The organism is Paractinoplanes abujensis (assembly GCF_014204895.1).
Classification (GTDB): Bacteria; Actinomycetota; Actinomycetes; order Mycobacteriales; family Micromonosporaceae; genus Actinoplanes; species Actinoplanes abujensis.
The window spans coordinates 1,551,880-1,607,715 of record NZ_JACHMF010000001.1 but is presented as its reverse complement, the minus strand read 5'-3'; the positions used below and the strand labels follow the sequence as shown (position 1 = coordinate 1,607,715).

Sequence of the window (55,836 nt, the reverse complement as noted above, 5' to 3'; positions counted from 1 at the left end):
GGGTGACGAAGGCTCGGGTCCGGGCGCGGTAGGCCCGTACGCGCTGGTCTTCCGCCTCGTCGTGCGTGGGGGCGGCGAAGACGTTGACGCCGGCGATGACGTACGGCGTCTCGAGTTGGGCCGACGGGCGGAACGTCTCGCGGTAGACCGTCACTGCCTGGTGCAGCGCGTCGGGGGCGAAGTGGGACGCGAACGCGTAGGGCAGGCCGAGCTGGGCGGCCAGCTGGGCGCCGAACAGGGAGGAGCCGAGGATGTAGAGGGGCACCGGGCCGTCAGGCGTGGGCACGGCCTGGACGCCGGGGACGCGGGTGTGGCCGGTCAGGTAGCCGTTGAGTTCGAGCACGTCCTGCGGGAACGCTTCGGCTGAGCTGTTGTCGCGGCGCAGGGCCAGCATCGTGTTCTGGTCGCTGCCGGGGGCGCGGCCCAGGCCCAGGTCGATGCGGCCGGGGTAGAGCGTGGCCAGGGTGCCGAACTGTTCGGCGATCACCAGCGGCGAATGGTTGGGCAGCATGATGCCGCCCGCGCCGAGGCGGATGGTCGTGGTGTGTGCGGCCACGTAGCCGATGACGACGCTGGTCGCGGACGAGGCGATGGTCGGCATGTTGTGGTGCTCGGCGTACCAGACCCGCTCGTAGCCGCTGCTCTCGGCGGCCCGGGCCAGCGCGACGCTGCCCTCGAGACTTTCCCGGGCGGTCTGCCCCTTGCTGATGGGGGCCAGGTCGAGAATCGAGAACGCGATCGACATGGCTCGAACGTACTCCGCGGTCCTTACACCGGCACTGTGCGCCGGAACACGTCGAGCACGAACCACTCGTCCTCGTGCCGCACGACCCGCGTCAGCCCTTCGACAGCCGAGAGCGCCGCACTGACCTGGAAGCCGTCGTAGTTCCCCCCGTTGCCCCGATCACGGAAGTGCACGGACACGAGGTCACCGTCGGGCTCCAGCAATTGCACGAAGCCGTCCAGCGCCGCCGCCAGATCGGCCGCCGAGAAGTAGTACAGCAGGTCCCCCACGACGATCAGGTCGAAGACCGACGAGGGGAGCTCGGCCGGAAGGTTGGCGCACTCCACCCGTACGTGGGGAAGGTCTTTGACTGTCTCGCGCGCCTGCGCAACCGCCGCCGGCACGCTGTCGACGGCCAGCACCTCGTCGCACCGCGCGGCCAGCAGCCGGGTGAGGAGCCCGATGGAGGCGCCCGGCTCGTAGCAGCGGCGGTAGCGCTCCCGGGGCAGGCTGGCCACCGTGACCGCGTACTTGCGCTGGTTGTGCCAGCTCACCGCGACGTCCCACGGGTCGTCCTTGGCCTCGTAGAGCCCGTTGAAGTGTTCCAGGGACACGGTGTCGGCGGGCGGCTGCGCGTCGTCCAGGGCTCGTACCACTCCTGAAACCTACCGACGCCGGCCGGCGCCCGGGACGGTGGGGGCCGACAACCTCAATGTCCGAATCTCCTAAGCGTCCGCCCGCCCGCTGCCGATGATCACGGTGAGGAGGGTGGGGATGGAAGGTACGCGCGACGATGAGGGATTCACTCTCATCGAGATGGTCGTCGCCTTGGCCGTCCTGGCCATCACCCTGCTGGCCAGCACCCCCTTCTTCGTCAGCAGCCTGCAGAGCGTCAACAAGCAGCGGACCCGCCAGGCGGCCATCCAGCTCGCCGACACCGCCATGGAGCAGGTGCGCGGGCTCAAGGGCAGTTCGCTGCTGAGCGGGCACGGTCAGCAGGCCGGCGAGGACCAGTTCGCGGCCGCCCCGGCCATCGTCAAGCCGTATCTGGCCACGATGCAGGTCGGCATGGACGCCGACAGCTCGGTGCTGCCCACCGACGGCGCGGACGCCCCGATCTCGACCGCGGCCCAGGTCACGACCATGGAGGGCACCCCGTACACCCGGATGATCTACATCGGGGGCTGTGAGGTCTATCTGACGTCGAGCTCGGGCGCGTGCGTCTATCCGGTCGGCAAGAGCGCGGAGCCGGCCGACAAGACCAAGATCCTCAAGTTCTTCCGGGCGGTCGTCCTCATCACCTGGCCCGACAACTCGTGCGCCACGACTGCGGGCAACCCGGCCAACACCTGCATGTATGTCACCTCGACGCTCGTGTCGCGGGCGCCGGAACCTCAGTTCGACCTCAAGCGGCCGTCCCCGGTCGTGATGACCACCTCGGTCACCTTCTACCTGGGTGTCGCCGCCTCGGCCCAGCTGGAGGCGCGCGGCGGTCAGCTGCCCAACACGTGGACCGTGAGCAAGCTGCCGGCCGGCCTGACCATGACCACGGGCGGCCTGATCACCGGCACCCCGACCACGGCGGGCGTCACTCCGGCCACGACCACGGTCACCGACAAGCTGAACCGCAGCGACACCGCGTCCATCACCTTCACCGTGGTGCTGCCGCCCACCGTGGCGATGCCCGCCGCGGCCGCGAACCACGTCGGCGAGGAGGTCAGCCTGCAGGCCACCGCGGCCAACGGCGTCGGCCCGTACGTCTACACGTCCTCCACGCTGGCCCCGGGGCTGGCCGTCGACAACGCCGGCGGGGCGATCACCGGCACGGTCACCGACCCCGGCACGTTCGCCTCGACCGTCACCGCCACCGACCAGAACGGCATCTCGGGCGACGGCACCTACACCCACACGGTGTATCCGGCCGTCACGCTGGGTCCGCCGGCCGACCAGTCGATCGCGCTCAACGCCAAGCTCGTCATGACCGCGGTCGGCGGAGGCGGCGACGGCAAGTACAGCTACAGCGCCACGGGCCTGCCCACCGGGGTGTCGATCAACAACAAGAGCGGCGCCATCAACGACAAGGTCACCATCTCGGGACGGTTCCTGCCCACGATCACCGCCACCGACAGCCTCGGCGGCACCGGCGGTTCGGCCAGTCAGCGCTTCGTCCTGCTGGTCAACACCACCAGCTCGCTGATCTTCACCGCGCCCGCCCTGGCCGCGCCCGACCGGACCACCGCCCGCGGCACCGCGGCCTCGATGACGCTGGCCACCAACGGGGCCCTGCTCGGCCTGAGCCCGGTGATCACGGTGACCGGCCTCCCGCCCGGCCTGACCTACAACGCCACGACCGCCACCATCGCCGGCACGCCGACCACAGCGGGCTCCTACACGGTCACCGCCACGGCCACCACCGTGACCGCCACCAGCGTGCTCACCCTGCTCTGGACCGTGACATGAGCGGCGGACGGGAGCGCGAGCCCGGCGACAGCGGCGTCACCCTCGTGGAGCTGCTGGTCGGCATGGGGCTGCTGTCGGTCGTGCTGGTCGTCGCGATGGGCGGGCTGGTCGAGATCTACTCGAACGTGAACCGGGTCGACACCACCGCCAACGCCCGGGACCAGCTCACCAACAGTTTCCGCCGGCTCGACAAGGAGCTGCGGTACGCCAACTGGGTGTCCACGCCCGGGCTGGTCGGCGGCACCTGGTACCTCGAATACGCCACGTCGCTCGGCTGCCGTCAGCTGGCCCTCAAGAACGGCGTGCTGACCACTGCTTCGTGGGTGCTGCCGAGCACCACGCCGGGCCCGCCGACCGCGATCGCCGCCAACCTGGCCCAGACCGGCACCACGCCACCGTTCACGGTCTATCTGCCCAACTCCACCCCGTACGCCTCGGCCAGCCCCAACGTCTCCGGTGTGGGCCGCGACTACCAGCTCGCCTACACCCAGGTGCGGCTGCGCTTCACCGGCAAGGTGGGCGTGACCAGCCTGCCGCTCGACGTGCTGTTCACGGCCCAGAACACCAACGCCAGCAACGTCTTCTCGGACGCCGGCAAGCTGGTCGACAACGACTGCGGCAAGGCGAGGCCGGCGTCGTGATGCGCATCCGATCCCGTACGGACGACACCGGCTCGATCCTGATGGCGCTGCTCGTCGTCACCGTCGTCATGTCGCTGTCCGCGGTGCTGGTGCCGATGGTCGTCCGCCAGATCAGGACCAGCCAGAGCCTGGGCGAACGCAACACCGCGCTCAACGCCTCGCAGGCCGGCATGGACGTGATGATGGCGCGGGTGCGGGCAGCCGCCGATCAGAACACCCAGAGCGGCTATCTGGAGAACCTGCCGCCGTGCACGCTGACCGGCGACGCCGGCGTGAACTCGGCCGGCGAGACGCTCTCGTACGTGGTGACGCTGACGTACCGGGATCAGGACGGCAAGGACCTGAGCTGCCCGACCAACGACGTGCCGACCACCGCGGTCGTCAGTTCGGTCGGCTGGGGCGGCCCGGTCAAGCGGACGCTGACCGCCACGTACGTCTTCTCCACGAGCAACACCAACATCCCGGGCGGCCAGATCCGGATCGCCACCTCCACCCTGGGCAATCAGTGTTTCGACTCGGGCACGAACGGCGCCCCCGCGGCCGACACCCCACTGCTGATGGCGCCCTGCGACGGCAGCAGCCGTCAGCAGTTCGGCTACACGGCCGACCTCTACCTCAAGCGGATCAACTCGGAGTCGTCGGCCGCGTCGTCGGGCATGTGCCTCTGGGCCAGCGACGCCCGCAAGGCCGGCACGGCCCTGGTCTTCCGGGCCTGCCCGGCCGTGCGGACCACGACGTTCCAGTGGGCCTTGGACGGCAGCTCGATGTTCCATTCGACGACCACTGCCAGCAAGTCCGACGGCAGCTCCTGCGTCAACGTGCAGGCGCCGGGCTCCACGGCGAACAAGGCCGTCGTGCTGGGTGGTTGCTCGGTCAACAACAGCACCACGGTGTTCCGCTCGGCCACCGGCGTCGGCGCGGGCATGGCCGGCGACAACACCAACCAGCTGGTCAACTACGCCCAGTTCAGCCGCTGCCTCGACGTGACCAGCAAGAACATGAACTCGACATACATGATCGCCTGGTTCTGCAAGCAGGACCCGGGCGGTGTCGTCGACTTCAACCAGCAATGGGTCCACCCGACCCCGGTCGTCCCGGCCGTCACCGCGACCGGGCCGATCATCGTCAACAACACCAACGCCACCAGCAACAGCAAGAACGGCCTGGCCGCCAACAACTACTGCCTGCGCTCCCCCGGCGTCGTCAACGCGACCTCGTGGGTGACCGTCGTGACCTGCACGACCCCGGCCGCTCAGGCCGCGACGAACCTGCAGTGGACCGTCTACCACGACACCGGCGACTACGGCACCAGCTACCGCATCAAGGACTACAAGGGCTATTGCCTGCAACCCACCGACCAGGCCAGCGGCGTCGCGAACGACTTCCACGGCGACGGCACCAGCAAGGTCAAGGTGTCCGTCTGCAACACCTCCGAACTGCAGAAATGGAACGCCCCGGCCAACATCAGCCAGCCCACCCCCCTGGTCGACCTGATCGAGAAGTGACCGCCGCACTGTCGCGAGCCATGCGTTTCTGCAGGTCATTAGCATTTGCGGCGTTGTCGCACGCCTACCCCCGGGCGTAGGGTCGGCGCATGGGCGAGCACCATCACCACGGCGGTTCCGGGCACTCGCACGACAGTGCCGACAAGGTCGACAGCGCGCTCGAGGCCTCGCGGGACGGGCTGCGGGCGCTGTGGATCTCCCTGGCCGGGCTGGGCGTCACGGCGCTGCTGCAGGGGCTGATCGTGGTGCTGTCCGGCTCGGTCGCGCTGCTCGGTGACACCTTGCACAATGTGGCCGACGCGCTCACCGCCGTGCCGCTGGCCATCGCGTTCCTGATCGGCCGGCGCGCCGCCACCCGGGCCTACACGTACGGCTTCGGCCGCGCCGAGGATCTCGCGGGCATCGTCATCGTGCTGGTCATCGCGGGCTCGGCGGTCGCCGCGGGCTGGCTGGCCGTCGACCGCCTGGTCAACCCGCGCACCATGACTCACATCCCGTGGGTGCTGGCGGCCGGCGTCGTCGGGTTCGCAGGCAACGAGGTCGTGGCCCGCTACCGCATCACCGTCGGCCGGCGCATCGGCTCGGCCGCCCTGGTCGCCGACGGCCTGCACGCCCGCACCGACGGCTACACGTCACTGGCCGTCGTGCCGGCCGCGGGCGGCGCCTGGCTCGGGTGGGGCTGGGCCGATCCGGTCGTCGGCCTGGCCATCACCGTGGCCATCGCGTTCGTGCTCCGGGACGCCGCCCGCGAGGTCTGTCACCGGCTGCTGGACCGGGTGGATCCGGCGCTGGTCGACGGGGCCGAGACCGCCCTGCTCGCGGTGCCGGGCGTGCACGCCGTGCCGGGCCTGCGGCTGCGCTGGATCGGTCACCGCCTGCACGCCGAGGCCACGATCGTGGTCGACGCCGAGCTGAGCCTGCTGGCCGCGCACGAGATCGCGGCCGACGCCGAGCACCGGCTGACCCACCGGGTGCCCCGCCTGACCGGCGCCACCGTGCACGTCGACCCGGCCAGCCATCCCGGCGACGACCACCACCGCGAGCTGGCCCATCACCGAGCCGGCCCTTCGTAACCGAGGACCTGTTGATCAGTCCGCCCGGTGGGGTCACCGGCGCTTGTGGCGATCGCGTCGGCGATTGAGCGGTTCTCCCATTTGCCGGAACCGTACGGCGGGCGGCGGGAGAATGGGGGCAAGGAACGCGCGGACCCGAAGGGCGGCCGGTTGCCCGAGCAGGCAGGACCATCCCGTACGTACGGCTGGTGGCTGTTCCTGCTCCTGACCGGCGCGTTGGTGCTGCTGGCCCCGGTGTTCGGGCACGCCGGGCAGCTCTGCGCCTACAGCGTCGCCGGGGCCGGCGGCACCGCGGCCGTGCTGACCGGTCTGCGCCGGCGGCGCCTGGCCCGGCCGGTCGCGTGGTGGGCCCTCGCCGTGGCCACCGCGTTCGGCACGATCGCGACGGCGTTCTGGGCGGCCGAGGCGATCACGGGGTCGATCAGCGTGGCCGGGATCGGCCTGGTCGACCTGCTGTATCTCGCCGCGTACCCCGCCTTGGCGGCCGGTCTCGCCCTGCTGCCCGGCCGGGCCGAGATCTCCCGCGGGGCCGGGCTGACCGAGACCGCCATCGTGCTGTGCACCGGCGTGATGCTCGCCTACGTGCTGCTCTACGACCCGTACGTGCTCGACCGGGGCCGGGCCCTCGAGGTGCCGGTGGCCGGCGTCTACCCGTTCCTGGACGCGGTCCTGTTCGGGATGGCGTCGCGGCTCCTGATCGTCGAGGGCAAGCTGACCCGCCCCCTGGCCCTGGTGCTGGTCGCGACGGTGCTGCTGACCGTGTCCGACGTGCGCTACTTCCTCGAGGTGGCCTCGCTCGACGCGATCGCCGGCACGACGCTGAGCACGGCCGGTTGGGCCGCCGCGCTCGTCCTGATCGGCGGGGCCGCCCTGCACCCGGTGCCCGATCCGCCCGCCGAGCCGCCCGGCCCGATCACCAACGCGTGGTGGATGCTGCTGCTGCACATCGTGACCGTGCTGGTCGGGCCGGCCAGCACCGGGTACGCCCTGCTGCGCGAGCACCGGATGCCGCAGCACGACCTGGGCGACGTCGGGGTCCCGCTGGCCCTGACGGCCATGGTCTCGGTGCTGCTGGTGATCCGGATGGCGCTGGCCACCCGCCTCGCCGAACGGCAGGCCACCAGCCTCACGCACTCGCTGGCCGAGCAGGCCGCCATGCAGGAGTCGATCCGGCACATGGCCCTGCACGACACCCTGACCGGGCTCCCCACCCGGCACCTGCTGGAGGAACGGCTGGCCGGCGCCGCGCCCGCGGGTGGCGCGCTGATGCTGCTCGACCTGGACGGCTTCAAGGACGTCAACGACCGGCTGGGCCACACCGTCGGCGACCGGCTGCTGGTGGCGGTGGCCGGGCGGCTGCGCGAGCTGCTCGGCCCCGGCGAGACGCTGGCCCGTCCGGGTGGCGACGAATTCGCTCTCCTGCTCCCCCGGATCGCGCCCGGCGAGGTCGACGCCCGCGCCGAGGCCGTGCTGGCCACGCTGCGGCAACCGGTCGCGGTCACCGGGCACACCCTGCACGTGTCGAGCAGCATCGGGGTCCGCCGCCTGGAGGACGGGGCGGGCGTGGCCGAGCTGCTCAGCGACGCCGACCTGGCCCTGTACGCCGCCAAGGCCGAGGGCAAGGACCGCCACCAGGTGTTCGACCCCCGGATGCGCCGGGAGCAGGCGGGCCGGATCCGCATGGTGGAACGTCTGCGCGAGGGGCTCGAGGCCGACGAGTTCACCGTGCACTACCAGCCCATCGTGACCCTGCGCGGCGGCCGCTCGGTCGCGTTCGAGGCGCTGGTGCGCTGGACGCCGCCGGGTCAGGACCCGATCGGGCCGGACCGGTTCATCCCGGCCGCCGAGGACAGTGGCCTGATCGTCTGCCTGGGCGAGTGGGTGCTGCGGCGGGCCTGCGCCGACGCCGCGCCCTGGTTCCACACGTACGGCACCACGATCACGGTCAACGTGTCGCCGCGGCAGCTGGCCGAGCACGACTTCGCCGACAAGGTGCGCCGGGCGCTGGACGACAGCGGGCTGCCGGGCGCGGCGCTCACCCTGGAGATCACCGAGGGCGTGCTGGTGCGGTCGGGCGCGCACGCCGAGCTGACCTTGGCCCATCTGACCGAGCTGCGCTCCGCGGGCGTACGGGTGGCCATCGACGACTTCGGCACCGGGTATTCGTCGCTGGCCTACCTGCGGGACCTGCCGATCGACTTCCTCAAGATCGACAAGTCGTTCATGCCGGACGACCCCACCGACGCGCAGCAGGGCGCCCTCGTCCGGGCCGTGGTCGACCTGGCCCGCAGCCTGCGGCTGGTCACCGTGGCCGAGGGGGTGGAGACCGCGCACCACGCCGAGCTGCTGCGCACGCTGGGCTGCGACCGCGGGCAGGGCTGGCTCTTCGGCCGGCCGGGCACCGCGGCGGCGGCCTCGCTCAGGCTGGTCTCGGAAGCCACCGTGACCGTACGCAGTTAGCGGCGCGCCATCGCCTCGGCCGCGAACTCCATCAGCTGCTCGATCGGGTCGGCCGCCACCGGGGGCAGCGAGGACGCCATCAGGCAGCGCTCCAGCAACAGCTCGACCAGCGCGGCCCGGTTGACGATCTCGTCGGTGTCGATCGCCCCGGGCAGGATGCGGACCTCGACGGTGTCGCGGATCGGGTGCTCGGCGAACAGCTGCGTCAGGTTGACGTCGAAGAACTTGGTCAGCCCGCCCTCGTCGGCCGCGCGGCTCAGGTCGTCCCACCCGGGCCGGCCGGGCTGACCCGGCCGGCCACCTGACCCGAGCCGCCCGGTGGTGGCGGCCACCAGCGGCTCGGGCAGCGGGGCGAGGCGGCGGCAGGCCGGGTTGGTCTGCAGCAGCGCCCGCAACGGCTCGCGCCAGTGCGCGAACAAGCGCACCACGTTGGCCAGGGCCGCCGGCCGGCGGAACGGCCCGCCGTCGAGGTGCAGGTGCACCGCGGCCTCGACCGGCACGGTGAAGCCGAGCTCGCGGGCGGGCGCGAGCAGCTCCTCCAGGGCCTCGTCGTGACCGGCGGCCAGCGGCGGGGTGATCACTTCGCAGGGCCGCTCGCGCTCGCCGCCGGCCGGGGCGGCGAGCGCGATCGTGCTGCCCCCGGCGTCGTCGAGGCGGAAGACGTCGCCGATCTGCTCGGGCTTGACCCGCCACAGTGCGGCGGCCGGGTCGAGCACCGTGTCGAGCGGAGCAGCCGGGTCGCACTGCTCGGCCAGCAGGCCCAGCAGCCGCGAGTCGTCGCTGAGCACGCGGAACCAGCCCGGTGGGGCCGGGACCCGCGGGTCGAGGCCGTCGACCAGGGTGATGTCGTCGACCAGGGTGCACAGCGGGGTGCCGTCCGGCCGGTCGACCGCGAAGCCCAAGGTGAGATTGAGGAACCGGCCCAGGCCGGGCACGAGCGACGGTTCGCTGTCGCGATGCCAGACCGGGCGGACCCGGCCGCCGCAACGGGCGGCCAGGTCGTCGGCGAGGCTGCGCCGGCTGGCCCCCGCGGGGGCCATCAGCTCGATCTCGAAGCCGATGCGCCGGCGCAACCGGTCGCTCACGGCTTGATCGGCAGTTCCTGGCCGGCCAGCAGGCGCATGCCCGCCTCGACCTTGGCCGACCACGTGTCCTTGAGGTTCCACAGCTTGGCCAGCTTCGCGGCGTCCTCCGCCTCGTAACCGGCCTCCCAGAACGCGCTGGCCCGCTTGTTCTCCAGGGCGGCGGCGACGTTCTCCTTGGTCGGCTTGACCGGCAGCTCCTCGCCGGCGAGGAGGCGCTTGCCCGCCTCCAGCTTGGCGTCGGCCGGGTCCTTGATCTTCCAGATCTTGGCCAGCTTCTCGGCCTCGGTCCAGGTGTAGCCGGCGTTGAAGAACGCCTGGAACTGCTTGTCCTGCTCGGGGGAGATCGTCTCCTCCTCGACCGGGGCATCGGGCGAGGGCTTGATCGGCAGGGTCTCGCCGAGCAGCAGGCGGCGGCCCGCCTCGGCCTTGACCGCGAGCCGGTCGTCGCCGTTCATCTTCCACAGCCGGGCCAGCACACCGGCGTTGTCGTAGCCGTAGCCGGCCTCGGTGTAGGCCTCAAGGTTGCGGTCGTAGTCGGTGGGGCCGTTCGACGGCGCCGCCGACGGCTTGGCCGGCGCGCCGGCCGGGACCCCGGCGGCGGTGTTGGTGACCGGCTGGTTGGCCGGCAGGAACGCGGGCAGGTTGATCGCCCCGGCGACGAGGCCGGCGGATAGCACGCCACCGGCCGCGATCTGGGCGCCCCGCCGGCGCCGCTTGTACTTGGTGGAGAGCTCCTGGACGCGGGCGTACACCGCGGCCGGGTCGATATTGGTGTCTTCGTGGGTCTCGAAAGCCTCGCGCAGCTGATCGTGGTGCGGCTGCTCAGTCACGACTTCTCCTCGGCGGGAATGCGTTCCATGAGCTCCGGTGAGAGCCGGAGCGTTTTCAGCGCCCTCGACGCGTGGCTGCGGACCGTCGCCGGGGAGCACCCCAGCAGGTCGGCGATCTGCTCGTCCTCCAGCTGCTCGTAATACCGCAGCACCAGGACCGCCCGCTGTTTGCGCCCGAGAGTGGACAGGCGCTTCCAGAGGACGTCGGCCATGACGACACCGTCGGCGTGGTCGCGCACACCACCCCGGGCGTCGTCGAGGTCGACGAGCCTTTCCCCGACCGCGTGCACGTGACGGACAGCCCAGCTGCGCCGCCACGACAGGTACTCGTTGAGCACCATGCGCCGCACGTACGCCTCGGGGACTTCCGCCTCGCTGATCCGCCGCCATCGAACCTGCGCCCGGGCCAGAACCTCCTGGACTATGTCCTGTGCGAGATCACGGTCGCCGGTGAGGACGACCGCATACCGCAGGAGGCTCGGGAGCCGGGCCATCGCGAACTGCTCGAAGGTCACAACCACTACGACGCACCCCGTGCCGGTTCTGTGCAATCCCGTACGAAACTATTTTCGCGCGGACCTCAGGCTTGCACGGCAGGCAGCGTAACGGTGAACGTCGTGCCCCCGCCGTGGGCCGGCCGGGCCGCGATGGTGCCCTGGTGGGCCTCCACGATCGCCTTGGTCACGGCCAGCCCGAGGCCGGTGCCCTTGATCCCTTCGCGGGCCGCGTTGCCGGCCCGGAAGAACCGGGTGAACAGCTGCGGGTACTGCTCGGCGGGGATGCCGATGCCGGTGTCGCTGATCTCGATCGTCACACCGTCGCCGCCGGTCTCGGCCGTGACGCTGACCCGGCCGCCCTCGGGCGTGTACTTGATCGCGTTGGACAGCAGGTTGTCCAGAGCCTGCCGCAGCCGCTGGCCGTCGGCGTGCACCGGCAGGTGCGGTTCGAGCCGCAGCTGCACGGTCAGCCGCTTGCCGTCCGCGGTGGGGCGGTGGTTCTCGACCACGTCGCGCAGCAGCCGGCCCGCCGACATCGGGCGCGGGTCGATACTCAGGTGCCCGGCGTCCAGGCGGGCCAGGTCGAGCAGGTCGTCGACCAGCCGCTGCAGGTGCTCGGCGTTGCGGTCGACGACCGCGGCGTACCGGCGGTCGGCTTCGGCCAGCTCGGCGCTCTCCAGCAGTGTCTCCATGTAGCCGCGGATCACCCCGATCGGGTTGCGCAGCTCGTGGATGACCAGCGCAGTCAGCTCGTCCTTCATCCGGTCCAGCTCCTGCTGGGCGGAGAACAGCGCGAGCTGCAGGTCCTCGGCCCGGCGGCGCTCGACGAACCGGCCCAGGTGCGCGCCGATCGTGTCCAGGACGTCGGCGATGTCCGGGTCGAACCGCAGCTCGGTGTCGAGGAAGAACGCGAGCACGCCGAGCACCCGGCGCCCGGCCCGCACGGGCAGGCCCACCACCGTACGGATGCCGGCCGCGCGGGCCGCCTCGGCGCGTCCCGACGACATCGACTCCGGCCCGCCCCACACGTCGGCGCCCGTACGCCAGACCAGCCCGGCCAGGCCCTCGCCACGGCCGAACTCCAGCGGTTCGTCGCCCGTGAACGCGGACAGCTCGCGACCGGCGGCGGTGTGCGAGCTGAGCCGCACGATGTGCCGGCGGTCCTCGGCGACCTGCCAGTACTCGCCGCACAGCCAGCCCAGCGAGTCGGCCACGGCCACGACCGCGCGGATGGCGGCCTGCTCGGCGTTGGTGGCCTCGGAGAGCACCTGGTCGACGGCGTGCCGGGTGCGGCGCAGCACCTCGGCGTGGTGGGCCTCGGTGACCTCGTGCATGGCGGCCACGGCCCCCAGGCGGCGGCCGTCGGGGGTGTCGATCGGGCGGGCGTTGGTCAGGAAGCGCCGCGGTGTGCCGTCCGGGCCGGGCACGACGAGCGGCTGGCCGTCGACCACCTCGCCGGTGAACGCGCGGGCCAGCGGCACCTGGTCCGCCGGCACGAGCGTCTGGCCGTCCTCGGCGTACAGGCCGTACTGCTGCGACCAGGTCTCCCCGGGCGCGTCCGGCGCGGCGTCGGCGCCGTGGATCTGGCGCAGGGCCTGGTTGAAGAAGGCCAGGTTGCCCTCCCGGTCGCAGGCCGCCACGCCGGTGTCCAGGCTGTCCAGCAGGGCCTGCAGGAACGCGCGGTCGTCCTCGATCTCCTGGCGGCGGCGCTCCAGCTCCGCGGTCGCGATCATCCGGTCGGTGATGTCGTGCAGGAACGCGTGCGACACGAGCTCGCCCTGCTCGACGGCCACCTGGATGGTCATCTCGATCGGGAACTCGCGGCCGGTGCGGTCGATCGCGGCCAGCTGCAGTCGCTGCCCGGTCAGTAGCGACTGGCCGCTGGCGCGCACGCGGGCCATTCCGGCCCGGTGCATCTCGCGGAACCGCTCGGGCACGATCAGCTCGGCCGCCGGCCGGCCCATGGCCTCGGCGGCGGCGTAGCCGAACAGGCGCTCGGCGGCCGCGTTCCAGGCGACCACGTCACCGCCGGCGTCGAGCGAGATGTACGCGTCGTAGGCACTGTCGAGCACCGACTGCATCCGGGCCGAAGCCAGCAGCTGCTCGCCGTGCAGCAGACGCAGCGCGATCTCGGACTCGGCCGCCGCGGCCAGGTCCCGTACGGTGGCCAGGTCCTCCTCCGACCAGGCGCGGGGCTTGTCGTCGGTGACGCAGAACGAGCCCAGCACCAGCCCGTTCGGGGCGCGCAAGGGAAAACCGGCGTAGGCGATGATCTGGTAGTCGGGGATCGACAGGTTGGTGTGCAGACGGTCGTCGGTGCGGGCGTCGGAGATGATCAGCGGCGCCTCGTCGAGCACCACGTGCTGGCAGAACGAGTGGCTCAGCGGCGTCTGCATGTCGCGTTCGAGCTGGGGCGGCAGACCGCAGCCGCTGGCGAAGCGCTGCCGGTCGGCGTCGACCAGCGAGACCAGCGCCAGGCGGGCCCCGGTGAGCCGGGCCGCCATCCGGGTCAGGCGGTCCAGCGATTCCACCGGCCCCGCGTCGAGCAGGCCGGTCGCCCGCAGGATCCGCAGCCGGTCGGAGTCTGCGAGGGGGTTGTCGTCGAGCGCCGTCCGCATAACGGATGCATCGGCCGCTCGGGGCAAAAGTTGAGAGGCTAACGGTCGGGCGTGCCGGCCGGGGCCATCACCCGCAGCGCGTTGGCGGCCAGCCCGATGCGCATCGGGGTGCGGCCGGCGGGCTCGCCGTCGACCTCCACCCGGGCCGGGCGGTCGGTCTCCAGCCACAGCTCCCCCGTGGCCAGGAACGGCTCCTCCCGCAGCGTGCGCGAAGGTCCCTTGGCGGCGTTGCGAGCCGTCTCGACCAGCAACTCCCGGCGTTTCGGACCGCCGACCGCGTACGTGACCAGCAGCCGGTCGTCGGCATCGGCGTCACCGGCGATGGGGCGGCCCGCGTGGTGGCCGCCGTTGGCCACGTACACCTGGTGGCTGCTGAACTCGTGGCTGCGGCCCTCGGTGCGCACGGTGATGCGCAGCGGCCGGTGCCGGGTCAGCAGGCCGAGCGCGGTCAGCGGGTAGGCCAGGCGGCCCAGGGCGCGCTTGAGCGGGCGCGGCGCCTTGAGCATGACCTCGGCCGACAGCCCGACCCCGACGTGGTTGGTGAACGGCTCGTCGCCCGCCAGCCCCAGGTCGAGGTCGATCACCTTGCCCTTGACCAGCACCTCGACGGCCTCGCCGAGGTCGAGCGGGGTGTGCGCGGTGCGGGCGAAGTTGTTGGTGGTGCCCAGCGGGAGCAGCCCCAGCGCGACGTCGCGATGGGCCAGCAGCCGGGCCGCCGTGCTGATCGTGCCGTCGCCGCCGCCCGCGATGAGCAGGTCGGGCCCCTTGGCCAGGCCTTCGGCGAGCAGCCGGGGCAGCTCGCGCGGCCGCTCGACCGCGGTCGCCCCGAGCAGCGTGAACCCGGCCTGCTTGAGCCGCTCGAACGTGTTGTCGTAGAGCAGCCGGCCGCGGCGCGAATGAGCGTTGACGACCAGCACCGCCCGCTTCGACTCGCGGATGTCCTCGGTCAACTGCTCCTTCGTGCGCATCCGGAGGAGCTTATCGGGTCAGGACGCTGGTCCCCGCTTCGACGGCCCACGACGCGCTCGTGGTGACCGGCGCCTCACGCACGTCGATCGTGTCGACCGTACGGACGTCGGTGTGCCAGACGGACCGGCCGACCGAGCAGCGCAGATAGCCGCGCTTGGACCCGTCGAAGTAGCGCACGTGCGGGTTGAGGACCGGGTTGACCTGTTTGAGCGGCGCGTCGAAGGCGATCGGGAAGTCCGAGCTGACCGAGGTGGCGGTGAACTCGACGGCGACCGGCTTGAGCTCGGGCCGGTCGAAGTCGGTGCGCAGCTCGGAGAACCAGGTCGAGTGGATGTCGCCGGCCAGGATGATCGGGTTGCTGACCCGCCGGTCGGCCAGGTAGGTGAGGAACCGGGCGCGCTGCGGGGCGTAGCCGTCCCACTGGTCGAGGTTGGCCACGATCGGCGGGACCGGGGCGCCGGTCGGGTTGGGGAACTTGATCCGGCTCATCATCACCTGCTGGGCCACCACGTTCCAGCGGGCCGGCGAGTGGTCGAGGCCCCGCTTGAGCCAGCTCTCCTGGTGCTCGCCGGTGAGCGTGCCTGCCGCGTTGGCCAGCCCCGCCTCGGCCAGGCCGAAGTCTCCCGGGAAACCGCCGGGCTGGTCGCTGCGGTACTGCCGGGTGTCGAGCACGTTGAGGCGCAGCAGCCGGCCGAAGTCGAAGCGACGGAAGATCCGCAGATCGGCACTGCCCGGGCGCAGATCGGCGCGGATCGGCATGTGCTCGTAGTAGGCCTGGTAGGCGGCGGCGCGCTGGCGGGCGAACTGCGCCGGTGCCCGGAACGTGGCCCCGGTGTCGTCGACCTCGTCGATCAGGCCGGCGTAGTTGTTCTCGGTCTCGTGGTCGTCCCAGGTGACGATCCACGGGAACGCGGCGTGCGCGGCCTGCAGCGCCGGGTCGGACTTGTACTGCGCGTGCCGGGCCCGGTAGTCGTCCAGCGTGACGAGCTGGTCGAGCCCCGGCGTGGCCGGCGTGGTGTGGTTGCGGTCGGCGAAGCGGCTGCCCGGGTCGTACTCGTAGATGTAGTCGCCCAGGTGCACGACCACGTCGAGGTCCTCGGCGGCCAGGCCCCAGTAGGCGGGCCAGTAGCCGTTCTGGAAGTCCTGGCAGTTCACGATGCCGAAGCGCAACCGCTGGGCGCTGCGGTGCGGGGAGACCGCGGTCCGCGTGCGGCCCGTGGGGCTGATCTGACCGAGGGCGCGGAAGCGGTAGAAGTATTCGTGGCCGTCGTCGAGGCCGCGCGCGTCGACGTGCACGGAGTGGGCCAGCTCGGCGCGGGCGGTCGTGCGGCCCTGGCGCACCACCCGGCGGAAGCGCTCGTCCCGGGCGACCTGCCACTCCACCTCGACCGGGCGGCGCAGACCGGCGCGCACCAGCCGGGTCCACAGGATGACGGCCGTCGGCAGCGGGTCACCGCTGGCCACGCCGAGCGGGAACAGGCCCGCCGTCCCTGTTGCGTGCGCGGCCCCCGCCGGCAGGGCGGCGGCGCCGGCGGCCGCGGCGGCGCCGGCGAGAAGGTGGCGGCGGGTGGGCATCATTGCCTCCTGAGTGGACGTCTCGACGACGATCACCCTGTCGGCCCCCGATGGCAAGGAAGTGACGGGATGATGACCGCCTGCCGAACGCTCGCGCCCGCGTCCACGAGAGGCCGGCTATGCGTTCGCGGCGCGGCGGGCCGTGTATTCGCTCGAACGGCGTGACGGGTACGGGATCAGGTTGTCGGGGGCCTCGTCGAGCCCGCCGCTCCAGCTGCGCCCACGCTCCATGGGCGGCTCCTCGGAGTACGACCGGACGCGGAACTGGCGGCCGTAGTCCATCATGCCGTCGATCAGCCGGTCGACGTCGCGGGCCGGACGCACCACCAGGCGCATGAACTGGCTGGTCATGCCGAGCTTGTTGCCGCACTCGCGGGTGTAGACGCCGTGGTTGGCCACCAGGTAGTCGCGCAGCGCCACGCCGGACCACTCGGTGGGCAGCTTGACCAGGATGAAGTTGCCCTGCGAGGGGAAGACGGTCAGCCCGGGGATGCGGCCCAGCTCGCCCGCCATGGCACGACGGTCGCGGCTGAGCAGGCGCAGGCTGTCCTCGTACTCCTCCTCGTGGTCCTGGATCATGAAGACGACCTTCTCGGCCAGCGAGTTCAGGTTCCACTTGGGCAGGGCCTTGCCGATCTTGCCGGCGATCGACGGGTTGGCCATCAGGTAGCCGAACCGGATGCCGTGCAGGCCGAAGTTCTTGCCCAGGCTCTTGAGCACGACCGTGTTGGGCCGGATGACCGCGTCGGGCCCGGCCGACGGATACTGCTCCAGGTCGCTGAAGTCGATGAACGACTCGTCGATGACGACCAGGTCGAGGTCGCCCAGCATGTCCATGAAGCGGATGACGTCGCGGCGGGGCAGGTAGCAGCCGTCGGGGTTGTTGACGTTGCAGATCACGGCCACGCGGGAGCCGCGGTCGCGGATGAAGCGCACGTAGTCGTCGAGGTTGAGCCGGAAACCGTCGCGTTCCTGCAGCGGGAACATGTCGACCCGTTTGCCGGTTTCGAGCGGCTGGTCGGTCCAGCGGCCGAACGTGGGGATCGGGATCGCCACGCTCTCCTTGATCAGCAGGTGGTCGATCCAGGTGATCAGCTCGGTGGAGCCGTTGGCCATGGCCACCGTCTGCGGGTGCAGCCCGAGCACGCTGCACAGCTTCTTGGTGATGCTGGTGGAGTCGCTCGGGTAGTACTTCAGGATGTTCTTGAGGTCGCGGGTGAGCTCGTCGAACATCTCGGGGGTCGGGAAGTACGGATTGCAGGGGATGCAGAAGTCCACGATCTCCACGCCCTCGCCCGCGCTGCGCGAGAGGTCGAAGTAGGAGGCGCTGTGGGCCCCTTTGTGCAGGATCGAGGTGTCGATTCCGGTCCCGGCCATCGCGACTCCCTAACTCGTGCGTCGTCACGCCACTCCGCCGTGGCGTGCCGCCCTCCAGTACGGGAGGTGTCCAGGAGAAGTTCAGGATCCTCGAAGCAGTACGGGACAAATTTCCGTTTACGCAGGTCAATGCGGTGGTGGTGAGTCCGGTCCGGCTTAAGTGCCCCTTAACGCCCGGCTCCCCCACGAGTGACTCAGATCACTGCAAGGCATCGTTGCTGCATGGCGCCTGTACACAGAGGACGCGTTGAGCGCCGTTCGAGAAAATGTCGTACCCCGGATCTAGTTTCGAGGCATGACCAAAAGCGTACGGTTGCTGACGGACGGTGAAGCCACCGCGGCCGTCCTGCGCACCCAGAGCGAGGTGGAGGCGCGGATTCGTGCCATCTGCTTCAAGACCGGCCCACCCGCGCTCATGGGCGCCGAACTCGAATGGACCCTGCACCACACCGTGGCGCCGTCGGCGCCGCTCACGGCCGGGAAACTGCGGCAGGCGCTCGGCCCGCACACCCCGGTCACCCTGAAGCCCCCGGGTGACCTCAGTCCACCGCAACCCCTCCCCGCCGGAAGCACGGTCACTGTCGAACCCGGCGGACAGGTGGAGATCTCCTCCGCCCCGGCCGCGACGCTCGCCGATCTGCACGCGGCGGTCAGCGCCGACACGGCCCACCTCACCGCCCTGCTCGGCTCGGCCGGCCTTACGCTGGGCCGGCACGGCATAGACCCGCATCGCGCGCCCCGGCGGCTGGTCCACACCCCGCGCTACGACGCGATGGAGCAGTCGTTCGACGCCCGCGGCCCCGACGGCCGGGTCATGATGAACAGCACAGCCGGGCTGCAGGCCTGCCTCGACGCGGGCCACGAAGCCGACCTGGCGCTGCGCTGGGCCACGGTCTCGGCGCTCGGGCCGCCGCTGCTGGCCGCGTTCGCCAACTCGCGGCGCCACGCCGGGCGCGACACCGGCTTCGCCTCGGCCCGCATGGCCACCTGGTGGGCGATGGACCCGCGCCTCACCCACCCGGTCGGCGTCTCCGACGACCCGGCCGGCGACTGGGTGCGTTACGCCCTGGCCGCGCCGCTCACCTGCGTGCGGCGCGACGGCGGCTGCTGGGCCACCCCGCCCGGCACGACGCTGGGCGACTGGGCCCGGGGCGCGCTGCCCCTGCCGCTCACCACCGACGACGTCGACTACCACCTCACCACCCTGTTCCCGCCGGTCCGCCCGCACGGCTATCTCGAGGTGCGCTACCTCGACGCCCAGCCCGCCGGCGACTGGTTCGCCCCGGTCGCCGTGCTGGCCACCCTGCTGGCCGACCCGGCCACCACCGCGGCCGCGCTCGACCTGGCCCAGCCGGTGGCCGACCGCTGGGAGGCGGCCTACCGCTGCGGTCTGCAGGACGCGGCCCTGCGCCGCGCCGCCACCGCCGTGCTCGACCTGGCCGCCCGCCGCCTCGAGCCCGGCCCGCTCCAGGCCGGCGTCCTCGACTCGATCGAACGGAAGTTGCGATGACCATCGAGACCGATCGGCTGCGCGAGCGCGTCGCGGCCGAGTTGCTGCGCACCCGTGACCGCACCGCCCTGCTGACCGAGGCCGTCGACGACGGCGATCTGATCCGGCAGCACTCGCCGCTCATGTCGCCGCTGGTGTGGGATCTGGCCCACGTCGGCAGCCAGGAGGAGCTGTGGCTGGTGCGCGACGTCGGCGGCCGCGACCCGCTGCGGCCCGACATCGACGAGCTCTACGACGCGTTCAAGCACGCCCGGCGCGACCGGGTGGCGCTGCCGCTGCTCACCCCGGCCGAGGCCCGGCGCTACGTGGCCGAGGTGCGCGACAAGGCCCTCGACGTGCTCGACCGGGCCCGCATCGACGGCGGCCGCCGGCTGGTGACCGACGGGTTCGCCTTCGGCATGATCATCCAGCACGAGCAGCAGCACGCCGAGACCATGCTGGCCACCCACCAGCTGCGGGTGGGTGCGCCGGTCCTGACGGCCCCCGAGCCGCCCGCGGCCCCGTCCTTCGTCGGCGGCGAGGTGCTCGTGCCCGGCGGGCCGTTCACGATGGGCACCGACACCGAGCCCTGGGCGCTCGACAACGAACGCCCGGCCCATCAGGTGCAGGTGCCCGCCTTCCACATCGACCGGGCCGCGGTCACCAACGCCGAGTACGCCGCGTTCATCGACGCCGGGGGCTACGACGACCCGCGGTGGTGGAGCGCGGCCGGATGGGAACACCGGCAGACGGCCGGGCTGGTCGCTCCCGCGCACTGGCAGCGCGACGGCGACGGCTGGGTGGCCACCACGTTCGGTCGCACGGCCCCGGTCGTACGGGAGGAACCGGTTGTCCACGTGTGCTTCTGGGAGGCGGAGGCGTACGCGAAGTGGGCCGGCAAGAGACTGCCGACCGAGGCCGAGTGGGAGAAGGCGGCGCGCTGGGACCCGGCGACCGGACGCTCACGCCGGTTCCCGTGGGGTGATGAGACACCCGAGCCGCGCCACGCCAACCTGGGGCAGCAGCACCTGCGTCCCGCCCCGGCCGGCGCCTACCCGGCGGGTGCGTCCCCGCTCGGGGTGCACCAGCTGATCGGCGACGTCTGGGAGTGGACGTCCAGCGACTTCCACGGCTATCCGGGCTTCTCCGCGTTCCCCTATCGCGAGTACTCGGAGGTCTTCTTCGGTCCCGACTACAAGGTGCTGCGCGGCGGCTCGTTCGGCACCGACCACAACGCGGCCCGGGGCACGTTCCGCAACTGGGACTATCCGATCCGGCGGCAGATCTTCAGCGGTTTCCGGCTGGCCCGCACCGCCTGATGTGCCGCCACCTGGCCTATCTGGGCCCGCCGATCCCGCTGTCGAGCCTGCTGTTCGAGCCCGCGCACTCGCTGGCCCACCAGTCGTGGGCGCCGGCCGACATGCGCGGCGGCGGCACGATCAACGCGGACGGATTCGGCGTGGGCTGGTACGCGCGTGGCGGCCCGGTGCGTTATCGCCGGGCCACCCCGCTGTGGAGCGACACCACTCTGCCCGGGCTCGCCCCCGTCACGTCGGCGGGGGCGATCCTGGCCGCCGTGCGCAGCGCCACCGTCGGCATGCCGGTCACCGAGCAGGCCGCGGCCCCGTTCGCCGAGGGGCCGTGGTTGTTCAGCCACAACGGCAAGGTCACCGGCTGGCCCGGCTCGATGGCCGAGCCGGCCGCCGCCCTGCCCCCGGTCGATCTGCTCACGCTCGACGCGCCCACCGACGCGGCGCTGCTGTGGGCCCTGGTCCGCCACCGGCTGCGCCACGGCGCCGGCCTGCGGGAGGCGATCGCGGGCACGATCGCCGAGGTGGCCGCGGCCGCCCCCGGTTCCCGGCTCAACCTGCTGCTCACCGACGGCGAGACCGTGGTGGCCAGCACGTACGGCCATGCCCTGTCCGTGCGCAAGCGGGCCGGCTCGGTGCTGATCAGTTCCGAGCCGCTCGACGACGACCCGTCCTGGCAGCCCGTGGCCGACCGCACCCTGGTGGTCGCCACGGCTGCCGACCTGCACCAGAGTCCGTTGGGAGAAGCATGAAGGTCCTTCTCGACGCCGATGTCCAGGAGAACGCTCTGCGCGCCGACGTGGTGGCCGGCCTGACCGCCGCCCGCAAGTGGCTGCCGCCCAAGTGGTTCTACGACGCCCGCGGCAGTGAGCTGTTCGAGCAGATCACCGAGCTGCCGGAGTACTACCCGACCCGCACCGAGCGCGCGATCCTCACCTCGTACGCCCCGGAAGTGGCCCGGCTGACCGGCGCGCGCACCCTGATCGAGCTGGGCGCCGGCTACTCGACCAAGACCCGGCTGCTGCTCCAGGCGCTGCCGCTCACCGCGTTCGTCCCCGTCGACGTCTCACCATCGGCCCTGGCGGCCGCGGCCGAGCAGATCGGGGCCGACTTCCCGGCCCTGCGCGTGCACCCGATCGTCGGCGACTTCACCCGGCACCTGGGCGCGGTGCCCGACACCCCCGGCCGGCTCGTGGCGTTCCTCGGCGGCACGATCGGCAACTTCGAGCCGGCCGCCCGGGCCCGCTTCTTCGCCGACCTGCGCGCGGTGCTGCGCCCCGGCGAGCACCTGCTGCTCGGCACCGACCTGGTGAAGAGCCCCCGCGAACTGGTGCCCGCCTACGACGACGCGGCCGGGGTGACCGCGGAGTTCAACAAGAACGTGCTGCGCGTGCTCAACCGCCACCTGGACGCCGATTTCGACGTCGACGGGTTCGCCCACGTGGCCCTCTGGGACGCCGCGGAGGAGTGGATCGAGATGCGGCTGCGGGCCCGGTGGCCCATGCGTGTCACGATTCCCGCCGTCGGCCTGGTCGTCGAGTTCGCCCCGGGCGAGGAGATCCGCACCGAGATCTCGGCCAAGTTCCGCCGGGAGGGTGTCGAGAAGGAACTGTCCGAGGCCGGCTTCGCGCTCGACCAGTGGTGGACCGACGACGGCGGCCGGTTCGCGCTGTCCCTGGCCCGCGCGGTGGCTTGAGCCATCCACTGCGCCAGCTCCGCCGCGATCTCGGCGGGCCGGTCCTCGGGCAGGAAGTGCAGGCCCTCCCCCACGTTGCGGATGCGGAGGCGCGGGGCGGCCCGCCGCACCTCCTCGACCCGGTCGGCGGTCAGGATCGCGCCCGCCCTCGTCGAACTCCTCCCACGAGGCGAGCGGCCGCAGATGCCCCTCGGTGACGGCGACACCCCGCACGCGGCCGGGGTGGGTGGAGGGTATTCGACGGCCAGCCCCGCACCCCAGCCGTGCCCGGCCAGCCAGAAAGGCCCGTCCAAGCCGTCGAGCACCCGGGTCAGGTGACGGCGGTGGTCCGCCCAGTCGTACGCGATCGCCGGCCCGGCCCCACCGGTGTCCGTCAGGTGCAGCAAGCTCGTCATCGGCGGACCGTAGCCGACCCGGATGACCGGCAGGTGACTTCCCGGCACGTCACCGTGGGCCGGGCCGGTCCTGCGGCGGCCGATCCGAACGGCCGGCTCCCGTAGCGGACCGGCGAGCCTATGTGCTGGGGTGACTCGAGCCGTTGACGGCCGGCAAGGGGCAGTCGGGACAAGTGCAGTTGGTCAGGCTGTCGCATCGGGCGTCGACCACTTGAGTGAGCGTGGCGCGGATGGCGGTCAGATCGGCGATCCTCCGGTCGATCTCGGCGATCTTGTCGGTGGCGCGGGCGCGCAGGTCCGGGGCCGGGTAAGGGCGGCGGCCCGCGGCGAGCAGGGCAGCCACCTCGGCGAGCGTGAAACCGAGGCGCTGGGCGGCCTTGATGACGGTGAGCAGGTGGACGGTGCCGGGCGGGTAGAGACGGTGGCCGCCGTTCGAGCGGGCGGGCGTGGCCAGCAGGCCCTGGCGTTCGTAGTAGCGCAGGGTCTGGATGTTGACGCCGGCTCGGGCGGCCACCTCGCCGGTGCGCAACGAGCCGGGCGGCGCGTCGGGAGTCATCCGTCGACGGTAGACCCGTCAGGCCACCTTGAGCAGCAGCGCGGCCAGGTCGGCGGGGACGGTGAGCATGCAGTCGTGGCCGCTGCGCAGCTCCCACACCTGCGCCCGGGGGTCGTCGACGGGCCGCCGGGTGATGCCGTCGGGCTCGAAGCCGACGCAGTGGATGTGGGTGCGGGCGATCCCCGCGGCGGCCGGGTTGTCCAGCCGTACGGGTTGCTCGTAGGCGCGGATCGGCTCGTCGACCAGGGTGGAGCGCAGCCAGGCGATGTCGTCGGGGTCGGTGACGCCGAACAGGCCGTGCGGCGCGGGCAGTTCGGGCAGCGGCGGCACCCGATCGGGTGTGCCCGACTGCGCGGCCGAGTCGACCAGCACCCGGGTGATCGGCATGACGTCGAGGGCGGTCTCGCCGTGCACGGGCACCATCGCGTCGAGGTAGATCAGGTGACTGATCCGTTCCGGCACGTCGTTGGCCACGGAACTGATGACCAGGCCGGCGTAGCTGTGGCCGACCAGCACCACGTCGGTCAGGTCCTCCTCGACCAGCAGCCGTACGACGTCGGCGACGTACGTCTCCAGGCCCGCGCGCGGGTCGAACTGATCGCCGTGGCCGGTCAGGGTGGGGGCGAGCACGCGATGGCCGGCCGTGGTGAGCAGCGGGGTCACCCGGTGCCAGGCCTGGCCGTTGTGCCACGCGCCGTGCACGAGTACGTACGTCGTCATCGGATATCCTCCTCAAGTGGGACGCTGTCCCGCTTGACGATACGGGACGGTGTCCCGCTTAGCTGCGGTGAGGTGATGTGGTGAGCGACACGGCTTCGCGGCCGAAACGGGCCGACGCCCGGCGCAATCAAGAGGCGCTGCTGGGCGCGGCCGCGACGATCTTCGTACGCTCGGGGGTGGAGGCGCCGATCCGCGACATCGCGGCCGAGGCCGGGGTCGGCACGGCCACGATCTACCGGCACTTCCCGACCCGCGCCGACCTGATCGTGGCCGTCTACCGCCACCAGGTCGAAACGCTCGCCGCGGCCGGCCCGGCACTGCTCGGGAGCAGCCCCACCCCGTACGAGGCCCTGCAGCAGTGGATCGATCTGCTGGTCGACTTCGTGGTCACCAAGCTCGGCCTGGCCCGGGTGCTGCAGTCCGACGACCCCTGCTACGACCCGCTGCACTCGTACTTCCTGGAAAGGCTGGAACCCGTCTGCGCCCGGCTGCTCACGGCGGCCGCCGACGCCGGGCAGATCCGGCCCGGACAGGACGCGGCCGAACTCATGTACGGCGTCGGCGGGCTCTGCGCTGGCAGCAATCCGCGCTACGACGCCCGGCGCCTGGTTCAGCTGCTGGTGGCCGGGCTGGCGAACTCCCGCAGCACGTCGAGTCCGGGCGCGTAACCATCGGTGGTGTCCACGTCGAGCGTCGGCACGTCAACCCGTACGAGATCAAAGGTATGGTCCCGCGGTGGCTGGCCCCGCTCGGCGATGCGCCGGTCCAGCGCACCCATAGCGGCACCGCAGCGCAGAATGCGCACATCGCCGTGGCGCAGCAGAGGTTCCAACCCGCGCGCCCAGGCCGGATGCTGGAAAGCCGCCTCCGCCACGAGGGACACGTTGCTGGTGAGGTAAAGGCGGATCGCGGCGAAGAAGACGTCGTACGTCCGGAGCATGTCGGGCGGAGACATGCCGGCGTGGATCTCGTCGCGGTGCAGCGCCGGCCACCCGAGGTCGCGGGACAGCCGGCGCGCGAGGGTGGACTTGCCGGCCCCGGGCGGCCCGGTCACGACAAGCAGGACGGGCGGCGCGGTGGTCAGCGCCAGCTCGTCGGGACGCCGTCGACGCCCAGGCTGCGCCCGGTGTCGCCGCGGGACCGGGCCGGACGCAACCACACCTGCGGGCCGGTGGCCCCCGCGGCCTGGCGGCCGAACGCGAGCACCCGGTTGTCGGGCGACCAGATCGGGCTCGACTCGACGACCGTGGGCGTGCCGGTCAGGTTGGTCGTGGCGCCGCTGCGCACGTCGATCGACCACAAGTCACCCAGAGCTTCGGCGGCGAGGGTGCGGCCGTCGGGGCTCCACGCGATCCGGTACGGATCCCACGCCTCCGCGCGGCTGGTGAGGCGGCGGGCGACGTTCGAGCCGTCGGCGCGGGCGATCCAGATGTCGCGGGCGTAGATCGGGTCCCACGGTTCACCGCCGACGGTCCACGACAGCACGACCGCCACGTGCCGCCCGTCGGGCGACCAGTCGAAGGTGAGCGAACCGCCGTCGGAGCCCGTGTAGACCGGGCGGCCGGCCGGGGCGGCGACCGCGCCCGCCATGATGTTGCCCGACTCGAAGCCGATCTCGGTGCCGTCAGGCGACCAGCGCGGGAAGGCCGGCGCCGACGGTCCGTCGATGACCCACCGGCGGTCGGTGCCGTCGGCCTTGACCGTGTAGACGCTGTACTGCTCGGCGAACGTGACGCGCTTGCCGTCGGGCGAGAAGTCGGGATGCCCGTACGCCGGAATGGCCAGGTTGAGGCTGCGCACGTCACCGCCGCGGGCGCGCACGCTGAAGACCCCCTGCCCGCCCTCGTCGACCGCAAGGATGCGGCCGCCGGGGGACGCCGCGTGGGCCGGCGCCGCCTCGACGAGCACGACTGCCAGCGAGAGCATCAGAATTCCGGGGACGAGGCGCATGGCGAACCCCCACTCTCCAACAAGGACGTGCGCTCACGGTAGCCGAGAACCGCCGTCGGCGAGACCCCGCCGGACGCCGGAGTGTGCACATAGGCGTAAACGTTTTGGTTCTTTCGTACCTCAGGCCAGGTCGCGCGCCAGACGGTCCAGTCCGTCGCGGATCAGGCGGCCGTAGTCGTCGTCGCCGAGCGCGCCGATCGTGGCCCGCGCCTGCGCCAGATGCTCGCGGGCCCGGTCGAGGTGGCCGAGCCTGCGACAGCAGTCGGCCAGGTTGAGGTGCAGCGACGGATACAGCCCGGCCACCGTCAGCGGGACCCCGGCCGCGGCCACCCGTTCGTCGGTCAGCCGCCCGGCCGCGTCCAGCGCGCGCAACTCCCACTCCAGCTCCCGCTCGGGGTCGTCCTGCACGTCGGACATCGAGTGAGCGAGCACGCACACGTGCAGCGGGTCTCCCCGCTCACCGCCGATCTCCGCCCAGATCCCCGCGAACATCTCCCGCGCGGCATCCGGCCGCCCGCGGCCGTGGTGCATCTCGACGGCCTGCCCGATCCGGGCCAGCACGGCGTCCTCGTTCACCCGGCCCCCCGTTCCAGACCGTCGAGCAGCTCCCATCCGCGTTCCCGCCACGGCTTCGCGGGCCCCCGGAGCTCCTCGGCGCACGCCTGCGCCGTGGCCCGCGCGAGCTCGCCGTCGTCCGCGGTCATCCAGCCGCGCAGCAGCGACTCCTCGTACTCGTCCCAGTCCTCTATCTCGACCCGCCCGTCCGCGAGGTGCAGCACCGGGTCGAGCTCCAGATCCACATATCGCCAGCCGTCCTCGACGGGCTCGGGTGGCAGGCACACGTCGATCTCGAGCCGCCGGTCGCCCGGATCACCGACCCACCACGCCGCCCAGGGCCGCCCCTCGGCCAGCCACACCACGACGGGCATCGCCGACGTTCCCCGATCGTGCGGCGCCACCCACGGCGACCCGGCCGGCCCCGCGAGCCAGGCGCCCTCCGCATCCTCGGCCACGGTCCGCAGCTCGAACAAGTGGACCCCACCCGGACGCTTGATCTTCCACAGACGCACCGGCGGACCATAGCCCTTCACGGCGCGGTCTACAGTCACGGTCATGACAACCACCGACGTGACCAGCCGGGCGTCGGCGCCCACCCGGGGCCCCGGGCCGATCGCGGTCGTGCAGCTCTACGTCGTCGCGGCGTACGTGGCCGCCGCCGTCGTGCCCTACCTGTGGGCGCCGCGGGCCGACCCGCCCACCTGGCTGTGGATCGTGCCGGGCTGGCTGCTGGGGGTGCCGGGCTTCTTCATCACACTGCTCGGCGCGCCGTTCATGATCGCGCTCGTCGCCCTCTCGGTCGTGCCGCTCGTGCTGCGCCGCGGTGCTTCCCGGTGGAGCCTCGCCGCCACCGTGCTCACCTGTGCCGTCGCGGCTTTCATGCTCACCCCGCTGGGCGGCACGATCGCCCTGTTCGTCGCGGACTGACCCTCGTCGTCCACGAGCTCGGCCGGATCAGGCCGGCCACGTCGTCGCGCGCGGGTCCTCCGTTACGCGGTGCCGCCGGCAAAGAGGCGTCGACGGTTCGGCTCTTTCGGCCAGGGTCGTCGGCCGAAGCGCCGACGCGCGGGGGCAAACGGGACGTCCAGACTGGCGCGGTGACGTATCAGACACCGCACCGGCCCGGCTTCTGGCAACGGCTCACCCTCCGGCAACGCGTGGGCCTGATCGCGGCCGCGCTGGCGCTCCCCTGCCTCGGAGGCGTGGCCGCGGTCGGCGTGGTCGCGAGCGGCGGCAACAGCAGCAGCGACAGCCCGGAGACCGACCGGCTCGCGGCCGACGTGCAGCCGGTCGAGACGGCAACGACGGCGACCGCCACGGCGCCGCCGGGCCCCACGGCGGAGCAGACGGCCGCGGCCACGGTGACGGATCCGGCGGCGACCGGCACGGATCCGGCCGCGGCGCCGGCGACCACCGCGGCCGGCACCACCAAGAAGACCATGACCGTCGACACCAAGATTCCGTTCCCCACCCGCAAGGTCTCCGACGACTCCCTGGCCGAGGGCAAGACCCGCGTACGGACCAAGGGTGTGCCGGGCGTGCGCACGGTGACCTGGCAGATCACCTACACCAACGGCGAGCCGAGCAAGCGGCGCATGGTCAAGTCCGTCGTCAAGCGCCGGCCCGTCGCGCAGGTGATCGCCGTCGGGGTCAAGGCCGAGAGCGAATGCGACCCGAACTACAGCGGGTGCGTGCCGATCGCCAGTGACGTGGACTGCGCGGGCGGCAGCGGGAACGGACCCGCCTACGTGAAGGGCCCGGTCGACGTCATCGGCGACGACATCTACGACCTGGACCGCGACGGCGACGGCGTGGCCTGCGACAGCTAGCTGCCCAAAGCGGCCTGGATCCGCTTGAGGTCCTCGTCCAGCCGCGCGGCGGGCACGTCGGCGTCGGCGCGGGCGAAGTCGAAGTCGGCCATCTCGTACGCGGGGAAGACGTGCACGTGGGCGTGCGGGACCTCGAAACCGGCGATCACCAGGCCGACCCGGGGCGACCCGTACGCCCGCTTGAGCGCCCCGCCGATCGTGTGGCTGACCGCCATCACGTGGGCGGCGAGGTCGGCCGGCATCCGGGTCCAGTCGTCGATCTCCTCGCGCGGCACGACCAGCGTGTGCCCGGCGGTGAGCGGCGCGATGGTCAGGAACGCGGCCACCCGGTCGTCGGACCAGACGAAGCGCCCCGGCAGGTCGCCGTTGATGATCTGCGTGAAGATGCTGGCCATGACCGTCCTCGCCTAGTTTTGTCGTACCCGGATGGCAGAGTAGCGCTGTGGACATGGAAACCGGCGCCGGCCTGCTGCACCGCCTCACGTCCTATTCGGGTGACCGCGAGTGGGACGTCCCCGCCGACGACCCCCGCGTGCGGCACGACCTGAGACCGAACGATCCCGAGACCTCCCCGCCGCAGGTCAAGGGTTATCCCGACGGCCTGCCGGTCACGCCGCTGCCGCGCGAGTGGCCCGACCCGGGCGTGGCGGCCGCCGACGTGCTGTCCGGCCACGCCCCGCCCGCCCAGCCGCTGGACGCCGCCCACCTCGGCCGGGTGCTGTTCCTCGGGGCCGGCGTGGTGCGCACGATGACCCGTGACGGGCGCTCGATGCTGTTCCGCGCGGCCGGCTCGGCCGGGGCCCGCTTCCCGCTCGAGGTCTACGCGGTGACCCGTGCGGTCGAGGGGGTCGACGACGGCGTGCACTGGTACGACCCGGTGGCGCACGCCCTCGTGCGGATCGGCCCGCCCACCGAGGGCGACACCACCACCCTCGTCGTCACCGGCGTGCCGTGGCGCACCGGCTGGCGTTACGCCGAGCGCGGCTTCCGCCACCTCTACTGGGACGCGGGCACCCTGCTGGCCCAGCTGGAGGCGGCCGCCGCCGCGTTCGGCCCGCGCTTGCGCACGGTGTTCCCTGACGCCCAGGTCACCGCGCTGGTCGGCGCGGACGGGGTGCACGAGTTCCCGCTCGCGCTGCTCACCCTGGGCGACGGCGCGCCGGCCGTCGTCTCGACCGGCCCGGCCACCCCCGGCGACCTCCCACCGATCGAGTTTCCCCTGGTCACGCAGGCGCAGCGGGCCGGCGACCAGGCCGGCCCGGGCGGTCCGTGGCCGACCGGCGACCCCGTCGAGGCCGTCGTCGAGAGCGACACTCTCGATGCCGTGATCCGCCGCCGGGGCTCGCAGCGCCGCATGGACCGCACGAAGACCCTCCCCCGTGAGTCGCTGACCTGGCCCATGGCGGCCGCGCTGCGTGGCGTCGAGATCCCGCACTGGGTGGCCGTGCACGGCGTCGACGGCGTCGCGCCCGGCATCTACCGCTGGCCCGATCTGGAGCATCCGATCGTGCCCGGCGATCTTCGGTCCGAGCTGGAACGCGTCTCGCTGGGCCAGTCGTTGTCGGCCGAGGCGGCGTACGTGGTGATAGCGGCCGCGCCCGGCGCCGGCCTGGACGACCGCTCCTACCGCACGGCCCAGCTCGCCGCCGGTCTCGTCGAGGGCCGCCTGCACCTGGCCGCGTACGCGGTCGGGGCCGGCGCCACCGGCATGACCTTCCTCGACTCCGAGGTGCCCGCGCTGCTGCACGAGCCCGAAGACCTGGTGACGCTGCTGTTCACCTGCGTCGGCGTGCCCGAATACAAGTCCAAGGCGGGCGGCAGCCCCGGCGACCCCGTCACCGTGCGCCGGGTGATGCCACGCGTGGTCGACTAGGCGGCCGCACGGTCCTGCTCGAACGACTCCTGCCAGACGGCCCAGCGGGTCTGCGGTCCCAGCCGCTTGGCGCGATACATGGCCAGGTCGGCCCGGTGCACGATCACGTCGTGGGTCAGCTCGCCCGGGCCCGACACGGCGATGCCGATGCCGGCCGCCAGCGGCATCAGCCGGCCCTCGACCACCACCGGGGCCAGGGCCGAGGCGAGCGCGCCGGCCACGTCGTAGGCCTGCTCGGCGAAGTCGAGGTCGGGCAGCACCACCGCGAACTCGTCGCCGCCGAGCCGGCACGGCAGCCCCCACGACGGCACGCCGGCCCGCAGCGCCTTGGCGAACTCGACCAGCACGAGGTCGCCCGACTTGTGCCCGAGAGTGTCGTTGACCTCCTTGAAGCCGTTGAGGTCGATCACCAGCACGGCGCTGAGCCGGCCGGTCCGCTCGCCCCGGGCCAGCGCGCGGTGCGAGGTCTCGCGGAAGCGGGCCCGGTTGGCCAGGCCGGTCAGCTCGTCGGTGACCGCGCGCTCGTCGCTCTCACGCTGCACGATGGCCTGCCGGGTCAGCACGATCACGCTGATCGTGGCGCCGCCCAGGGCCAAGCCGCCCCACGGGAACAGGGCGCCCTGTTGAACAGCGGCCAGCAGCATCAGCCCGTGCGCGACGGCCACGGCCGCGTACGGCAGGTACCGCACGGGCGCGAAGGGGCGGCGGACGACGGGTCGCCGCTGTTCGACCGCCGCCGCCACGAGCAGGGCGTCGGCGGTGAGCCAGACGAGGAACTGCCACGGGGAGAGCTGCGAGGTCGCGCCGTGGACGGCGTCACCGGCGAACAGGACCAGCGCGCCCGCCGCGAGCGGGCGCAGCGCCCCTTCGGCCCGGCGCAGCAGCGCGCGGGAGACGCTGAACAGCAGGGCCAGGTCGACGACGGGGAGCAGCATCGCCTCGCTGGTCCAGCCGTGCCGGTCCACGTACGGGCCGATGGCGAGGAACCACAGCAGCATGAAACCGCCGACCAGCACGACTGCCGCGTCCAGCCCGGTCTTCCAGCGTTCCCGCCGGCTCGCGGGGGCCAGCGGGAACAGCTGCAGGGCGATTACCAGGGCGCCGACGAACGCGACGTGGCTGACGTCGTCGAGCACCGGCGACGTGGTGAACAACGCGATCACCGGTGTCACCGCCAGCACCGCGAAGCTCACCGCGACCGCGCGCCATGCCTGCCGTGCCCGCGAGGTCACGTCACGGGCGGCGAGCAGGGCGGCGACGAGACCGGCCACCCCGAACAGGGCCCGGCCGATCTCGGCCACCGCGCCGAACGCGCCGCCGCCGACGCTCAGCGCGACCCCGGCCGCGACGAGCACGGCGGCGTAGAGCAACGCCAGTCCCCGCTGGGCGCCGGATGCTCGTCGAGGCAGTGTCCGCACGATCGCAGACGATCGGTCGCGCGCGACGCTACTTGAGGATCGGGACGGGGCCTGCGAGCCTCTAGAGTGTCGCGGTGAATCAGCCCGTACGTGATGCCTATTCGTCCCTGTCCGAGCAGTACATCGGCCTGTTCGACGGCGACTGGAAGACCGGCGACGAGGCGGCCCTGATCCGGCGCCACCTCACCGGCCTCGACGGTCCCGTGCTCGATCTGGGGTGCGGCCCCGGTCACTGGTCCGCCGCCCTGCACGCGCAGGGGGCCGACGTGACCGGCGTCGACATGGTGCCCGAGTTCATCGAGCACGCGCAGGTGACCTTCCCCGGCCCGCGGTTCCGGCTCGGCTCCATGACCGAGGTCGACGTGGCGGACCACTCGGTGGCGGGTGTCCTCTCCTGGTATTCGACGATTCACCTGCCGCCGCGGGAGCTGGACGGGGTGCTGGCCGGGTTCCGCCGGCTGCTGGCTCCGGGCGGGCGGCTCGTGATCGGCTTCTTCGACAGCGACGACGAGGTGGCCGCCTTCGATCATGCGGTCGTCACCGCGTACCGGTGGCCGGTGGACACCTTCTCGGCCCGGCTCGCGAAGGCCGGCTTCACCGAACTCGAACGCCTGCAACATCAGTTCCCGGAGCGGCCCGACCGCAGATACGCGGCGCTCGCGGCGACCACGTCTTCGGAAGATGAAGGAACTGTTGACAAAGTTAACTGTATTGACGTTCGCTGATGGGACGAAGCTCCGCGTATCCCCCGAAGGGAGCGACAATGAGCCTGAGAAGAAGACTGGCCCTGCTGGTCGCGGCCGTCCTCACCGCTCCGCTGATCGCTGTCATTGCCCCCGCGAGCCCGGCCAGCGCCCATGGCTGGATCACCAGTCCCCCGAGCCGTCAGGACCAGTGCGCCACCGGCGCGGTCGCCAACTGCGGTTCCATCCAGTACGAGCCCCAGAGCGTCGAGGCGCCCAAGGGGTCGACCAGCTGCAGCGGCGGCAGCTCGTACACGGTGCTCAACGACGACAACAAGGGCTGGCGGGTCACCCCGGTCGGCAGCTCGACGGCGTTCACCTGGCGCAACACGGCCATGCACCGCACGCTCAATTGGCAGTACTACGTGGACGGCCGGCTGCACCAGACGTTCACCAACGGCAACGCCCAGCCGCCGCAGGTGCTCAGCCACCAGCTGACCGGTCTGCCCGGCGGGCGGCACAAGATCCTGGCCGTCTGGAACATCTTCGACACCCCGATGGCGTTCTACTCCTGCGTCGACGTCACCGTGAGCGGCGGCGGCACCAACCCGCCGACCACACCGCCGACGAACCCGCCCACCACCTGCGGGGCGGCGTGGAACGCGTCGGCCGTCTACACGGGCGGCATGAACGTCTCGCACAAGGGCCGGGCCTACACCGCGCGCTACTGGACGCAGGGCGAGGAGCCCGGCACCACCGGCGAGTGGGGCGCCTGGCAGGACAAGGGCGCCTGCTGACCCCCGTACGCACGCCGCCGCCCGGCCCGCCCCCACGGGCCGGGCGGCCCCCGGGAACGGAGATCGATGACCTTTCGCCGCGTCACCCTCGTCGTCGTCCTCAGCCTGGCGGCGTGCTCCGGTCCGGCCGCCGCGCCCGCTCCCACCGTTCCCACCGGACATCGCCACGAGCACAGCGCCGGTCCCGCACCGTCGGGCGCGCCCCGGGGCACCGTCGTCGTGCACGCCGCCGACCCCCTGCGTGACACCCTGACCCAGCTCGTTCCCAAGTTCGAGGAGGCGTTCCCCGGCACCGAGGTGTCCGTCGACTACGGCGCCGGCCTCGAGCACGCGCAGCACATCCTGCACGGCATGCCCGTCGACGTGTTCCTCTCGTCCGACGAGGCCGCCACCACCATGGTCACCGCCGCGCACGACCGTGGCACCCCCACCGTCGTCGCCCGCAACCCGATCGTCATCGCCCTGCCCCCCACCGGCGACCGGATCCGCGCGATCGGCGACCTGCGCGACGCCACGGTCGCCCTGTGCGCCGAAACCACCCCGTGCGGCCGCGGCAGCCGGGCCGCCCTCGACGCGGCCGCCGTCGACGTGCGGCACCCCTCCGTCGAAGCCGACGCCTCCACCGCGCTGGCCCGGGTCCGTACGGGTGCCGCCGACGCGGCCCTGACCTACCGCACGGACGTGGTGGCCGCGGGCGGCGACCTCCGGTCGGTCGACTTCGAGCAGGCCACCGGGCTGGCCGACCGCTACACGGCGATCCGCCCCAGCACCGGTGGCAACCCCGTGACCGCCGACGCCTTCGTCACGTTCCTCAGCTCAGCCCTGGCCCGGCACATCTTCGCCGACGCCGGCCTCTCCCCCGCCTGAGCACCTCACCCACCGCGACCCGGCACGCGGTCCCGCGCCTACGGGTGCGTCAATTGCCGCTTCCCGGTGGTCACGATGTCGGCGACAGCGAGGGGAACCATCACGGCGATTCCGATCACCGCCTTGACCCACCAGGGGGCGTCGATGAAGAAGCCGGCCACCAGAAGACCGAGGAACACCAGGAGATAGACGACGCGCACTCTTGTGACCGTGATCAGAAGCCTGGAGGCCGGGGAGTCGACGTGGTCTGCCGTTCAGGGCTTCCAGCCGAGCTGGGCCGAGACCCGGGCCGCGCCGGCCAGGAGTTGCTCGGTGACTGCGGGGTCGGCGCCCGGGTGAAAACGCTGGGCCGGGCCGGCCACGCTGATCACGGCGGCGATCCGGCCGTCGTGGTTGAAGATGGGGGCGGCTATCGAGGAGGCCGCCGGCTGGCGTTCGCCGTGGGAGGTGGCGTAGCCCTGCTCGCGGATGCGGGTCAGTTCGCGGCGCAGCTGGGCCGGGTCGACGATCGTGTGTTCGGTCAGGGCCTCCAGGCGGCCGCGGTCGAGGTAGCCGTCGAGGTCGAAGGCCAGAAACGTCTTGGACGACGCGCCGGCGTGCAGCGGGAACGGGACGCCCATGGTCACCTCCAGGCGCAGCTCCTGGTCGGGCACGACCTGGTCGACGTACAGGCGGGTGTCGCCGCGCCGCAGGGAGAGCGTCGCCGTCTCGCCGGTGCGCCCGCTCAGATATTTGAGCTCCGGAGCCGCCATTTCCCGTACGTCGGCCCGCGTCAGATAGGCCCGGCCGAGCGCGACGGCGGCGTGGCCCAGCGCGTACCGGCGGCTCTGCGGGTCCAACGTGATCAGCTCGCGGTTGCGCAGCGCGGTCAGGATGCGGTGCACGGCGGCCTTGGTCAGCCCGAGCGTGGCCGCGATCTCGGTGACGCCCAGGTCGGCCCGTTCGGTGCGGCCGAACAGCAGCAGCACGTCCATCGCTCGCTCGACCGCCGCCACGGATCTCGACCGGGTCTCCTCCATAAAGATGATCGTAAATGTCCTGGGCGGGCTGTCGGTGGGCGGGCGGCCTCGCGTTGAATACACGGTCATGAACGCTTTCCGAGACCTGCTGTCGGCCGGGCGCGTGACCCATGTGCCGGGCGTGTTCGACCCGTTGAGCGCGACGCTCGCCGTGCACGCCGGCCACCGCGCGGTGTATTTCGCGAAGGCGGCCGTGGCCTCGGTGATGATGGGCCGCCCGGACGTCGGCTTCGTGCCGGCCACACAACTCGCCGACCGCGCGGCCACGCTCGGCCCGGTGCTCGGTGGCACGCCGTTGCTGGCCGACGCGGGCTCGGGTTTCGAGACCGAGCAGGGCGCGGTGTGGACGGCGCTGTCCTATCAGCGGGCCGGCATCGCGGGCGTGGTCGTCACCGGCATGGTCGCCGAGCTGCGGGCCCAGGTGCCCGACCTCGCCGTCGTGGCCCGGACCAACGCGTACGCGGCGGGCGGGCTGGACGCCGTGGTCGAGGACTGCCGCAGGTTCGCCGAGCTGGGCGCCGACGCCGTGCTCCCGGCCGGAGTGGGCACGCACGGCGAGTTGTCGCTGCTGCAGGCCACGCTGCCCGGCGTGCCGCTGGTGCTGTCCCGGTCCGAGGCGGCCACGACCCCGCCGTTGCTGCCCGACGCCCGGCTGGCCGCCCTCGGCGTACGGCTCGTGCTGCACCCGCTGGCTGCCCTGCTGGCCGCGGCCCGTTCGGCGTCGCAGGCCTACCGGGCCATCCTGGCGGACGGTACGGCCGACACGGTCGAGCGCATGCCGTGGGCCGCGTTCACCGCGCTGGCCCCGCCGCCCGAGCCCGCGTCGCTCCCGGTCCCCGTCCCCACGAACCTCGACACGTGAAGCAGGCGTTTCTCGGCACCGCCGCGGCCGTCTCCGGGCTGCTGCACTGCGCCGAGCTGACCGGCCGGTGGCAGCAGCCCAGCGCGCTGCCGTCGTTCCGGGTCAGCGGCCTGGCCGGGCATCTGGCCCGCGCGGTCTTCAACGTCGAGCGCTGGCTGGAGACCCCATCGGAGTACGGCGGCACCCCGATCGATGCCGTCGCCTACTACCTGGCCGGCGCCGCACCCGCGCCCGACCTGGGCGACACCGTGCCGGCCCGGATCCGCGAGACGGGTGAGCAGGAGGCCGCCGCCGGCCCGGCCGCCCTGGCCGCTGCCTTCGACGCCGCCCGCGCCCGCCTCGGCACGCTGCTGCCCACGCTGCCGCCCGACCGCCCGGTGCAGGTGTTCGCCCACGTCATGCCGCTGGAGCAGTGCCTGCTGACCCGGCTCGTCGAGCTCACGGTGCACCTGGACGACCTGGCCGTCAGCCTCGACCGGCCCACTCCCCCGGTCCCGCCCGCGGCCGCCGACGCGGTGACCGTCTGCCTGGCCCGCCTCTCCGCGGCGCGGCACGGCTTCCTCCCGGTGCTCCGCACGCTGTCCCGGCGCGAACGCGTCGAAGGCCCGATCGCGGCGTTCTGAGCCCAGGACAGGCCCCAGGATGCGCGCGGTCACTAGGTTGGGCGGATGACCATGTTGCAGGTGACGCCGAACGGGCCGTGGGGCAAGGACGCGCATCCGACGATGCCGGTCACGCCGGACGAGGTGCTCGCCGACCTGACCGAATGTTTCGCGGCCGGGGCGACCGGAGTCCACCTGCATGTACGCGACGAATCCGGCGGCGAGACGCTCGACCCGGCGGTCGTGAACGAGATGTGCCGGCGGGTGCGCGAGGTCGCGTACGGCGACCTTGAAGTCGGCCTGACCACGGGCGCCTGGATCGTGCCCGATCTGGCCGACCGGATCGCGATGATCCGCGAGTGGGAGGGGGTCGACGTGGCCACGGTGAACCTCTCGGAGGAGGGGTTCGAGCAGGTCATGGCGGCGATGCTCGACGTCGGCATCGGCATCGACGTGGGTCTGTGGTCACCCCGGGAGGTGCCGGCGCTGCTGGCCTCGGGTCTGCTGCCGCATGCCGTACGGGTCAGCATCGAACTGGATCCCGGCGAGCCGTACTTCCTGACCGGCCCGCCCGAGGCCACGGCCGAGCAGGTAAACCTGCTGCTCGACGAGGCCGGTGCGACGTGCCCCCGGCTGACCCACGGCATGAACGACTGGACGTGGCCCCTGGTCCGCGACGCGTTCCGCCGCGGCCACGCCACTCGCGTCGGCTTCGAGGACTCGGTGCTGCTGCCCGACGGCACCCCCGCCACGACCAACGCCGACCTCGTGCGGGCGGCGGTCGCCCTGCGGGCCCACGGCTGACCGCGTCACCGGCCGGGCAGGGCGTCGCTGACCTCGCACTGGTGCGGGGAGCCGGCCGTGCCTGATGGCAGGCGGTTGCTCAGGCAGGCCAGCACCAGGCGGCGCGACGGGTCGGCCCAGGCACGCGGCCGAGCGGTTGTGGCCGAACGTGTGGTGGTCGCTGAGCCGGCCGGACGGCAGGGCCCGGCCGTCGGAGCCGCCCAGGTGGAAGCCCTGAATCCAGCGGATCGTCCGCCCGAGAACGCGGTCGGTCTCGCCCTCACTGGACGGACGGCACGCCTCAGCCACCGTGTCCGACGACAGCACGCCACCACCGGAGTCGAGCGGAGCCTGATAGAAGCGGGCCAGGTCGCGGGCGGTGCTCGAGACGGTCGCGGCAGGAATCACGGCCCGGCGCACCGCGGGCCGAGCCACCTCACCGAGCAGGAAGCCGTAGCTGAGCACGTGACAGCCGGGCCGGAACCGGGCGCCCGGTGTGGACGCGCGGCGGCCAGGGCCCGTACGGAACGGTCCAGCTCGTGGTCCAGATCGGCCTCGGTCTCTCGATCTCCGGGTTTCTCGGGGTCGTCCTGGCGCTGCCGCTCGGCCGCCTCGCCGACCGGATCGGCGGCCACAAGGCCTGGGTCGCCGGCTCGGCCGTGGGTGGGGTCGCGTTCCTGCTCTATCCGCTGGTCGGCGCGTTCTGGTCGTTCGTGGTCGTGCTGGGGATCCAGGCGCTGACCGATGCCGGGCGTTCGGTCTACACCGCCGCGGCCGTGCCCCCGGAGGTGCGCGTACGGACCATGGCGTTCGTCCGGGCCTACCTCAACGGGGGGTTCACCGTCGGGGCCGGTCTGGGCGCGGGCCTGGGTCGGCCGCACCCCGCGACCGGTCGACGCGTAAGGCCCGTGCGCATGTTGAGATGTGCTCATGATTAGTCGTGTGGTGAGTGCCGGGCGCGCGATCGCCGCCCCGGCCGGCGAGATCTTCGAGCTGATCGCCGATCCGGCGCAGCAGCCCCGCTGGGACGGCAACGACAACCTGGCCGAGGCGGTGGCGGGCGGCCGGGTACGCGCCGTCGGCGATGTCTTCGCCATGAAGCTCACTTCCGGAGCCGTACGGGAAAATCATGTCGTCGAGTTCAGCGAGGGGCGGCTGATCGCGTGGCGGCCCAGCGAGCCCGGCGGCACCCCGCCCGGTCACCTGTGGCGCTGGGAGATCGAGGAGTCGGAGCCGGGCACGTCGTGGGTGACGCACACGTACGACTGGACCGACCTGACCGACGAGAAGAGGTTCCCCCGGGCCGAGGCGACGACGACCGACAAGCTCCGGGCCTCCGTCGACCGGCTGGCCGAGCTGGTCGAGGGCTGACTGTCCGGGACCGTCCGGATTTGCGGACGGGTCGCCCGGGTGTGCCCACAATGAACGCCGTCGCGGACCGACTGGGGGAAGGAAACGCGATGGACATGGATGAGAGGCATGCCGGGCTCGTGGCCGAGTTGCGGGCGCTCCGTGCGGAGGCCGGGCTCACGCTGCGCGAACTCAGTTTGCAGGTGCACGTCAGCGACTCGTCGTTGTCCCGGTATTTCGCCGGGCAGGCGCTGCCGCCGTGGGAGGTGGTGGCGACGCTGACCGACCTGGGCGGCGGGAACCACGCCGAGCTGCGGCGGCTGTGGGACGGGGCGCAGCGGGAACGGCGGCAGGCGCGATGGCCTGCCACCGGCGCCCCGGACGTCACCGCCGTCGTCGCCGCCGAGCGCCGATTGGCACCCGTCGTCGGGATCTGCGCGCTGATCGCGGCGTCCGGGGCGGTCGGCTGGGCCCTCGGGCGGCGCTGACCTCCCGGGAAGTTCCCGAGAAGCGTTGCCGCTGGTCGCAGCGTTGCGGCCGGCGGCACGCTGGGATCACGCCCCCTCTTCCGGCGGGCGGAACCGAGATAACGGGGGTTTCAGTCATGAACCGCATCACGCGTCGCGCTCTGATCGTTCTGGGCACGGGGGCCGCCGTCGCGGGGGCCGCGCTGCTGGGCGCCGGAGTGGGTGGGTCCGCCCTGGCCGGCAAGGGCGTGACCGCTGGGGAGTCGAGCGTGGCCGGCACCAACTGGGACACCACGGCAGGTGGGCCCAACTGGCGGCACAGCACGGTGAACGTGGCCGGTCCGGCCTGGGAGCACTTCGATGTGACCGATCCCGCCGTCGGCACCGGCTGGGCGGGGCCGACATGGGCCGGGCCGACGGTGGTCGAGGCCTGAGGGGTCATCTCGGAAAGGCGGCTCAGATCACATTTCCATTGCCGCCCGTAGATGTCTCACCCATCGAGAAGTCCCGTGCCCTACGGTGATCCGATGGCGACGGACGAATGGACGCGGTGGCTGTTGGCGCGTCGCGACGGCGGCAATGCCGAGCTGCGCGCACAACACGCCACCGACCTCCAGGTCTTCCGCGACGAGGTGCTCGACCGGGCCGCCCTCACGCCCAGCGACACGCTGCTCGACGTGGGCTCCGGAACGGGTCTGATCGCTTTCGGGGCCCTCGAGCGGCTCGGCCCCGGCGGGCACGTCATCTTCAGCGACGTCTCGGAGCCGGGGCTCGAGGAATGCCGCAAGAACGCAGGTGACGACCCCCGGTGCTCATTCGTGCATGCGGCGGCCGAGGACCTGTCGGCGATTCCCGATGCGTCGGTCGACGTCGTCACGACCCGTTCCGTGCTCATTTACTGCGACCACAAGGCGACCGCTTTCCGCGAATTCTTCCGCGTGCTCAAACCGGGCGGCCGCCTGTCCATCTTCGAGCCGGTCAACCGCTTCCTGCTCGAGCACCGGCCGGACAGCCTGTTCGGGCTGCGCGATCCCGAGGTCGCCGACCTGCTGGCCAAGGTGGTCGCGGTGTATCGCGACGGCGCCCGGCGCGGCGAGAACCCGATGACCGATTTCGACGAACGGGACCTGCTGCGCTGGGCGGCCGAGGCGGGGTTCGACGGCATCGAGGTCGACTACCGGGCCCAGCTGGACGTGCCGGCCGAGCCCATCGGCGACTGGGCGGCCCGCAAGGCCATCTCCCCCAATCCGCTCGCGCCGACCTACGGCGAGGCGATGGAAGCGGCTCTGACGGCGGAGGAGTACGACCGGCTCGACACGCGGATGACGCAACTTGCCCAGTCAGGTACGCCTACGCGGCGTACGCTCGCGACTGCTTACCTCCGCGCCCTGCACCCCTGACAGCCAGGGAAAATCTACGCTGAGCATTCATGCAGTCACGGTACGTGCGTGCGTTATGCCCGAAGGCCTAGCCTGCGAGTACTACGCACGTGCGCACTTGAAGGTCGCCGGAATCCAAGCAGAATCACCTGCATGACGTACGGCAAGAAGGATCTGCCCTACCCCTACTGCGCGGACTTCTCGGGCATCGTCACCCGGGTCAAGGGGGTGCGCGAGTCGACGCGTGCCGCCCTGGTCAACTCGCTCAAGGTGGCGTCGTACCTGAAAGCCGGCGCCAACCTGATCGAGCGCAACCTCGGTGCCCAGCGGCCCGCGACCGCGACCGGTGACGGCCGCAAGCAGTACTGGTCGGGCCTGAGCTTCCTGACCGAGCGCGCGCTGTCGGCCGAGGTCGAAGAGCTCGAGCTGCCGTTCCTGCGGCAGAAGGGCGCCGGCCCCTACCGGTCGACGTGGGCCAGCCACGACGACTACCTCAACGACCTGCTCGCGTTCATGCTGCACGCCATCAACTACGACCCGCAGTACGGGGCCGACGTGGAGACGCGCGGTGACTGGCTGGCCACCGACGACAGTCTGGTCGACGCCGTGGACCGGTCCAGTTACCACGAGTTGATGGCCCTTTGCCGGATGCCCCTGTTCAAGTTGCAGCTCATCATGGTGGCAACCGCCCACCGCAACGACGGCATCCGTGGCGCCATCGCGAACAACTACGCCGGCGCGCTCGAACCGTGGATGAAGATCTACGAGGAGACGATCGCCGCGCGGGGCTACCAGCTTCGCCCTGGCATCACGATCCAGGAGTTCACCAACCTCCTGGCCGCCGTCACGGAGGGTCTCGCGGTGCGGCACCTCGGCGACCCGAGCGCGGACATCGCCGACCAGGGCCCGGTCGAGAATCTCGTGGGCAAGGGGGTCCTCGGGATCATGGCGGCCTATCTCGAGCCCATCAAGAACCCGACCGGTTTGACATTGCGCGAAGTGTTCGAACGGTCGGCCGAAAACGGGGGACCCTCATGACAAGTACGACGGACCGCCCCGCCGCCTACCGGGAACCGTCCTGGTGGGACAAGCAGGGCGATCTGATCATGCGCCGGCCGTTCAACGAGTGGACCTTCACCCACATGAACTGGCTGATGCCGACCGAGCGCGTCGCCCGCGGCGCCACCCACCTGCCGCTCCCCGTCGACAACCAGCCGCTGGATGTCACGTACCGGTTCGAGAACCGCGACTACACCCTGGCCGAACTGCACCGCCGCACCTTCACCACCGCGTTCGTGGTGCTGCACCGCGGGACGATCGTGCACGAGACCTACCCCGGGGCGTTCAGCGGCCCGCGCTCGCGCATGCAGCTGTTCTCGCTGTCCAAGTCGGTGACGTCGATCCTGGTCGGCATCGCGCTCGACGAGGGCCTGATCGGCAGCGAGAAGGACCAGATCACCGACTACCGGCCCGACTTCCTCGGCACCGCGTACGAGGGAAACACGATCGCCGAACTGCTCGACATGACCACCGGCGTCGGCGACCTCGAGACCTGGGAGGTGCCCGACAGCGGCATCAAGCAGTTCGAGCAGACGATCATGGGTGGCGGAGACATCGCCGACGTGGTCCGTGCGGCAACACGGACCGCGCCGGCGGGGGAACGGTTCAACTACTCCACGTTCGACACCCAGATGCTGGGGTGGGTCCTCGAAGCCGCGACGGGACAGAGTCTGGCCACCTACGCATCGGAACGGCTCTGGCAGAAACTCGGGTGCGACCGCGACGCCTACTACTGGCTGACCCGTGGACGGCCCCGCACCGCGATCGGGGGCGGCTCCCTCAACGCGACAGCCCGCGACGTGGCCCGGGTCGGCCTGCTGATGGCCGGCGACGGTGTCGTGGGCGGCGAGCAGATCGTGCCTCAAGACTGGGTGCGCCGCAGTCGCGGCAACGACAAACCGCAGCTCGCGGTGGGTGCACTCGGCCCCAGCGGCTACGACCACTACGGATACGCCAACCAGTGGTGGACCCTCGGCGGCGACCACTTCGACGCGTTCACCGGTCTCGGTGTGCACGGCCAATACCTCTACGTCGACCCGGACGCCGAGGTCGTCATCGTCAAGTGCAGCGCCTGGCCCACCCAGGACGACGCGCGCCGCGACGCCGAGACCGTCGCCGCCCTGCGCCGCGTGGCCGACCACTTCGCCCGCTGAGACCCCTCCCCCGCAGTTCCCCTTTCCACCGGCAGCATCCTCTTGCCCGGACCTGGCCCGCCCATGGCCAGGTCCGGCGCTTTTCCCTCCTCGCGTGACCCCGCCGCGCGCCACACTCAGCTCCGAAAGGCACCGTTGATGAACCCTGCCCTGAAAAGGCACCCCGTCGTGGTATTTCTGGCGGCCGCCACGGCAATTGTTCTCGCCATTTCCGCAGCACTTTTGCCGGGTTCGCCGGCACGCGCGGCCCAGCTCGCGGGCACCGTTCTGTCCACGTCCGTGGCCACTCTTCCGGCCGAATTGGCGCCGCTCGCCAACGGCAAACGCATCTCCTATCTGTCGACCAATGTGAACGCCATTCCCATCACCGCGACCGGCCTGATCCTCACCCCCAAGACCGGCAAGAACAACAAGATCGTGGTGTGGGGGCACGGCACGACCGGGCTGGCCGACCAGTGCGCCCCCTCGGCCAGCCAATCGGTGTTCTGGCCCGAGGCGCGGGCCGCGATCGCCGAACTGCTGCGGCGCGGCTGGACGGTCGCCGCACCCGACTACCCCGGCCTGGGCACGGCGCTGGCCCACCCGTACCTGGTCGGCGCGAGCGCGGCCCGCTCCATGATCGACAGCGCCAAGGCGGCCAAGAACCTCGACGCCACACTGGGCACGCAGTACGTGATCGACGGCCACTCCCAGGGCGGGCAGGGCGCCCTGTTCGCCGACGAGATCGCCCCCTCGTACGACGGGAACTTGACCTTGAAGGGCGTCGCGGCGATCGCCCCCGTCTCCAACGCCGACCTGTTCGCGCCGCTCATCCCCGGCACCGCGGCGCAGGGCTACCTGGTGATGGCCCTCTACGGGCTGCAGGCGGTCGACCCCACCGTGGTGCCGTCGCTGATCCTGGCCCCGCCGGCCCGCGCCAAGACCGGGGTGCTGCAGAGCGGTTGCCTGTACGAGATCCTCGACGCCTACGCCGACTTGACCGCGTCGCAGCTGCTGGTCGGCGGTGCGTTGCCGCAGTCGGTGGTGACCAAGCTGTCCCGGTACGCGAACCCGGCCCAGAAGGCCCCCAGCGCCCCGATCCTGCTGGTCCAGGGCACAGCCGACGAGGCGGTCCCGTACGTGATCACCGCCGGCCCGCTGCTGACCCAACTGAGCGCCTACAGCCAGCCGGTCCAGTTAGTAGAACTGGACGGAGCCTCCCACGACGGCGCGGTCTTCGAGAGCACGACGCTGGTCGCCAACTGGATCGCGGCCCGCTTCACCTGAGCCGGCTCACCGAAAGACCGACCACGAACCACACCGGCCACTCCGATGCCGGCCGGGGCCACTTCCCGGTCGACCCGGACCCACTCCTCGGCCGGCCCGGACCCTCTCCCCGGCCGGCTCGGACGACCCGCTCGACGGCAGAGCCACTGCCGCCGGGCGGGGACGGCCTGTTTCACCGGCAGGGCCGCTGCCACCGAACGGGCCAAGCCGGTGACGGCGTCTCACGTGCAACGACCCCACACGCGGGACGCCGTCACCAGCTACGCCATCACCCGCCCACCTACCCGCAAGCCCCGGCGTTCACCGCTCACCGATTGCATGACCCCGGCGTTCGTTGCTCGATGACTGCGCGACCCGGACGCTCGTTGCTCGCCGACTATGCGAGCACGGCACCTGTTGCTCACCGACCGCGCGACACCGTCGTTCACTGCTCGCCGACTGCACCAAACCGGCGCTCGTTGCTCCCCGACCGCGCGATGCCGTCGTTCATTGCGCGCCGACTGCACGAGCCTGACGCCGAACGCCTACCAACTGCCTGAACCCGGCGGCCGCTGCGCACCCACCGCGCCACATCGTCGTTCACTGCGCGCCGACTGCACGAAACCGGCGCTTGTTGCTTACCTACCGCGCGCATCAGGGTTCAGTTCCACAGCCGAGGAACCTATCGGGTTGCCGGTCGGTGAACTGTCCACGTCGGAGATCCTGGTCGCATGGCGGGGCCTGGACGAGTCCGGTAGACACGGTGGTCATGAGGCGACTTCTACTGGCCGCTGGGCTGGCTCTTGCCGTGCTCGGTGTCGCGGCACCGGCTTCGGCCACCTCCCACAAGCGAGATGTCCGTTTCGCGACCTATAACCTTTCACTGAACCGGCCGGCCGAGGGCCTGCTGCGCGAGCACCTGGCCAACCCCGGGGTCGACGACGTGTATCGGCGGCAGGCGCGCAACGTGGCCGAGGTGATCCAGCGGGCGCACCCTGACGTCGTGCTGCTCAACGAGTTCGACCACGACCCGGAGGCCGCGCGGCTGTTCGCGCAGAACTTCCTGGCCGTCTCGCAGAACGGCGCGCCTGCGCAGAAATACCCGTACCGGTATGTGGCGCCCTCGAACACCGGCATCTCGTCCGGTTTCGACCTGAACAACAACGGCGTGGTCGACACGACGCCGGGTGACCAGGCGTACGGGGACGACTCGTTCGGTTTCGGGCTCTTCCCCGGGCAGTACGGCATGGTGGTGTACTCGAAGTACCCGATCGACTATGCCGCGATCCGCACGTTCCAGCTGTTCAAATGGAAGGACATGCCGGGCAACCTGATCCCGACGGATTTCTACTCCGCCGAGGAGCAGGCCGTACTGCGGCTGTCGTCGAAGAGCCACTGGGACGTGCCGGTCCGCGTGGGTGGGCGTACGGTGCATTTCCTGGTGTCGCACCCGACGCCGCCGACGTTCGACGGTCCGGAGGATCGCAACGGCCGGCGCAACCACGACGAGATCCGATTCTGGGCCGACTACGTGAAGTCGGCGCGCTACATCTACGACGACAAGGGGCGTCGCGGCGGTTTGAAACCCGGCGCGGCCTTCGTGATCGCGGGCGACCAGAACGCCGACCCGCTGGACGGCGACTCCTACGACGGCGCGATCAACCAGCTCCTCGACCATCGCCTGATCAATTCCCGTACGGCCCCGGCCTCGAACGGCGCGGCGGAGGCCTCGGCCCTGCAGGGCGGCGCGAACGCCACGCACCGGGGCGACCCGCGCTACGACACGGCCGACTTCGCCGACACCGCCCCCGGCAACCTGCGCGCCGACTACGTGCTGCCGCGAGTCGGCCTTCCCGTACGGGGTTCCGGCGTCTTCTGGCCGGTGCGGGCCGACCCGCTGTCCCGTTTGAGCGGTGTGTACGACCCGGTTTGGGCCCCGGTCAACGGCTTCCCCACCTCAGATCACCGCCTGGTGTGGCTCGACCTGGCGGTCCGCCGCTGATCGATGCCGGGCAGAAGGCCGCCGGGGTCGATGCCGGCGGCCTTTGTCATGACTGCCCGCGCTGAGCTCGGCCATCCACAGCTGTCACCCACCGCCGGCCAGCTACACCGAGCGCGTCCGCTCAACAGCCGCGAGGGAGCCCTTACGTACGGGCCACCGCACCGGCGGGGACAGATTGCTCCGGGAAGCGGTCGATGTTCGCGACCACCCAGTGACGCAGGGCGGCCAGCGGGCCGCAGGCGTCCTTGCCCAGCGGGGTCAGCGAATACTCGACGTGAAGCGGGACGCTGGGGAACACCGTACGGTCGATCAGGCCCTGATCCTCGAGCCTGCGCAGTGTGGCGGTGAGCACCTTGGGGCTGACCCCGTCGAGACGGTCACGGAGGGCGCCGAAGCGGCGCGGCCCGTCCTCCAGCGCGCCCAGTGCGAGGGCGCTCCACTTGTTGGCCAGCAGATCCAGCACCTGACGGCAGGGGCAGGAGGCGTCGTAGACGTCGTGCTGGCGGTCGCAGCTGGTCGTCGGCATGCACCCACCGTAGTACCCATCGGGAACTAATGAGCCTTGCGGGTAACTAGGGTCACCGCAATACCGTCCGGCCATGACCGAAACGATGCGCGCGGTGGGTTACCGCACCAGCTTGCCCGTCTCCGACCCGTCCTCCCTGCTCGACCTCGAGGTACCGGTGCCCGAACCCGGCCCGTACGACCTGCAGGTGCGGGTCAAGGCCGTGTCGGTCAACCCGGTTGACGTCAAGGTTCGCGCGGGTGGCGACCCCTCTCCCGCGCCACGGATCCTGGGCTTCGACGCGGCCGGCGTGGTGGAGCGGGTCGGCTCGGCGGTCACGCTTTTCGGGCCCGGGGACGAGGTCTGGTACGCCGGTTCGATCGCCCGCCCCGGCACGAACTCCGAGCTGCACCTGGTCGACGAGCGCATCGTCGGTCGCAAGCCGTCAACACTCGACTTCGCCGAGGCGGCCGCCCTGCCGTTGACGGCGTTGACCGCTTGGGAATCACTGTTCGACCGCCTCCGGGTGCCGCTCGCAGACACGTCGCCTACAGCCCGCCCGTTGTCCACAGCGGGCGCGTCCTCCACAGCCGGCGCGCCCTCCACAGCCGGCGCGCCCTCCACAGCCGGTCCGAAGCGGCTGCTCGTGCTCGGCGCGGCCGGCGGCGTGGGTTCGATCCTGGTCCAGTTGGCCCGCCGGCTCACCGACCTGGAGGTGATCGGCACCGCTTCGCGCCCCGAGTCCCGGCAGTACGTGCTGGACCGCGGCGCCCACACTGTTGTCGACCATCACGGCGATCTCGACGCTCAGCTTCCCGGCGGCGTGGACTACGTCTTCAGTCCCCACTCGGCCGGCATGATCGACACCTTTGCCCGGATCATCCGCCCGTACGGGTCGGTGGTCGCGATCGACGAGCCGCCGAACCTCGACCTGCTCGCCCTCAAGTCGAAGAGCATCACGTGGCACTGGGAACTGATGTTCACCCGCCCGCTGCACGACCCTACGAGCCAGGCCCAGCACGACATCCTCAACCAGGTGGCCGACCTTGTGGACAAGGGCATCCTGCAATCAACATTGACGACTCGTCTTGACGGGATCAATGCAGTCAACCTCCGCAAGGCACACGAGGCCCAGGAATCCGGCTCGGTGATCGGCAAAACGGTCCTGGCCGGCTTCTAGCAAACCCGACCGGCCCATCGGGCAGATCTCCGCGGCCCGCCGTGCTGCCTCCACCGACAGACACCTCCGCCTGACGCCTCACGACCACCGGCCTCACCTCAGGCGGCGTGCGGGCGTCAGCAGCGGAGGGCAGGGCAGGCGGCGGGCGGGCGTCAGCAGCGGAAGGCGGGGCAGGCGGCGGGCGGGCGTCAGCAGCGGAAGGCGGGGCAGGCGGCGTGCGGGCGTCAGCAGCGGAAGGCGGGGCAGGCGGCGGGCGGGCGTCAGCAGCGGAAGGCGGGGCAGGCGGCGTGCGGGCGTCAGCAGCGGAAGGCGGGGCAGGCGGCGGGCGGGCGTCAGCAGCGGAAGGCGGGGCAGGCGGCGGGCGGGCGTCAGCAGCGGAAGGCGGGGCAGGCGGCGGGCGAGGAGAGGCAGGGCTGGCGGTCGTCGGCGGCAGCAAGAACCGCGCTGGCGGTCACCAGCGAGCGGCAAGGCCGGCGGTGGGCGACGGAAGGCAGCGCTGGGCTGGAGGTGGGAGTGGGCGGCACGGACGGCGCTGGGTGGGGAGGCGGGCTCGCGATGGGTACCGGCATCGCTGCTTCTGTGGTCGGGCGTTCTTGGCTGAGGTGATGCTGAGAATCGTGTAAAGAAACTTTGACTCGATGTCTGGGATTATTTACCTTCTAGCGCATGACAACTCAGGAGCGGCGGGCCTGGAGCCTCGCCGTCAGCGGGCTCGTTGGGTATGGGGTTTATCTCGCGCTTGTGGCTGTGGACGTCTCGTACGGGCCGGCCTTGTTGGGGACTGTTGGCGGCGCGATTGTCGTCAATATTGCTGTGGACGTTTTGTTCGGGGGCGGTCAGAAGGCCGATCAGCGTGACCGGGAGATCGGCCGCTTCGGTGATCACATCGGGCAGTCGCTGGTGGTCGCCGGGGCGGTCGCCGCGATGGTGATGGCGCTGTTCGAGGCGCGCTACTTCTGGATCGCCAACGTCATCTACCTGGCGTTCGTGCTCTCCGCGGTGCTCGGCTCGACCGCCAAGATCTTCGCCTACCGCCGGGGCTTCCACCCGTGGTGAAGCCGACCCGCATCGTCAATCAGATCCGGTCGCTGCGGTTCACCACGGGCGAGATGACCCAGGCCGAGCTGGCCGACCGCATCGGCGTGACCCGCCAGACGATCATCGCCATCGAGCAGGGCCGCTACTCCCCCTCGCTCGAGGTCGCCTTTCGCATCGCGCACGTCTTCGATGTCGGTCTCGACGACGTCTTCCAGTACCCGGCGGAGGAGCCCTCATGACCACCCCCAGCCATAAACGCATGAAGGCCGTTGTCCACAACGTGTACGGCGATGCCGACGTCCTGCGCATGGAGGATGTCCCCCGGCCCACGGTCAAGCCGAACCAGGTTCTCGTACGGGTGCACGCCGCCGGGGTGGACCGGGGCGCCTGGCACGCGATGACCGGCCTGCCGCTGATCGCCCGCCTCGGTTTCGGCCTGCGCGGCCCGCGCAACCGCACCCCCGGGCTCGACCTGGCCGGCGTCGTCGAGGAGGTCGGGTCCGAGGTCACCGGCTTCCGGCGCGGCGACGAGGTCTTCGGTGAAGGGTCGAGCAGCTGGGCCGAATACGCCACGGCCAAGCCCACGCGCCTTGTCCGCAAACCCGCGCACCTGTCGTTCGAGCAGGCGGCCGCCATCCCCACCTCGGGGGCAACCGCCCTGCGCATGGTGACGCCGAAATTCACAGCCGCACCGCGCGAGGTACTCGTCATCGGGGCGGGCGGCGGCGTCGGCTCCTTCACGGTGCTGCTGGCCAAGGCCCAGGGCGACCATGTCACCGCCGTCTGCAGCACCGCCAAGACCGATCCCGTACGCCGGTTCGGCGCCGACCGTGTCATCGACTACACCCGCGAGCCGCTAACCGGTTCGTACGACCTGATCGTCGACATCGCCGGCAACCGTCCACTGTCCACCTTGCGCGTCCTGCTCAAACCCACCGGCACCCTGTCCATAGCCGGCGGCGAGAACGGCGGCCGCTTCTTCGGCGGCCTCGAACGCAACCTGCACGCATTCGCCGTCACGCCGTTCCTGAAGCAGACACTCAGGGCCCCGATCGTCATAGCCACCCGGGACGACCTGACCGCACTCACCGGCATCGCGTCCCCGCTGGAGAGCACCTATCCGCTCAGCGAAGCCGCCACGGCCATGCACCGCCTGGCCACAGGTCAGGTAGCCGGCAAGACGGTCTTGACCGTGGCCCACTGATGGATCAGACCCGCGATCGTCCGGGTAGCGCCGGGTTCACGCCGATGGTCTGACCAAAACCTGCACAGTTTCGTCACCAACGGCCGGATCACGCGTGATGGGGTCGCCGCATGACGGAACCGAACGCGAACAAATCGGCGGCGAGGCCCGCGAGCAGGTCCCGCCGGATCACAACGCGGCGGGGTGACGCGTGACCGATCAGATCGCGTACATGGATGACGCCGCCGCCACCGATGTCGGGCGGCTCTACAAGGGCCGGCTGCTGCGGCTGCTCGATGTCCGGGCAGGCCATACCGTCGTGGATCTCGGGTGCGGGCCGGGAACCGATCTCGGGGCGCTCGGCGAGGCGGCCGGATCCGCGGGAGCCGTCATCGGGGTCGATCGGGACCCGGCGATGCTGGCCGAGGCCGGGCGGCGGCATCCGGGGGGCCGGCTTCGGCGGGCGGATCTGGCGGCGCTGCCGCTGGCCGACGCTTGTGTTGACCGCGCGAGGGTTGATCGGGTGCTGCAACATGTTGATTCACCTGGTCAAGCCGTCAACGAGGCTGCACGGGTGCTCAAGGCGGGCGGGCTGTTCGCGGCAGCCGAACCCGACTGGGACACCCTGGCCGTCGCCGACGAGGATCTCGAGACCAGCCGGGGTATCGCTCGCTGTACGGCCGGGCGGGTGCGCAATCCGAGCATGGGGCGCGACCTGGTCCGGCTGTGTATCGCGGCGGGGTTCGAGGTCCGCAGCGCCGAGGCCGTGGCGATGCTGTTCCGGGATTTCGGCACGGCGGACCGCATCCTGGCGTTGCGCCGCAACACCGAGCGCGCGATCGCGGACGGATGCGTCGCCCCGGCGTACGGGGACAGGTGGTTGCAAAGGCTCGAAGCGGGGCCGGTCGTCGCCGGTTTCACGGTGTATCTAGTGGTGGCGCAGAAGACGCGGGCATAGATCAGGGGTGACGCCGAGGACACGGGTGTAAGTAAGACGCGGGCGAGGCGGACGTAGGTCGCGCGGACGTAGGTGGCGTGGCGGCGCGGACGTCGGTGGCACGGGCGGCGGTGGCATGTGTGGTGCGGGCGTAGACGGCACGGACGGCGCGGACGTGGGCGATGCGAGCGGCACGGACGTAGACGGCGGGGCGTGGGCGATGCGGGTGGCGCGGGCGTAGACGGCGCGGGTGGCGCGGCCGTGAACCGTGCGACGGCCCGGGCTACGCGGGCGTGGATCGGGCCGTGGCGCGGGAGAAGCGAGCGTGGGTCAGGCCGGGTGGTGGGGCTCGGAGCGGGGGTCAGGCTGGGGTGGCGAAGATGCGGGTGTAGATCTCGTCGATGACGTCGCACTTGGCCATGTTGTAGTCGTCGGCTTCCGTTGCCAGGCGGCGTTTCGTGCGGGCGTAGAGGTCGCGATCGTCCGGGTGGGTGCGGAGCCAGTCGCGGAAGAGGCGGTGCCTGATCGGTTCGGCGGCGTCGTGCGGCCACACGTGCAAGTTGATGTCTTCGTCGCCGCCGAGCAGCATGCGGTGGCCGGACCACCAGGGTTCGCGCAGGACCAGCCGGTAGCCGATGGCGGTGAGCGCGGGCACGTAGAGCGATTCGTCAGCCGTGTCGTCCAGCAGCACGTCGATGTCGATGATGGGTTTGGCCGCCAGCCCGGGTACCGAAGTGGACCCCACGTGCTCGATCACCGGCGAGCCGAGCGCCCGGGCGATGTCGGCGCGGGCGGCCTCGAAACGGCCGGCCCAGGCCGGGTCGTAGTCGACGATCACGATCGACGACCAGCGCCGGGGACGCTCCCCCACCAGCGCCGATCGGTGCTGCTCGGCCGAGCCGACGAACCGTTGCGTGACCTGCGGCGGGTAGTCACCCATCGCGCACCTCCGTCTGAGCGTGAAGAAAGAAGTCGGCCAGACTAACCGATTCCGGGAAAGACCGAGGGATGTTGACGCCGACGCCCCTGATGAGTCCCGTAACCGGTTCTGGAGTTTCAAGACGTTCGCGGCCGCGGTCGAGCTCGACCTGTTCACCAAGCTCCACAGTGGCCGTACGCTGACCGTGGCGCAGGCCGAGGCGGAGCTGGGCCTGCCCGAACGCCCCGCCGATCTGCTGCTCGCGGCGTGCGCGTCGCTGGGGTTTGCTGGAGAAGGACGGCGACGGCTATCGCAACAGCCCGCTGGCCGAGGAGTTTCTCGTGCGCGGCAAGCCGTACTATTTCGGCGGTCAGGTTTCCTACTGCGACCAGCGTACGTATCTTCCCTGGCACCGGATCGGCGTGGCGCCGCGCACGGACCGGGCAACTTCCTCACTGACACGCATCTGCCGGACGGTCATGATGTCGTGCTGTTCAGCATGATCCTGCACGATTGGGACCAGGCGACGAACCGGGAGCTGCTGGCCAAGGCGTACGAGGCTCTGCTGCCGGGCGGCCTGGTGGTCGTCTCGGAACTGCTGCTCAACGCCGAGCGCACCGGCCCGGCCCCGGCCGCCTTGATGGGCTTGAACATGCTGGTCGAGACCGAGGGCGGCCGCAACTATTCGGACGCCGAGTACGGGCAGCGGCTGACCGGCGCCGGCTTCACCGAGGTGCGGACCGTGCCCTTCGACGCCCCGGGCGCCAACGGCGCGGTGATCGCGGTCAAGCCGGACGGGGTTTGAGCGTCACCATTCACGCAGGTCGCCCGGGTGGGTTGCGCGTTCTGGACGCGTCAGCGGCCAGCGGAACCCGCCCGGGCCCCCGCGGGAGCGACGGTCGTCACCCACCACCCCGCCGGGACATCAAGCTCTTGATCTTATGGTGGGAACGACTCGTGACCCAGCCCACTATCAGCAATCTCCCAGCTCAGCCGATGCCGGATGGGATGTGCCGACCCAGTACCGTGGGCGCGGTGAACTGGACCCGGAAGACGACGATCTCGGTCGTGGCGGCCCTCGTGGTCCTGGTTGTGGCGGTGGTCGTGTACGTGCAGCGGGACGCCGGCGGCAACGAGAACGGCAACGAGGCGACCCCGACCGGCGCGAACAGCGCGACACCCGGCGCCGGGGCGAGCCCCGCGGAGACGCCTTGGACGGGCAGCTGGGCGGTGGCCGTGCAGAACGGCGGGCGCGGTTTCGAGCGGCAGACGGTCCGGCAGATCCTGCGCACGAGCATCGGCGGTGACACCGTACGCGTTCGGTTGTCGAACGAGTTCGGCAGTGACCCGTTGACCGTCAGCGCCGTGCACCTCGCCCAGCATCTGCAAGCGAACACCGTCGACGCGAGCACCAACGCGCAGGTGACGTTCAACGGCAACGACTCGGTGACGGTCGAGGCCGGCCAGACCGCGGTGAGCGACCCTGTTCAGTTCGCCCTGCCGGCGGGCGCCGACATCGCGGTCACCGCGTATGTTCCCGAGCGGATCGGTTCGGTGACACAGCATGCGTTCGCGAATCGGCACAACTACGTGGCCGCGGGCAACCAGGCGACCCGGGCCACGCTGTCGGGCGCGCAGACGTTCGACAACTACGCTTTCCTGGCCGGCGTGGACGTGCAGAACCCGGAGTCCGAGGGCGCGGTCGTGACGCTCGGCGCGTCGATCACCGACGGCTACGACTCGACCTTCGGCGAGAACCGGCGCTGGCCCGACCAGCTGGCGCGGCGGCTGATCGCGGCCAACCGCAACGTCGGCGTGCTCAATGCGGGCATCAGCGGCAACATGCTCCTCAAGGACGGGGCCGGACAGAGCGCTGTCAACCGCTTCGATCGCGACGTGCTCGCCCAAACCGGGGTCAAGTGGGTCGTCTTCTCGGACGCCGCGATCAACGACCTCGGCGACAGCAACCCGCCCGGCGGCGAGCAGCTCATCCAGGGTCTGCAGCAGCTCATCCAGCGCAGCCACGACGCCGGCATCAAGATCTTCTGCGCCACGCTGACCCCGTACAAGGGGACCGACTACTGGTCGGAGCAAGGCGAGGCCGGCCGGGCCGCGGTCAACGAGTTCATCAAGGGCGACGGCAGCGGCTGCGACGCGGTGATCGACCTGGACACGGCGATCCACGACCCCAACGACCCGCAGCGGTACAACAGCCGCTACAACACGGGCGACAGCCTGCACCCGAACGACGCCGGCATGGAAGCCATCGCGGCCGCGGTCGACCTCGACCTGTTCCGCTGACCCGAGGGCGTCCGGTCGACCAGCACCGCGCCCGGCGTCAGTGCAGCATGCCGGCCGCGTACAGCAATTCGCCCAGGTCGGCCACGCACTCGCCGGTCCAGATCACCGAGGCGGCGGCCACCGACACCGGCACGGCGACCAGGGTCAGCAGCCCGGCGCTGAAGCGGGGCGCCAGCAACGAGGCCACGCGACGGGGGACGACGCCCGCGGCGCGCAGGTCCTGACGGGCCGGGGTGATCGGAAGGCCGGCCCGGGTGTGGGTCGCGCGCAGCGCCGCGGCGCCGATGGCCGTGGCCACCACCCGGCGGTCGCCGACCTGTTCGGCCGCGCGTTCGTCGGCGGCCCGTTCGACCAGGAACTCGATGCGGCGGGTCACCCACCGGAACGCGGGATGCACGGCGGCGGCCAGCCGGGCCAGCAGCACCAGCTGGTGGTGCCGGGAATCGAGGTGGGCCCGCTCGTGGGCGAGCAGCGCGCCGTACTGCTGGTCGTTCAACGCGGCGCGCATGCCGGTCGTGACCACCACACGGCCGGGTGTGCCGGGCACGGCGAAGGCCTCGGCGCGGGTGTCGTCGATGAGCGCGACCCGGTCGGTGCCGACCGGCAGGCCGCGGAACTCGGCGGCGACCGCGTCCTCCCGGCGGTGCCGGCGCCACACCCGGGTCAGGCCGGCCACCGCGACCAGCAGCAGCACGACGGACAGGCCGGGCGCCCACGGTTCGCGTGACGTGTCGGCCCGCACCACCGCGTCGGAGAAGCCGAGCCGGACCGCCACCGGGTGCAGTTCGGCCACGGCCTTGAGCGCGAAGGCGGCCAGGCTGACCAGGCAGGCCGCGGCGGCGGTGACGATCGAGACGACCAGCACGGTGACGGCCGCCTCGGGGCGCAGGCGGCCGGCCAGCCAGCGCACGGTCAGCGCCACCAGCACCGGGCAAACCACGACCGAGACCACAAAATGGTCGAACATGCAGCCTCCTTCACCGGGCCATCCAGTCATACACCCCGGTGGCGGTGGACCTGAAGGGTGCTTCAAGTCATAAGGTCGGGGCCATGGGGGTCATCCAGGGTCACGTGCGGGTCTTCTATCACCTGCTGGTCAACACGTTGCTGGTGTCGGTCACGAACTTCACCGTCTGGTTCGCGATCACCTTCTACACCTATCTGGAGACCCGCTCGGTCTTCGCCACCGGTGTCATCTCCGGCGTCTTCCTAGTCATGACGGCGCTGACCGGGATCTGGTTCGGCAGCCTGGTCGACCACCACCCCAAGAAGCTGATGATGCAGGTCTCGGCGGGTGTCTCGCTGACCACGTACGCGCTGGCTCTGGTGCTCTATCAGCTGACGCCGCGCGAGGAGTTCCGGGATCCGGCCAGTGTGCCCCTGTGGGGGCTGATCGTGCTGCTCATGGTCGGGGTGATCGCGGGCAACATCCGCACTATCGCACTGCCGACCATGGTCACGGCGTTGATCTCGGAGGGCACCCGCGACCGGGCGAACGGGCTGGTGGGTACGGCGTCGGGGGTGTCGTTCCTGGTCACCTCGGTGATCAGCGGTTTGCTGGTGGCGCTGGGCGGCATGTTCTGGGTGCTCGTGCTGGGCATCGTCGTGCTGGCGCTCTCGCTCGTGCACCTGGGTTCGGTGCGGGTGCCGGCCGGGGCCGCGGCGGCCGCCGGCGAGCCGGACGACACGACCAGCAAGATCGATCTGCGGGGCACGATCAAGGTCATCGCCGGCGTGCCCGGCCTGACCGCCCTGATCATCTTCTCGGCGTTCAACAACCTGCTCGGCGGCGTTTTCATGGCGCTGCTCGACGCGTACGGGCTCTCGATGATGTCGGTGCAGGGCTGGGGCCTGCTGTGGGGCGCGCTCAGCACCGGCTTCATCGTCGGCGGCCTG

At 71.4% G+C, this 55,836-nt stretch carries 57 protein-coding genes and 2 pseudogenes (2 of these 59 cut by a window edge); 36 read left to right on the top strand and 23 right to left on the bottom strand.

Annotated features, from left to right (window positions below):
- Together BKA14_RS06775 and BKA14_RS06770 are read right to left on the bottom strand one after the other, a co-directional pair.
- Positions 1-745: the 5' portion of an LLM class flavin-dependent oxidoreductase gene (locus tag BKA14_RS06775; protein WP_184950054.1), read on the bottom strand. 251 nt of this gene lie to the left of the window's left edge; 745 of the gene's 996 nt are visible here — the first part of the coding sequence; its start codon is at positions 743-745; its stop codon lies beyond the left edge, outside the window.
- A gap of 23 nt (positions 746-768) precedes the next feature.
- Entirely contained in the window at positions 769-1,380 is a 612-nt protein-coding gene (locus BKA14_RS06770; RefSeq protein WP_184950053.1) for a class I SAM-dependent methyltransferase, read from the bottom strand.
- Between the two features lie 118 nt (positions 1,381-1,498).
- Between BKA14_RS06770 and BKA14_RS06765 the strand changes: the two genes are divergently transcribed.
- The 5 genes from BKA14_RS06765 to BKA14_RS06745 all read left to right on the top strand — a co-directional run bounded on the left by BKA14_RS06765 (position 1,499) and on the right by BKA14_RS06745 (position 8,863).
- Entirely contained in the window at positions 1,499-3,184 is a 1,686-nt protein-coding gene (locus BKA14_RS06765) for a putative Ig domain-containing protein (protein WP_184950052.1), read from the top strand.
- Positions 3,181-3,825, top strand: coding sequence for a PulJ/GspJ family protein (locus BKA14_RS06760; protein ID WP_184950051.1), 645 nt, complete (start codon positions 3,181-3,183; stop codon positions 3,823-3,825). The genes BKA14_RS06765 and BKA14_RS06760 overlap by 4 nt, the downstream gene beginning before the upstream one ends.
- Complete coding sequence (locus BKA14_RS06755; protein WP_184950050.1) at positions 3,822-5,330, top strand: ricin-type beta-trefoil lectin domain protein; 1,509 nt, start codon at positions 3,822-3,824, stop codon at positions 5,328-5,330. Before BKA14_RS06760 ends, BKA14_RS06755 begins: the two co-directional genes overlap by 4 nt.
- Positions 5,331-5,419: 89 nt before the next feature.
- Complete coding sequence (locus BKA14_RS06750) at positions 5,420-6,403, top strand: cation diffusion facilitator family transporter (protein WP_184950049.1); 984 nt, start codon at positions 5,420-5,422, stop codon at positions 6,401-6,403.
- Positions 6,404-6,553: 150 nt separating this feature from the next.
- Positions 6,554-8,863 (top strand): putative bifunctional diguanylate cyclase/phosphodiesterase, encoded by a 2,310-nt coding sequence (locus BKA14_RS06745; protein WP_184950048.1) that lies wholly within the window; start codon positions 6,554-6,556, stop codon positions 8,861-8,863.
- On the opposite strand, the gene BKA14_RS06740 is transcribed toward BKA14_RS06745, so the two are convergent.
- The 7 genes from BKA14_RS06740 to BKA14_RS06710 all read right to left on the bottom strand — a co-directional run bounded on the left by BKA14_RS06740 (position 8,860) and on the right by BKA14_RS06710 (position 17,814).
- A complete protein-coding gene (locus tag BKA14_RS06740; protein ID WP_184950047.1) occupies positions 8,860-9,948 on the bottom strand; it encodes an amidoligase family protein in 1,089 nt (362 codons plus the stop codon). The two genes, BKA14_RS06745 and BKA14_RS06740, sit on opposite strands and share 4 nt — an antisense overlap.
- Positions 9,945-10,778, bottom strand: coding sequence for a hypothetical protein (locus tag BKA14_RS06735; RefSeq protein ID WP_184950046.1), 834 nt, complete (start codon positions 10,776-10,778; stop codon positions 9,945-9,947). The genes BKA14_RS06740 and BKA14_RS06735 overlap by 4 nt, the downstream gene beginning before the upstream one ends.
- The gene (locus BKA14_RS06730) at positions 10,775-11,293 is read right to left on the bottom strand and encodes a SigE family RNA polymerase sigma factor (protein WP_239092437.1); all 519 of its coding nucleotides are present in this window, start codon (positions 11,291-11,293) and stop codon (positions 10,775-10,777) included. The genes BKA14_RS06735 and BKA14_RS06730 overlap by 4 nt, the downstream gene beginning before the upstream one ends.
- Before the next feature lie 65 nt (positions 11,294-11,358).
- Positions 11,359-13,893, bottom strand: a complete 2,535-nt coding sequence (locus BKA14_RS06725; protein WP_184950045.1) for an ATP-binding protein — start codon at positions 13,891-13,893, stop codon at positions 11,359-11,361.
- A gap of 38 nt (positions 13,894-13,931) precedes the next feature.
- Positions 13,932-14,861: a diacylglycerol/lipid kinase family protein gene (locus BKA14_RS06720; RefSeq protein ID WP_184950044.1), complete on the bottom strand. Its 930-nt coding sequence runs from the start codon at positions 14,859-14,861 to the stop codon at positions 13,932-13,934.
- A 10-nt stretch (positions 14,862-14,871) separates the two neighbouring features.
- Positions 14,872-16,473 carry an alkaline phosphatase D family protein gene (locus BKA14_RS06715; protein ID WP_311776102.1) on the bottom strand — a complete coding sequence of 534 codons (1,602 nt, stop codon included), beginning with the start codon at positions 16,471-16,473 and terminating at the stop codon, positions 14,872-14,874.
- Positions 16,474-16,554: 81 nt separating this feature from the next.
- Positions 16,555-17,814: a pyridoxal phosphate-dependent aminotransferase gene (locus BKA14_RS06710; protein ID WP_184950043.1), complete on the bottom strand. Its 1,260-nt coding sequence runs from the start codon at positions 17,812-17,814 to the stop codon at positions 16,555-16,557.
- A gap of 295 nt (positions 17,815-18,109) precedes the next feature.
- Here BKA14_RS06710 and egtA point away from each other — a divergent pair, with 295 nt between their 5' ends.
- The 4 genes from egtA to egtD are packed head-to-tail and all read left to right on the top strand — an operon-like array spanning position 18,110 to position 22,309.
- Complete coding sequence (gene egtA, locus BKA14_RS06705; RefSeq protein WP_184950042.1) at positions 18,110-19,324, top strand: ergothioneine biosynthesis glutamate--cysteine ligase EgtA; 1,215 nt, start codon at positions 18,110-18,112, stop codon at positions 19,322-19,324.
- Positions 19,321-20,622, top strand: a complete 1,302-nt coding sequence (gene egtB, locus BKA14_RS06700) for an ergothioneine biosynthesis protein EgtB (RefSeq protein ID WP_184950041.1) — start codon at positions 19,321-19,323, stop codon at positions 20,620-20,622. The genes egtA and egtB overlap by 4 nt, the downstream gene beginning before the upstream one ends.
- Positions 20,622-21,365 carry an ergothioneine biosynthesis protein EgtC gene (gene egtC, locus BKA14_RS06695; RefSeq protein WP_184950040.1) on the top strand — a complete coding sequence of 248 codons (744 nt, stop codon included), beginning with the start codon at positions 20,622-20,624 and terminating at the stop codon, positions 21,363-21,365. Before egtB ends, egtC begins: the two co-directional genes overlap by 1 nt.
- The gene (egtD, locus tag BKA14_RS06690) at positions 21,362-22,309 is read left to right on the top strand and encodes an L-histidine N(alpha)-methyltransferase (RefSeq protein ID WP_184950039.1); all 948 of its coding nucleotides are present in this window, start codon (positions 21,362-21,364) and stop codon (positions 22,307-22,309) included. The genes egtC and egtD overlap by 4 nt, the downstream gene beginning before the upstream one ends.
- Positions 22,310-22,822: 513 nt before the next feature.
- Here the strand turns inward: egtD and BKA14_RS06685 are convergent.
- Positions 22,823-23,260: a MerR family transcriptional regulator gene (locus BKA14_RS06685; RefSeq protein WP_184950038.1), complete on the bottom strand. Its 438-nt coding sequence runs from the start codon at positions 23,258-23,260 to the stop codon at positions 22,823-22,825.
- An 18-nt stretch (positions 23,261-23,278) separates the two neighbouring features.
- Positions 23,279-23,980, bottom strand: coding sequence for an alpha/beta fold hydrolase (locus tag BKA14_RS06680; protein WP_184950037.1), 702 nt, complete (start codon positions 23,978-23,980; stop codon positions 23,279-23,281).
- A gap of 80 nt (positions 23,981-24,060) precedes the next feature.
- On the opposite strand from BKA14_RS06680, the gene BKA14_RS06675 reads away from it, so the two are divergent.
- On the top strand, positions 24,061-24,648 hold the full coding sequence (locus BKA14_RS06675; protein ID WP_184950036.1) for a TetR/AcrR family transcriptional regulator: 588 nt from the start codon (positions 24,061-24,063) through the stop codon (positions 24,646-24,648).
- Here BKA14_RS06675 and BKA14_RS06670 read toward each other — a convergent pair.
- The 4 genes from BKA14_RS06670 to BKA14_RS06655 form a co-directional block, all read right to left on the bottom strand.
- Positions 24,591-25,034: an AAA family ATPase gene (locus BKA14_RS06670; protein WP_184950035.1), complete on the bottom strand. Its 444-nt coding sequence runs from the start codon at positions 25,032-25,034 to the stop codon at positions 24,591-24,593. The two genes, BKA14_RS06675 and BKA14_RS06670, sit on opposite strands and share 58 nt — an antisense overlap.
- A 26-nt stretch (positions 25,035-25,060) precedes the next feature.
- A complete protein-coding gene (locus tag BKA14_RS06665; RefSeq protein ID WP_184950034.1) occupies positions 25,061-25,930 on the bottom strand; it encodes a PD40 domain-containing protein in 870 nt (289 codons plus the stop codon).
- Between the two features lie 120 nt (positions 25,931-26,050).
- Positions 26,051-26,506, bottom strand: coding sequence for a hypothetical protein (locus tag BKA14_RS06660; RefSeq protein ID WP_203721963.1), 456 nt, complete (start codon positions 26,504-26,506; stop codon positions 26,051-26,053).
- Positions 26,503-27,045 carry a ribonuclease FAU-1 family protein gene (locus tag BKA14_RS06655; RefSeq protein ID WP_184950032.1) on the bottom strand — a complete coding sequence of 181 codons (543 nt, stop codon included), beginning with the start codon at positions 27,043-27,045 and terminating at the stop codon, positions 26,503-26,505. Before BKA14_RS06655 ends, BKA14_RS06660 begins: the two co-directional genes overlap by 4 nt.
- On the opposite strand from BKA14_RS06655, the gene BKA14_RS06650 reads away from it, so the two are divergent.
- Together BKA14_RS06650 and BKA14_RS06645 are read left to right on the top strand one after the other, a co-directional pair.
- Positions 27,044-27,415: a hypothetical protein gene (locus tag BKA14_RS06650; RefSeq protein WP_184950031.1), complete on the top strand. Its 372-nt coding sequence runs from the start codon at positions 27,044-27,046 to the stop codon at positions 27,413-27,415. The genes BKA14_RS06655 and BKA14_RS06650 overlap by 2 nt on opposite strands.
- Before the next feature lie 170 nt (positions 27,416-27,585).
- Complete coding sequence (locus BKA14_RS06645) at positions 27,586-28,317, top strand: G5 domain-containing protein (protein ID WP_239092427.1); 732 nt, start codon at positions 27,586-27,588, stop codon at positions 28,315-28,317.
- On the opposite strand, the gene BKA14_RS06640 is transcribed toward BKA14_RS06645, so the two are convergent.
- Positions 28,314-28,712 (bottom strand): HIT family protein, encoded by a 399-nt coding sequence (locus tag BKA14_RS06640; RefSeq protein WP_184950030.1) that lies wholly within the window; start codon positions 28,710-28,712, stop codon positions 28,314-28,316. The genes BKA14_RS06645 and BKA14_RS06640 overlap by 4 nt on opposite strands.
- Positions 28,713-28,765: 53 nt before the next feature.
- On the opposite strand from BKA14_RS06640, the gene BKA14_RS06635 reads away from it, so the two are divergent.
- Complete coding sequence (locus tag BKA14_RS06635; RefSeq protein WP_184956606.1) at positions 28,766-30,190, top strand: nitroreductase family protein; 1,425 nt, start codon at positions 28,766-28,768, stop codon at positions 30,188-30,190.
- Here BKA14_RS06635 and BKA14_RS06630 read toward each other — a convergent pair.
- Entirely contained in the window at positions 30,187-31,608 is a 1,422-nt protein-coding gene (locus tag BKA14_RS06630; RefSeq protein WP_184950029.1) for a GGDEF domain-containing protein, read from the bottom strand. The genes BKA14_RS06635 and BKA14_RS06630 overlap by 4 nt on opposite strands.
- A gap of 74 nt (positions 31,609-31,682) precedes the next feature.
- On the opposite strand from BKA14_RS06630, the gene BKA14_RS06625 reads away from it, so the two are divergent.
- The 3 genes from BKA14_RS06625 (at position 31,683) to BKA14_RS06615 (ending at position 33,955) form a co-directional block, all read left to right on the top strand.
- Complete coding sequence (locus BKA14_RS06625) at positions 31,683-32,333, top strand: class I SAM-dependent methyltransferase (RefSeq protein WP_184950028.1); 651 nt, start codon at positions 31,683-31,685, stop codon at positions 32,331-32,333.
- 38 nt (positions 32,334-32,371) lie between these two features.
- Entirely contained in the window at positions 32,372-33,088 is a 717-nt protein-coding gene (locus BKA14_RS06620) for a lytic polysaccharide monooxygenase (RefSeq protein WP_184950027.1), read from the top strand.
- A 66-nt stretch (positions 33,089-33,154) separates the two neighbouring features.
- Entirely contained in the window at positions 33,155-33,955 is an 801-nt protein-coding gene (locus tag BKA14_RS06615; RefSeq protein ID WP_184950026.1) for a substrate-binding domain-containing protein, read from the top strand.
- Positions 33,956-33,993: 38 nt separating this feature from the next.
- On the opposite strand, the gene BKA14_RS06610 is transcribed toward BKA14_RS06615, so the two are convergent.
- Together BKA14_RS06610 and BKA14_RS06605 are read right to left on the bottom strand one after the other, a co-directional pair.
- Positions 33,994-34,155: a hypothetical protein gene (locus BKA14_RS06610; RefSeq protein WP_184950025.1), complete on the bottom strand. Its 162-nt coding sequence runs from the start codon at positions 34,153-34,155 to the stop codon at positions 33,994-33,996.
- Between the two features lie 54 nt (positions 34,156-34,209).
- A complete protein-coding gene (locus BKA14_RS06605) occupies positions 34,210-34,974 on the bottom strand; it encodes an IclR family transcriptional regulator (RefSeq protein ID WP_184950024.1) in 765 nt (254 codons plus the stop codon).
- A 67-nt stretch (positions 34,975-35,041) separates the two neighbouring features.
- On the opposite strand from BKA14_RS06605, the gene BKA14_RS06600 reads away from it, so the two are divergent.
- From BKA14_RS06600 to BKA14_RS06590, 3 genes are read left to right on the top strand one after another with little or no spacing between them, the layout of a single operon-like run.
- Complete coding sequence (locus BKA14_RS06600; protein ID WP_184950023.1) at positions 35,042-35,836, top strand: isocitrate lyase/phosphoenolpyruvate mutase family protein; 795 nt, start codon at positions 35,042-35,044, stop codon at positions 35,834-35,836.
- Positions 35,833-36,459 (top strand): maleylpyruvate isomerase N-terminal domain-containing protein, encoded by a 627-nt coding sequence (locus BKA14_RS06595; protein WP_184950022.1) that lies wholly within the window; start codon positions 35,833-35,835, stop codon positions 36,457-36,459. Before BKA14_RS06600 ends, BKA14_RS06595 begins: the two co-directional genes overlap by 4 nt.
- A gap of 45 nt (positions 36,460-36,504) precedes the next feature.
- Positions 36,505-37,242 carry a 3-keto-5-aminohexanoate cleavage protein gene (locus BKA14_RS06590; protein WP_239092428.1) on the top strand — a complete coding sequence of 246 codons (738 nt, stop codon included), beginning with the start codon at positions 36,505-36,507 and terminating at the stop codon, positions 37,240-37,242.
- A gap of 195 nt (positions 37,243-37,437) precedes the next feature.
- On the opposite strand, the pseudogene BKA14_RS45495 reads toward BKA14_RS06590, so the two are convergent.
- A pseudogene (locus BKA14_RS45495) lies at positions 37,438-37,731 on the bottom strand (hypothetical protein); the annotation flags it as partial.
- Between the two features lie 29 nt (positions 37,732-37,760).
- Here BKA14_RS45495 and BKA14_RS06580 point away from each other — a divergent pair.
- The 9 genes from BKA14_RS06580 (at position 37,761) to BKA14_RS06540 (ending at position 45,877) form a co-directional block, all read left to right on the top strand.
- Positions 37,761-38,159 carry an MFS transporter gene (locus BKA14_RS06580; protein ID WP_184950021.1) on the top strand — a complete coding sequence of 133 codons (399 nt, stop codon included), beginning with the start codon at positions 37,761-37,763 and terminating at the stop codon, positions 38,157-38,159.
- Positions 38,152-38,592: an SRPBCC family protein gene (locus BKA14_RS06575; protein WP_184950020.1), complete on the top strand. Its 441-nt coding sequence runs from the start codon at positions 38,152-38,154 to the stop codon at positions 38,590-38,592. Before BKA14_RS06580 ends, BKA14_RS06575 begins: the two co-directional genes overlap by 8 nt.
- Before the next feature lie 95 nt (positions 38,593-38,687).
- Positions 38,688-39,059 carry a helix-turn-helix domain-containing protein gene (locus tag BKA14_RS06570; RefSeq protein WP_184950019.1) on the top strand — a complete coding sequence of 124 codons (372 nt, stop codon included), beginning with the start codon at positions 38,688-38,690 and terminating at the stop codon, positions 39,057-39,059.
- 116 nt (positions 39,060-39,175) lie between these two features.
- Positions 39,176-39,472 carry a hypothetical protein gene (locus tag BKA14_RS06565; protein WP_184950018.1) on the top strand — a complete coding sequence of 99 codons (297 nt, stop codon included), beginning with the start codon at positions 39,176-39,178 and terminating at the stop codon, positions 39,470-39,472.
- A gap of 93 nt (positions 39,473-39,565) precedes the next feature.
- Complete coding sequence (locus tag BKA14_RS06560) at positions 39,566-40,438, top strand: class I SAM-dependent methyltransferase (protein ID WP_184950017.1); 873 nt, start codon at positions 39,566-39,568, stop codon at positions 40,436-40,438.
- Positions 40,439-40,570: 132 nt separating this feature from the next.
- Complete coding sequence (locus BKA14_RS06555) at positions 40,571-41,455, top strand: hypothetical protein (protein WP_184950016.1); 885 nt, start codon at positions 40,571-40,573, stop codon at positions 41,453-41,455.
- Positions 41,452-42,630 carry a serine hydrolase domain-containing protein gene (locus BKA14_RS06550; RefSeq protein ID WP_184950015.1) on the top strand — a complete coding sequence of 393 codons (1,179 nt, stop codon included), beginning with the start codon at positions 41,452-41,454 and terminating at the stop codon, positions 42,628-42,630. The genes BKA14_RS06555 and BKA14_RS06550 overlap by 4 nt, the downstream gene beginning before the upstream one ends.
- A 279-nt stretch (positions 42,631-42,909) precedes the next feature.
- Entirely contained in the window at positions 42,910-43,896 is a 987-nt protein-coding gene (locus tag BKA14_RS06545) for an alpha/beta fold hydrolase (RefSeq protein ID WP_239092429.1), read from the top strand.
- A 748-nt stretch (positions 43,897-44,644) separates the two neighbouring features.
- The gene (locus BKA14_RS06540; RefSeq protein WP_184950013.1) at positions 44,645-45,877 is read left to right on the top strand and encodes an endonuclease/exonuclease/phosphatase family protein; all 1,233 of its coding nucleotides are present in this window, start codon (positions 44,645-44,647) and stop codon (positions 45,875-45,877) included.
- Positions 45,878-46,019: 142 nt separating this feature from the next.
- Here BKA14_RS06540 and BKA14_RS06535 read toward each other — a convergent pair whose 3' ends face one another.
- Positions 46,020-46,403: a winged helix-turn-helix transcriptional regulator gene (locus tag BKA14_RS06535; protein WP_184950012.1), complete on the bottom strand. Its 384-nt coding sequence runs from the start codon at positions 46,401-46,403 to the stop codon at positions 46,020-46,022.
- A 73-nt stretch (positions 46,404-46,476) separates the two neighbouring features.
- Between BKA14_RS06535 and BKA14_RS06530 the strand changes: the two genes are divergently transcribed.
- The 5 genes from BKA14_RS06530 (at position 46,477) to BKA14_RS06510 (ending at position 50,741) form a co-directional block, all read left to right on the top strand.
- A complete protein-coding gene (locus tag BKA14_RS06530; RefSeq protein WP_239092430.1) occupies positions 46,477-47,562 on the top strand; it encodes a zinc-binding alcohol dehydrogenase family protein in 1,086 nt (361 codons plus the stop codon).
- An 813-nt stretch (positions 47,563-48,375) separates the two neighbouring features.
- A complete protein-coding gene (locus BKA14_RS43640) occupies positions 48,376-48,618 on the top strand; it encodes a hypothetical protein (protein ID WP_239092439.1) in 243 nt (80 codons plus the stop codon).
- The gene (locus BKA14_RS43635; RefSeq protein ID WP_438861871.1) at positions 48,612-48,839 is read left to right on the top strand and encodes a helix-turn-helix transcriptional regulator; all 228 of its coding nucleotides are present in this window, start codon (positions 48,612-48,614) and stop codon (positions 48,837-48,839) included. The genes BKA14_RS43640 and BKA14_RS43635 overlap by 7 nt, the downstream gene beginning before the upstream one ends.
- Before the next feature lie 20 nt (positions 48,840-48,859).
- Positions 48,860-49,804, top strand: coding sequence for an NAD(P)-dependent alcohol dehydrogenase (locus BKA14_RS06515; protein WP_184950010.1), 945 nt, complete (start codon positions 48,860-48,862; stop codon positions 49,802-49,804).
- A 190-nt stretch (positions 49,805-49,994) separates the two neighbouring features.
- Positions 49,995-50,741: a methyltransferase domain-containing protein gene (locus BKA14_RS06510; protein ID WP_239092440.1), complete on the top strand. Its 747-nt coding sequence runs from the start codon at positions 49,995-49,997 to the stop codon at positions 50,739-50,741.
- Positions 50,742-51,081: 340 nt separating this feature from the next.
- Here the strand turns inward: BKA14_RS06510 and BKA14_RS06505 are convergent, their stop codons facing one another.
- Complete coding sequence (locus tag BKA14_RS06505) at positions 51,082-51,660, bottom strand: GrpB family protein (RefSeq protein WP_184950009.1); 579 nt, start codon at positions 51,658-51,660, stop codon at positions 51,082-51,084.
- Positions 51,661-51,728: 68 nt separating this feature from the next.
- On the opposite strand from BKA14_RS06505, the pseudogene BKA14_RS06500 reads away from it, so the two are divergent.
- A pseudogene (locus BKA14_RS06500) lies at positions 51,729-52,444 on the top strand (methyltransferase).
- Positions 52,445-52,674: 230 nt separating this feature from the next.
- The gene (locus tag BKA14_RS06495) at positions 52,675-53,940 is read left to right on the top strand and encodes an SGNH/GDSL hydrolase family protein (protein ID WP_184950008.1); all 1,266 of its coding nucleotides are present in this window, start codon (positions 52,675-52,677) and stop codon (positions 53,938-53,940) included.
- Positions 53,941-53,977: 37 nt separating this feature from the next.
- On the opposite strand, the gene BKA14_RS06490 is transcribed toward BKA14_RS06495, so the two are convergent.
- The gene (locus tag BKA14_RS06490) at positions 53,978-54,907 is read right to left on the bottom strand and encodes a M56 family metallopeptidase (protein WP_184950007.1); all 930 of its coding nucleotides are present in this window, start codon (positions 54,905-54,907) and stop codon (positions 53,978-53,980) included.
- 83 nt (positions 54,908-54,990) lie between these two features.
- Between BKA14_RS06490 and BKA14_RS06485 the strand changes: the two genes are divergently transcribed.
- Positions 54,991-55,836: the 5' portion of an MFS transporter gene (locus BKA14_RS06485; RefSeq protein ID WP_184950006.1), read on the top strand. The gene runs 498 nt beyond the window's last position; 846 of the gene's 1,344 nt are visible here — the first part of the coding sequence; it begins with the start codon at positions 54,991-54,993; the stop codon falls past the right edge of the window.

Coding starts and splice junctions, on each gene's coding strand:
- egtA (WP_184950042.1), top strand. CDS start 18,110: ATGACCAAAAGCGTACGGTTGCTGACGGACGGTGAAGCCACCGCGGCC.
- BKA14_RS06635 (WP_184956606.1), top strand. CDS start 28,766: ATGGAAACCGGCGCCGGCCTGCTGCACCGCCTCACGTCCTATTCGGGT.
- BKA14_RS06535 (WP_184950012.1), bottom strand. CDS start 46,403: ATGCCGACGACCAGCTGCGACCGCCAGCACGACGTCTACGACGCCTCC.
- BKA14_RS06490 (WP_184950007.1), bottom strand. CDS start 54,907: ATGTTCGACCATTTTGTGGTCTCGGTCGTGGTTTGCCCGGTGCTGGTG.
- egtB (WP_184950041.1), top strand. CDS start 19,321: ATGACCATCGAGACCGATCGGCTGCGCGAGCGCGTCGCGGCCGAGTTG.
- BKA14_RS06750 (WP_184950049.1), top strand. CDS start 5,420: ATGGGCGAGCACCATCACCACGGCGGTTCCGGGCACTCGCACGACAGT.
- egtC (WP_184950040.1), top strand. CDS start 20,622: ATGTGCCGCCACCTGGCCTATCTGGGCCCGCCGATCCCGCTGTCGAGC.
- BKA14_RS06605 (WP_184950024.1), bottom strand. CDS start 34,974: ATGGAGGAGACCCGGTCGAGATCCGTGGCGGCGGTCGAGCGAGCGATG.
- BKA14_RS06680 (WP_184950037.1), bottom strand. CDS start 23,980: ATGACGACGTACGTACTCGTGCACGGCGCGTGGCACAACGGCCAGGCC.
- BKA14_RS06615 (WP_184950026.1), top strand. CDS start 33,155: ATGACCTTTCGCCGCGTCACCCTCGTCGTCGTCCTCAGCCTGGCGGCG.
- BKA14_RS06640 (WP_184950030.1), bottom strand. CDS start 28,712: ATGGCCAGCATCTTCACGCAGATCATCAACGGCGACCTGCCGGGGCGC.
- egtD (WP_184950039.1), top strand. CDS start 21,362: ATGAAGGTCCTTCTCGACGCCGATGTCCAGGAGAACGCTCTGCGCGCC.
- BKA14_RS06560 (WP_184950017.1), top strand. CDS start 39,566: ATGGCGACGGACGAATGGACGCGGTGGCTGTTGGCGCGTCGCGACGGC.
- BKA14_RS06765 (WP_184950052.1), top strand. CDS start 1,499: ATGGAAGGTACGCGCGACGATGAGGGATTCACTCTCATCGAGATGGTC.
- BKA14_RS06600 (WP_184950023.1), top strand. CDS start 35,042: ATGAACGCTTTCCGAGACCTGCTGTCGGCCGGGCGCGTGACCCATGTG.
- BKA14_RS06620 (WP_184950027.1), top strand. CDS start 32,372: ATGAGCCTGAGAAGAAGACTGGCCCTGCTGGTCGCGGCCGTCCTCACC.
- BKA14_RS06515 (WP_184950010.1), top strand. CDS start 48,860: ATGAAGGCCGTTGTCCACAACGTGTACGGCGATGCCGACGTCCTGCGC.
- BKA14_RS06720 (WP_184950044.1), bottom strand. CDS start 14,861: ATGCGCACGAAGGAGCAGTTGACCGAGGACATCCGCGAGTCGAAGCGG.
- BKA14_RS06550 (WP_184950015.1), top strand. CDS start 41,452: ATGACAAGTACGACGGACCGCCCCGCCGCCTACCGGGAACCGTCCTGG.
- BKA14_RS06555 (WP_184950016.1), top strand. CDS start 40,571: ATGACGTACGGCAAGAAGGATCTGCCCTACCCCTACTGCGCGGACTTC.
- BKA14_RS06590 (WP_239092428.1), top strand. CDS start 36,505: ATGACCATGTTGCAGGTGACGCCGAACGGGCCGTGGGGCAAGGACGCG.
- BKA14_RS06530 (WP_239092430.1), top strand. CDS start 46,477: ATGACCGAAACGATGCGCGCGGTGGGTTACCGCACCAGCTTGCCCGTC.
- BKA14_RS06655 (WP_184950032.1), bottom strand. CDS start 27,045: ATGACCGTGACTGTAGACCGCGCCGTGAAGGGCTATGGTCCGCCGGTG.
- BKA14_RS06685 (WP_184950038.1), bottom strand. CDS start 23,260: ATGACTCCCGACGCGCCGCCCGGCTCGTTGCGCACCGGCGAGGTGGCC.
- BKA14_RS06575 (WP_184950020.1), top strand. CDS start 38,152: ATGATTAGTCGTGTGGTGAGTGCCGGGCGCGCGATCGCCGCCCCGGCC.
- BKA14_RS06540 (WP_184950013.1), top strand. CDS start 44,645: ATGAGGCGACTTCTACTGGCCGCTGGGCTGGCTCTTGCCGTGCTCGGT.
- BKA14_RS06760 (WP_184950051.1), top strand. CDS start 3,181: ATGAGCGGCGGACGGGAGCGCGAGCCCGGCGACAGCGGCGTCACCCTC.
- BKA14_RS06505 (WP_184950009.1), bottom strand. CDS start 51,660: ATGGGTGACTACCCGCCGCAGGTCACGCAACGGTTCGTCGGCTCGGCC.
- BKA14_RS06710 (WP_184950043.1), bottom strand. CDS start 17,814: ATGGCCGGGACCGGAATCGACACCTCGATCCTGCACAAAGGGGCCCAC.
- BKA14_RS06650 (WP_184950031.1), top strand. CDS start 27,044: ATGACAACCACCGACGTGACCAGCCGGGCGTCGGCGCCCACCCGGGGC.
- BKA14_RS06665 (WP_184950034.1), bottom strand. CDS start 25,930: ATGCGCCTCGTCCCCGGAATTCTGATGCTCTCGCTGGCAGTCGTGCTC.
- BKA14_RS06565 (WP_184950018.1), top strand. CDS start 39,176: ATGAACCGCATCACGCGTCGCGCTCTGATCGTTCTGGGCACGGGGGCC.
- BKA14_RS06725 (WP_184950045.1), bottom strand. CDS start 13,893: ATGCGGACGGCGCTCGACGACAACCCCCTCGCAGACTCCGACCGGCTG.
- BKA14_RS06570 (WP_184950019.1), top strand. CDS start 38,688: ATGGATGAGAGGCATGCCGGGCTCGTGGCCGAGTTGCGGGCGCTCCGT.